Origin of the sequence: Longibacter salinarum, from assembly GCF_002554795.1 — a bacterium.
Classification (GTDB): Bacteria; Bacteroidota; Rhodothermia; order Rhodothermales; family Salinibacteraceae; genus Longibacter; species Longibacter salinarum.
Window position 1 is genome coordinate 57,672 of the sequence record NZ_PDEQ01000001.1, and the last position, 57,671, is coordinate 115,342.

The 57,671-nt window shown below is 59.4% G+C and carries 42 protein-coding genes and 1 tRNA gene (2 of these 43 cut by a window edge); 19 read left to right on the top strand and 24 right to left on the bottom strand.

Annotated elements, in window-relative coordinates; genetic code table 11:
* The 4 genes from dnaA to CRI94_RS00245 all read right to left on the bottom strand — a co-directional run.
* Positions 1–1,633, bottom strand: the 5' portion of a protein-coding gene (gene dnaA / locus CRI94_RS00225; RefSeq protein WP_098073653.1) for a chromosomal replication initiator protein DnaA. It extends 80 nt beyond the left edge of the window; 1,633 of the gene's 1,713 nt are visible here — the first part of the coding sequence; its start codon is at positions 1,631–1,633; the stop codon falls past the left edge of the window.
* A gap of 851 nt (positions 1,634–2,484) precedes the next feature.
* Entirely contained in the window at positions 2,485–2,805 is a 321-nt protein-coding gene (locus CRI94_RS00235; RefSeq protein WP_098073655.1) for a hypothetical protein, read from the bottom strand.
* Between the two features lie 642 nt (positions 2,806–3,447).
* Positions 3,448–5,142, bottom strand: a complete 1,695-nt coding sequence (locus CRI94_RS00240) for a sigma 54-interacting transcriptional regulator (protein ID WP_245846013.1) — start codon at positions 5,140–5,142, stop codon at positions 3,448–3,450.
* Between the two features lie 85 nt (positions 5,143–5,227).
* The gene (locus CRI94_RS00245; protein ID WP_179862086.1) at positions 5,228–6,580 is read right to left on the bottom strand and encodes a sensor histidine kinase; all 1,353 of its coding nucleotides are present in this window, start codon (positions 6,578–6,580) and stop codon (positions 5,228–5,230) included.
* 525 nt (positions 6,581–7,105) lie between these two features.
* Between CRI94_RS00245 and CRI94_RS17585 the strand changes: the two genes are divergently transcribed.
* Positions 7,106–7,846, top strand: coding sequence for a hypothetical protein (locus CRI94_RS17585; RefSeq protein ID WP_179862087.1), 741 nt, complete (start codon positions 7,106–7,108; stop codon positions 7,844–7,846).
* A gap of 153 nt (positions 7,847–7,999) precedes the next feature.
* Here the strand turns inward: CRI94_RS17585 and hslU are convergent, their stop codons facing one another.
* The 11 genes from hslU to CRI94_RS00305 all read right to left on the bottom strand — a co-directional run bounded on the left by hslU (position 8,000) and on the right by CRI94_RS00305 (position 22,592).
* Positions 8,000–9,460 (bottom strand): ATP-dependent protease ATPase subunit HslU, encoded by a 1,461-nt coding sequence (gene hslU, locus CRI94_RS00255; RefSeq protein ID WP_098073659.1) that lies wholly within the window; start codon positions 9,458–9,460, stop codon positions 8,000–8,002.
* 119 nt (positions 9,461–9,579) lie between these two features.
* Positions 9,580–10,728 (bottom strand): NYN domain-containing protein, encoded by a 1,149-nt coding sequence (locus CRI94_RS00260; protein ID WP_098073660.1) that lies wholly within the window; start codon positions 10,726–10,728, stop codon positions 9,580–9,582.
* A gap of 174 nt (positions 10,729–10,902) precedes the next feature.
* Positions 10,903–11,466 carry an ATP-dependent protease subunit HslV gene (hslV, locus tag CRI94_RS00265; protein ID WP_098073661.1) on the bottom strand — a complete coding sequence of 188 codons (564 nt, stop codon included), beginning with the start codon at positions 11,464–11,466 and terminating at the stop codon, positions 10,903–10,905.
* Between the two features lie 321 nt (positions 11,467–11,787).
* On the bottom strand, positions 11,788–13,338 hold the full coding sequence (gene dacB, locus CRI94_RS00270) for a D-alanyl-D-alanine carboxypeptidase/D-alanyl-D-alanine endopeptidase (RefSeq protein WP_179862088.1): 1,551 nt from the start codon (positions 13,336–13,338) through the stop codon (positions 11,788–11,790).
* A 129-nt stretch (positions 13,339–13,467) separates the two neighbouring features.
* A complete protein-coding gene (gene mreC, locus CRI94_RS00275) occupies positions 13,468–14,289 on the bottom strand; it encodes a rod shape-determining protein MreC (protein ID WP_245846014.1) in 822 nt (273 codons plus the stop codon).
* A 73-nt stretch (positions 14,290–14,362) separates the two neighbouring features.
* A complete protein-coding gene (locus tag CRI94_RS00280) occupies positions 14,363–15,370 on the bottom strand; it encodes a rod shape-determining protein (protein ID WP_098073663.1) in 1,008 nt (335 codons plus the stop codon).
* Positions 15,371–15,743: 373 nt separating this feature from the next.
* Positions 15,744–17,351 (bottom strand): bifunctional phosphoribosylaminoimidazolecarboxamide formyltransferase/IMP cyclohydrolase, encoded by a 1,608-nt coding sequence (gene purH / locus CRI94_RS00285; RefSeq protein WP_098073664.1) that lies wholly within the window; start codon positions 17,349–17,351, stop codon positions 15,744–15,746.
* A 38-nt stretch (positions 17,352–17,389) separates the two neighbouring features.
* Entirely contained in the window at positions 17,390–18,058 is a 669-nt protein-coding gene (purN, locus tag CRI94_RS00290) for a phosphoribosylglycinamide formyltransferase (protein ID WP_098073665.1), read from the bottom strand.
* Between the two features lie 210 nt (positions 18,059–18,268).
* Positions 18,269–18,844: a hypothetical protein gene (locus tag CRI94_RS00295; protein WP_098073666.1), complete on the bottom strand. Its 576-nt coding sequence runs from the start codon at positions 18,842–18,844 to the stop codon at positions 18,269–18,271.
* 296 nt (positions 18,845–19,140) lie between these two features.
* On the bottom strand, positions 19,141–21,057 hold the full coding sequence (locus CRI94_RS00300; protein WP_098073667.1) for a serine/threonine protein kinase: 1,917 nt from the start codon (positions 21,055–21,057) through the stop codon (positions 19,141–19,143).
* A gap of 68 nt (positions 21,058–21,125) precedes the next feature.
* A complete protein-coding gene (locus tag CRI94_RS00305; RefSeq protein WP_098073668.1) occupies positions 21,126–22,592 on the bottom strand; it encodes an aldehyde dehydrogenase family protein in 1,467 nt (488 codons plus the stop codon).
* 425 nt (positions 22,593–23,017) lie between these two features.
* On the opposite strand from CRI94_RS00305, the gene pncA reads away from it, so the two are divergent.
* The gene (gene pncA / locus CRI94_RS00315) at positions 23,018–23,638 is read left to right on the top strand and encodes a bifunctional nicotinamidase/pyrazinamidase (protein ID WP_098073670.1); all 621 of its coding nucleotides are present in this window, start codon (positions 23,018–23,020) and stop codon (positions 23,636–23,638) included.
* 63 nt (positions 23,639–23,701) lie between these two features.
* Here pncA and CRI94_RS00320 read toward each other — a convergent pair whose 3' ends face one another.
* On the bottom strand, positions 23,702–25,294 hold the full coding sequence (locus tag CRI94_RS00320) for a bifunctional aminoglycoside phosphotransferase/ATP-binding protein (RefSeq protein ID WP_245846015.1): 1,593 nt from the start codon (positions 25,292–25,294) through the stop codon (positions 23,702–23,704).
* 306 nt (positions 25,295–25,600) lie between these two features.
* Here CRI94_RS00320 and metG point away from each other — a divergent pair, with 306 nt between their 5' ends.
* Positions 25,601–27,733, top strand: coding sequence for a methionine--tRNA ligase (metG, locus tag CRI94_RS00325; RefSeq protein ID WP_098073671.1), 2,133 nt, complete (start codon positions 25,601–25,603; stop codon positions 27,731–27,733).
* A gap of 229 nt (positions 27,734–27,962) precedes the next feature.
* Positions 27,963–29,633 (top strand): M1 family metallopeptidase, encoded by a 1,671-nt coding sequence (locus tag CRI94_RS00330; RefSeq protein WP_098073672.1) that lies wholly within the window; start codon positions 27,963–27,965, stop codon positions 29,631–29,633.
* A gap of 111 nt (positions 29,634–29,744) precedes the next feature.
* Here CRI94_RS00330 and lpdA read toward each other — a convergent pair whose 3' ends face one another.
* The 4 genes from lpdA to CRI94_RS00355 form a co-directional block, all read right to left on the bottom strand.
* Positions 29,745–31,163 carry a dihydrolipoyl dehydrogenase gene (gene lpdA, locus CRI94_RS00335; protein ID WP_098073673.1) on the bottom strand — a complete coding sequence of 473 codons (1,419 nt, stop codon included), beginning with the start codon at positions 31,161–31,163 and terminating at the stop codon, positions 29,745–29,747.
* Between the two features lie 241 nt (positions 31,164–31,404).
* Positions 31,405–32,616 carry a murein hydrolase activator EnvC family protein gene (locus tag CRI94_RS00345; protein ID WP_245846016.1) on the bottom strand — a complete coding sequence of 404 codons (1,212 nt, stop codon included), beginning with the start codon at positions 32,614–32,616 and terminating at the stop codon, positions 31,405–31,407.
* A gap of 95 nt (positions 32,617–32,711) precedes the next feature.
* On the bottom strand, positions 32,712–33,512 hold the full coding sequence (gene lolB1 / locus CRI94_RS00350; RefSeq protein WP_179862089.1) for a lipoprotein insertase outer membrane protein LolB1: 801 nt from the start codon (positions 33,510–33,512) through the stop codon (positions 32,712–32,714).
* 152 nt (positions 33,513–33,664) lie between these two features.
* Positions 33,665–35,404 carry a tetratricopeptide repeat protein gene (locus CRI94_RS00355; RefSeq protein WP_179862090.1) on the bottom strand — a complete coding sequence of 580 codons (1,740 nt, stop codon included), beginning with the start codon at positions 35,402–35,404 and terminating at the stop codon, positions 33,665–33,667.
* A gap of 401 nt (positions 35,405–35,805) precedes the next feature.
* On the opposite strand from CRI94_RS00355, the gene CRI94_RS00360 reads away from it, so the two are divergent.
* The 6 genes from CRI94_RS00360 (at position 35,806) to CRI94_RS00385 (ending at position 43,833) form a co-directional block, all read left to right on the top strand.
* Complete coding sequence (locus CRI94_RS00360; RefSeq protein WP_098073678.1) at positions 35,806–37,827, top strand: CBS domain-containing protein; 2,022 nt, start codon at positions 35,806–35,808, stop codon at positions 37,825–37,827.
* A gap of 37 nt (positions 37,828–37,864) precedes the next feature.
* On the top strand, positions 37,865–38,440 hold the full coding sequence (locus CRI94_RS00365) for a hypothetical protein (protein ID WP_098073679.1): 576 nt from the start codon (positions 37,865–37,867) through the stop codon (positions 38,438–38,440).
* 389 nt (positions 38,441–38,829) lie between these two features.
* Positions 38,830–39,078 (top strand): ferredoxin, encoded by a 249-nt coding sequence (locus CRI94_RS00370; RefSeq protein ID WP_098073680.1) that lies wholly within the window; start codon positions 38,830–38,832, stop codon positions 39,076–39,078.
* Between the two features lie 47 nt (positions 39,079–39,125).
* The gene (locus tag CRI94_RS00375; RefSeq protein WP_098073681.1) at positions 39,126–39,935 is read left to right on the top strand and encodes a hypothetical protein; all 810 of its coding nucleotides are present in this window, start codon (positions 39,126–39,128) and stop codon (positions 39,933–39,935) included.
* Between the two features lie 673 nt (positions 39,936–40,608).
* Entirely contained in the window at positions 40,609–42,099 is a 1,491-nt protein-coding gene (locus CRI94_RS00380; protein ID WP_098073682.1) for a BamA/TamA family outer membrane protein, read from the top strand.
* A 72-nt stretch (positions 42,100–42,171) separates the two neighbouring features.
* Positions 42,172–43,833: a hypothetical protein gene (locus CRI94_RS00385; RefSeq protein ID WP_098073683.1), complete on the top strand. Its 1,662-nt coding sequence runs from the start codon at positions 42,172–42,174 to the stop codon at positions 43,831–43,833.
* Positions 43,834–43,918: 85 nt separating this feature from the next.
* Here the strand turns inward: CRI94_RS00385 and CRI94_RS00390 are convergent, their stop codons facing one another.
* A complete protein-coding gene (locus CRI94_RS00390; RefSeq protein ID WP_098073684.1) occupies positions 43,919–44,419 on the bottom strand; it encodes a YkvA family protein in 501 nt (166 codons plus the stop codon).
* A 185-nt stretch (positions 44,420–44,604) separates the two neighbouring features.
* On the opposite strand from CRI94_RS00390, the gene CRI94_RS00395 reads away from it, so the two are divergent.
* A complete protein-coding gene (locus CRI94_RS00395) occupies positions 44,605–45,579 on the top strand; it encodes an L-threonylcarbamoyladenylate synthase (RefSeq protein ID WP_098073685.1) in 975 nt (324 codons plus the stop codon).
* 59 nt (positions 45,580–45,638) lie between these two features.
* On the opposite strand, the gene CRI94_RS00400 is transcribed toward CRI94_RS00395, so the two are convergent.
* Positions 45,639–46,754, bottom strand: coding sequence for an NAD(P)/FAD-dependent oxidoreductase (locus tag CRI94_RS00400; protein ID WP_098073686.1), 1,116 nt, complete (start codon positions 46,752–46,754; stop codon positions 45,639–45,641).
* 128 nt (positions 46,755–46,882) lie between these two features.
* Positions 46,883–47,983 (bottom strand): NAD(P)/FAD-dependent oxidoreductase, encoded by a 1,101-nt coding sequence (locus CRI94_RS00405; RefSeq protein ID WP_098073687.1) that lies wholly within the window; start codon positions 47,981–47,983, stop codon positions 46,883–46,885.
* A gap of 204 nt (positions 47,984–48,187) precedes the next feature.
* On the opposite strand from CRI94_RS00405, the gene thiO reads away from it, so the two are divergent.
* From thiO to CRI94_RS00445, 8 genes are all read left to right on the top strand, one after another.
* On the top strand, positions 48,188–49,324 hold the full coding sequence (gene thiO / locus CRI94_RS00410; protein WP_098073688.1) for a glycine oxidase ThiO: 1,137 nt from the start codon (positions 48,188–48,190) through the stop codon (positions 49,322–49,324).
* Complete coding sequence (gene thiS, locus CRI94_RS00415; protein WP_098073689.1) at positions 49,321–49,560, top strand: sulfur carrier protein ThiS; 240 nt, start codon at positions 49,321–49,323, stop codon at positions 49,558–49,560. The genes thiO and thiS overlap by 4 nt, the downstream gene beginning before the upstream one ends.
* A gap of 95 nt (positions 49,561–49,655) precedes the next feature.
* Complete coding sequence (gene thiG, locus CRI94_RS00420; RefSeq protein ID WP_098073690.1) at positions 49,656–50,495, top strand: thiazole synthase; 840 nt, start codon at positions 49,656–49,658, stop codon at positions 50,493–50,495.
* 54 nt (positions 50,496–50,549) lie between these two features.
* On the top strand, positions 50,550–51,185 hold the full coding sequence (locus CRI94_RS00425) for a thiamine phosphate synthase (RefSeq protein WP_098073691.1): 636 nt from the start codon (positions 50,550–50,552) through the stop codon (positions 51,183–51,185).
* Positions 51,186–51,328: 143 nt separating this feature from the next.
* Positions 51,329–52,165, top strand: a complete 837-nt coding sequence (gene thiD / locus CRI94_RS00430; RefSeq protein ID WP_098073692.1) for a bifunctional hydroxymethylpyrimidine kinase/phosphomethylpyrimidine kinase — start codon at positions 51,329–51,331, stop codon at positions 52,163–52,165.
* Between the two features lie 378 nt (positions 52,166–52,543).
* Positions 52,544–52,617, top strand: a tRNA-Arg gene (locus CRI94_RS00435).
* Positions 52,618–53,106: 489 nt separating this feature from the next.
* Positions 53,107–55,164: a methyltransferase domain-containing protein gene (locus CRI94_RS00440; RefSeq protein WP_098073693.1), complete on the top strand. Its 2,058-nt coding sequence runs from the start codon at positions 53,107–53,109 to the stop codon at positions 55,162–55,164.
* Positions 55,165–55,909: 745 nt separating this feature from the next.
* Positions 55,910–56,365 carry a hypothetical protein gene (locus CRI94_RS00445; RefSeq protein WP_143815249.1) on the top strand — a complete coding sequence of 152 codons (456 nt, stop codon included), beginning with the start codon at positions 55,910–55,912 and terminating at the stop codon, positions 56,363–56,365.
* 555 nt (positions 56,366–56,920) lie between these two features.
* On the opposite strand, the gene CRI94_RS00450 is transcribed toward CRI94_RS00445, so the two are convergent.
* Positions 56,921–57,671, bottom strand: the 3' portion of a protein-coding gene (locus CRI94_RS00450) for a TonB-dependent receptor (RefSeq protein ID WP_098073695.1). It continues 1,520 nt past the right edge of the window; only the last 751 of its 2,271 coding nucleotides appear in the window; its start codon lies beyond the right edge, outside the window — the gene reads right to left on this strand; the stop codon is at positions 56,921–56,923.

Genomic DNA, 57,671 nt, shown 5'->3' on the forward strand with positions numbered 1-57,671 from the left:
ACACCTTCTTGTTGGCATGGATCACCGTGGAGTGATCCCGACCGCCGAATCGTGAACCGATGCTCGCGTACGACTCGCTCGTGAGCTCGCGGCAGAGGTACATTGCTGTCTGACGGGCGGCTGCGATCTCTCGCTTCCGGGAGCGGGAGAGGAGGTCGTCAACCGAGAGACGATAGTAATCGGCAACCGTTTCGATGATGGAGCCGCACTCGACTCGCGACGACGACGTATCGTCAATCTGATCGTGCAGAAGCTGTCGCGCCGTCTGCATACTCAGCGTTTCATTATCGAGCTGAGCAATTGCCGCAAGCCGGTTGAGCGCCCCTTCAAGTTTACGGATGTTACTGTCAATCCGGTGGGCGAGAAGCTCGACCACCTGCGGGTCGACATCGATATTCCGCCGACTCGCCTTCCGTTGCAGGATCGCAATACGGGTTTCCAGGTCCGGCCGTTGGATATCGGCTGAGAGTCCCCACTGGAAGCGGGAGAGAAGTCGCTCCTCGATCCCATCGATCTCCGACGGAGGACGGTCAGCGCACAGGACGATCTGCCGTCCGTGCTGATGCAGGTCGTTGAAGATATGGAAGAACTCTTCCTGCGTCTTCTCCTTGCCACCAAAGAATTGGACATCGTCGACGATGAGTAGCTCGGCCTGACGGTAGTATGCCGAAAAGTCCGCAATGGAATTGTTCTTCACTGCACGGACGAACTGACTCGTAAAGCGGTCGCTCGACACATACAGGACGGATTCCGTCGTTTGCTTCTTCAGTGCGTGGTTGGCGATCGCCTGTGCAAGATGCGTTTTGCCAAGGCCAACCCCACCGTAGATGAGAAGCGGGTTATAGTTCGTCTCGCCTGGTGACTCGGCGACAGCGACAGCAGCGCTTCGTGCCAGCCGGTTTCCGTCTCCCTCGATAAACTCGTCGAACGTGTACGACGCCTTGAGGTGGGAGGGAGGGGTCGAAACTGTCCGGCTGGATGAACTTGAACCACTTCGTGACGAGCGCTGCCGATCCGGTCGATTGACCTTTTTGTGCGCTGGTGGGCGTCGGTTTTCAGCACTGCGTCCACGACTGCCCGAGCCTCGCTGAGTACGCGAGGGACGTGTCCGTGGATCGCCCGTTGGGGAGCCGTCGCCGGCGAGAGCTCCTGGGTGCGCGGCTGCTCGGGCCAGATCCCTCGAGTCTCCCGGAGACTCTGACACCCTTCCTGATGACGACGGTGACTCGCTAGCTGAAGTCCGAGTCGGCATGCCCGTTCCAGCACCGCTCGTTTCAGAACGGGGTGACGTGCCGGACCGGTCGCGGCGGGACGAACGCTGCTGCGCTCCGTCCGACGACGCTCGTCCGTTCTTCGTCTTCTGGGAGGACGGCTCGGCAACGCGGAACTCGATCGCTGTCTTTTGACCGACTGCTTTCGAGACCGCCTGCTGAAGGTTGTTGTTGAACCGGCTTTGCAGATACTGCGCGTTGAATGCCGTCGGTACCTCAAGGATGAGATACACGCCGTCATCCTCGTCTTTCAAAGAGACGGGATCGATCGGCACCAGCCAGTTCTCCACTGTTTGGCTCGGGATCTCCTCACGGAGGTGCTTGAGCGTAGCGGTCCAGGCATCTGTAGCTGAAGGTACCATAGATGGAAAAGGGGCGAGCGAAATCGTTCTAAGACGGTCGAGTCCGCCGGACGACAACTATCGGGAGGGCCCGCGGTAATTAGCGGAATGAAAAGGTAGACGCGATGCGACGTGAACGCAAGTGAAAGTCACTGCCGATTATCCACTGTTTTTCCCCAGGCAAGAAACGTTATCCACAACCAATCCACATTGCCGCCTGGATCGGCTAGAAACGCGTATTTTCCGACGTGGGAACGTGTCGTTTCCGGGATGCTGCTCCTGAAGATGAGCAGCAGATTGACGCGAAGGGCATATTCGTTTCGCGACTTCTGCATACGAGCCGGGTAACCCGTATCCCTTGGTTGACCTCTGTATCTACGAAGTAGCGTCCGGGCGCGGGGGACGGGGTACCGTCCCGTTCGTCGAAGGAATCCGCGGGGCACTTTTGGCTCCCGCGGCGACAGGCATCAACTTTCTTTTCCCATCGGTGATTCTACCAACCAGACAATATCTGGCATCTTCGCCCATTGCTCACTGGATGGGCTTTATCGCGTGCCTGTCCGTGATCCAAGAGATGATGGAGATGCCCCGGTGATGTGGATCTACATCGCCTTCGAATCGACCTTCATCGTTGCCGGGCGGGGGCAAGATTATCAGTAACACAAAACGTCCCCTCCCAGAATGGAAGGGGACGTTTTGGATAAACAGCTTCCGGTCGTCGCCGGGTGCACCGGCAGTAGATCCTCCAGCAAGAGATCTCGTGTCATAGAAGGTCATCGCCACGACCCACAAGGGGTCGCCGGTCAGCGATGCTTCGTTGTGTGCGACGCCACGGGACGGACCGGACAGCTTGTACGAAATCGGGCGTGGTACTACATCTGCGCGACAGCACTGCGTACCGCTTTCTGTGGAGAAGAGCTGGGGGACGACTTCTGAACCACACCGTTGCTCGATCCAAGTGATTGGATGCCCGAACCTTCATCCGACGTATCTGGTGATCCCAGGTCGGAATCCAGGCCAGATGACGCCGAGGGGTCAGGTGTGACGAGACGAACCGCTTTAATAAGAAGACGGATTGCCGTCTGCTTCCGCGTCGAGGAGACCGGCATATCGTGGAGGAGACGAACGAACTCCCGAGCACACGTTTGCAGTCGCTCGACACGTTTCGACTCTTCAGCATCCAGACGACTCATTCCAGACTCGGTGGAAGGAGTGTCGTCGTTCTTGGTAGCGTGGGAAGACGCGGGGCCTTGGGATGCAGTCGAGGAGGTACTCATTACGGTGGGTCCGTCGGCAGTATCGTGTGGGGCCGGCGACTCGCAACTAGATTCCCACCAGCGTGGGAGCATGGGTCCGGCTCCGAGCGCGTGTCGGGGTGCGCCCGAAGCCGGTGCGAGGACCGCATGGCCAGTCCATTTATATCCAATTGCAGTGCCAGAAATTACGTGGATGAATCTAAACCCCCACAGATCCGCTCAAAGACGGCAAAATAAGCTGTCAGTTCAGCATATCTTCATCTAGTCCCGTATTCGTTGTTGCCTGTCAACGGTCAAGGATGTATCAGGGTTTGCGTGCATGTCTCACCCGAAATGTGCGATCTGTTCCTGGTGTGTCTCACGTGACACACATTACGACACGAGTACCGTTTCGACCTTAAGGTGTCGGTGGCTCCAACGGCTTCGATTCAGCAGACGCACCACACCCTAGCAGAAGAATGTTTAAACGGTTCTCTTCCCAACGCGGAGCCGCTGCGAGGACACGGTTTGGGCGATCCCGACGATATCAATCGGAAAACGTATAAGAACGCCAGTACGGCGATCACCCTTGTCGGCGTTCTACTCGATGCCGTATTCGTCCAGCCGTCGGTAGAGCGTTGCCCGGCTAATTCCCAGAAGTTGAGCCGCCTCCGTACGATTTCCATTGGTTTGCTCAAGGGCTGCTCGGACTCGCTCCGCCTCCGATTCCGGCTCCGAACGAGTTGAAGAGATTCTACCGTCGTGCTTGATCTCGGGAGGGAGGTCTTCCTTCTCCAACGTCGGGCCGCTTGCCCGGATAAGGGCCGATTCGACAGCGTTACGCAACTCGCGTACGTTGCCCGGCCATTCGTAGTCGAGAAGGTGTCGCATTGCATCGTCGCTCAGGCGTTCGACGTCCTTGCCCATCGTGGCTCGGCCGCGGCGGAGGAACGTTCGAACGAGAAGGGGAATGTCGGAGCGACGGGCTCGAAGCGGGGGAAGCTCGACGCGCGCGATGCGGATCCGGTACAGAAGGTCCTGGCGGAAGTTGCCAGCGTCGACTTCTTCGAGCAGATCCCTGTGTGTTGCGGCGATAATGCGAACGTCAACGGGGCGGCTCGTCGTTTCACCGAGGCGCGTAATCTTCCGTTCTTCGAGCACGCGGAGCAGCTGGCGCTGAACCTCCAGCGGCACGTCGCCAATCTCATCCAGGAACAGTGTGCCGCCGTCGGCGGCCTCGAAGTAGCCTTCGTGGTCGTCGACGGCCCCCGTGAATGCACCCTTTCGGTGACCAAAGAGCTGACTTGCAGCGAGGTCTTTGCTCATCGCCGCGCAGTTGACCGGGATGAACGGACCATCGTGACGTGAGCTGGCATCGTGGATCGCGCGGGATACAAGCTCTTTCCCGGTTCCTGTTTCTCCGTGAATCAAGACCGTCGCATCGACGGACGCCACGGAACGAATCTCCTGGAAGACCTGCTGCATCGGCTCGCTCTTGCCGACGATGTCGTTAAACTCGGTCTTCTCGTCCAACATGCGCCGCATCTCGTGGACATCTGTGACGTCCGCGAAGGTGAATATATGTCGGCTATCGTCGCGTGGATCGCGGCGAACGCTAACCTCAAGACGTACCTGCGTGTCGTCGTCATGCTCGATCGTGACCGGCACGACGGTCTGCGAGTCGTTGCTCATCCGGCGCTTTAATACCGCCAGCGTATCGTCGGGAAAGGGGAGCGCGGAGGTCCAGTCGCGGTCCGTGAGCGCGCTCGGTGGTTTGCCGAGCATATGAGAGGCTGACCGGCTCACAAACGTGAGCTTCCCGTCGGATTGCGTCATCGCGGTTCCCTCGTTCAGCCCGTCGAGAATCTGGCGGAGGTCGTCCCGGTAGCGGGCGACGCGGCGCTCCAGGGCATGGGTGCTCAGAGCGACTTCGATCGATGCGTATAGCTCGCGCTCCTCGAACGGCTTGATAACGTAGCCGAACGGTGCCGTCTCTTTTGCTCGTTCGAGTGTCTCGTCGTCACTGTAGGCCGTGACGAAAACAACCGGTACGTGCAGCTTCGTACGAATCTGCTGGGCTGCATCGATGCCGTCCATTCGGCCGTCGAGCCGAATATCCATCAGCACGAGATCGGGTTCGGTCTCTTCTGCTCGTTGAATGGCTTCGCGTCCGCGGAGCTCGTGTCCGACGACGTCATAGCCGAGATTCTCGAGTCGGTCCTCGAGCTCCATCGCAACGGCGAATTCGTCCTCGACAATCAGGATTCGTGCGGCGGCGTGCATTGTATTTGACATGACAAAAGGTGGGTTCGGCAGGACGAAAACGGGCTGCCGGAGGCATGCACCGGCATGGGGCAGTTCGAGACGCGTGGATTCAGCCCTAGACGGTGGCGGGCTCTTCGTCGGTGAGGGGGAACGTGATGGTGTAGGTAAGTCCCTGCTCGCCGTCGATGTCCATTTCCCCACGAAGCTGGCGTACGAGTCCTTTCACGAGACGAATACCGAGCGTCTGATCTCGATACACCTCCTCAGGATTCTCGAGCCCCACCCCGTTGTCGGAGATACGGAGGCAGCCGGTATCGTCATCCGTCGTGAACGCCACGGTAATGGTGCCGCCGTGGTCGTCCGGGAACGCGTGCTCCAGAGCGTTCGAGACAAGCTCGTTCACGATGAGCCCGGCCGGGATTGCGCGATCGACCGCGAGTATAGCGTCCTCCGACTCGAGTTTGCACGTCACGTCGCGGAGAGCGACGCCGTGTGAGCGATAAAGGTGCTCGGTGAGCCGGTCGAGGTACGCACTGAAATTTACCTGCGAGAGATCTTCCGACTGGTACAGGCGCTCGTGAATGAACGCCATCGACCGAATCCGATCCTGACTTTCTTCGAACAACCGTTTCGCGTCTTCGTCTTCGACCTTCTTCGACTGTACGTGGAGAAGGCTCGCAATGACCTGAAGGTTATTCTTGACGCGATGATGGATTTCGCGGAGCAGCACCTCTTTCTCTCGCAGCGAATTTCGAAGCTGCTCCTCCGCACGTTTACGCGCGCTGATGTCCTGAGCGACGCAAACAATGTCGGGCGCGTTCGCCGGAGAACCGCGCAGGAGCGAGCGGGAGACAAGAACGGGAAGGTTGTCGCCATCCTCCGTCTGGATCTGTCGTTCAATCTGGGTCACAGAACCAGTGCGGCGAAAAACGGTGTCGTCGGGAGAAGGGAGAGGGTCGTCGCCGATAAGAAGGTCGTCGAGAAACCGGCCCTTTAGATCCGACGGAGAAAAGCCGAGACGCTCGACCGCTGCACGGTTGACGTGATCAATTCGGTTGGAATCGTCCACGACGAAGAGCATCTCAGCCATCGAGTCGAGGACGTCATCAAGGTAGCTGCGAGATACGGTACGCCGCTTAAGTGCATCCGACATCTCTCGAAGGTTGCGCGCCAGGTCCCCCAACTCATCCTGGCGGTGAATCTCCACATCCACATCCATGTCTCCGTCCCGCATCTGCCTCGTTGTTCGGAGAAGCGTGTCGAGCGTCGACCGAAAAAACGAGATGGCGTACCATCCACCGACAGCGATGAGGCCGAAGCAGAGCACGGTAACGATCACAACCAGCGGTAGCGCGATATCCACGGGTCCGACGATGTCCGCCGGAGACAAGTCCGGGCGTTCCAGTAGAGTTTGAACGCGCCACAGAGCGGTTCCTGCGATGCTGCCGAGCAGAGCGACGAGAAACAAGACGGCCGCAACTGCGAGGGGTAAAATCCTGCGGAGACGCATTGACAATCCAGTTCGGGCAAGCGGGTGGAGGAAGGGGCGACCAGCTGCAGGTCATTCGGGTGAGACACATTTGAGACACCCGGTGCGCGCCCCGGTGTTTCCTGCTAACTTCGCTTCAAAGATCAGTTCACGGTGCAAATCGCAAAAATGTATGCCTTCAGGGCACTGGAGCGGGATTAAGAAGTACACGACCTCAATCCATAAAAATCGGTATGCGCCTCATCTCTTCTTGCTGAGAAGACCGGTTTCCTGGATCGAACCTCTTTGTACGTTGTATTTCCCAACCCCTTCGGTGGAGAATCCACACATTTTCTGACTCTACCGCGTATCGTAGCCATGTGGAATTCGAGAACCTGGAGCATTGATCGGCTCCCCCATCTTGTCCCTCTAGCCATTGCCATGAGCGTGTTTTTATTTGCCAGTGGCTGTGATTCTAACGAAACTGCACCAACCGAGACGGCACCAACCGAGTCTGAGGTTTCCGTGTCTTTTATTTCCGGAATGCCCGTTGCTTCCGCAGCTGCAAAGCGCGTCGTTACGGACACCGACGGTAACTCAATCGAATTCCTTCGGGTTGAGATGATTCTGGAAGAAGTCGAGTTCGAGCGGGCGGGAGCAACCGACGCGTGCAGATTCGATGACGACGACTCCGAGAGTGACGATGACTGCGAAGAAGTCGAGAGAGGGCCATTTGTTGTCGATCTTCCCCTCGGCGGTGCGTCCCCGTTTACAGCTTTTTCCGCTTCTCTTCCGGTCGGACAATGGAGTGAAGTCGAGTTTGAGGTTGAACCCCTCGACGACGATGATGCGCTCGCTAATTCCACGAACGTGCCTGAGGACGAGAGTATCTACGTCGAAGGAATCTGGAGGCCAGCCGGCGGAGCAGAAGCCCCCTTTACATGGACGTCAGATGTCGATAGTGAACAAGAAGTTGACTTTGACCCACCTATCGAGGTCACGTCCGACCAGTCGGTCAATATCACGTTTCGCGTGGGAATCGACGGATGGTTCCGCGGTCCGAATGGAAGCTTAATCGATCCACGAACCGTTGATGATGACGACGATCTTGAGGACCTGATCGAAGAGAACATCGAGGCGTCCATCGAGGGATTCCGCGATGATGATCGGGATGGAGACGACGACGATGACGATGACGACGATGATGACAGCGGCGACGGTGACGATGACGATGACGACGATGACGACGAAAATGACGATGAGTGAGAGCGGAGACCGCGGTCGATTATCATCGTAGCGCGTGCCCGGTCTTGCTTCGTCTCATACGTTTGGCGCCAACCGAACAAACAAACGCCCCGCCATCCGACCCTCGAGGCCGGACGCGGGGCGTTTTCATACCGCGCTCGCACGAGCGAATGCCTACAGAATGTATTGGCTGAGGTCGCGGCTGGCCGCGATGGAACTGAGGCGCTCCCGGACCATGTCTGCATCGACCGTGATCTGCGAGCCCGGCTCGACCCGGTCGGGAACGTCGAACAGGACGTCTTCCAGTAGCGTGGTTAGAACCGTGTGCAGGCGTCGTGCACCGATGTTCTCCACTTCAGTATTCACTTCCGCAGCGATCCTCGCGACTTCGCGAACGCCTTCGTCCTCGAACGTGATGGTGACGTCCTCCGATGCGAGGAGCGCACGATACTGCTTGATCAGCGCATTCTTCGGCTTGGTGAGGATCTCGTAGAAGTCGTCCTCATCCAGATTGTTGAGTTCGACGCGAATCGGAAAACGACCCTGAAGCTCCGGAATAAGATCGCTCGGCTTCGACACGTGAAACGCCCCACTCGCCACGAAGAGGATGTGGTCCGTTTTCACCATGCCGTGCTTCGTCGTCACGGTTGACCCCTCTACGATGGGTAGGAGGTCTCGCTGAACACCCTGTCGCGATACGCCCTGTCCCGCGCTGCCGCCATCGTTCTTCCGCGTTCCGGACGCCACTTTGTCGATCTCGTCGATAAAGACGATGCCCGACTGTTGTACGCGTTCGAGGGCGTCCTCTTTCACCTGATCCATGTCGATCAGCTTCTGAGCTTCCTGCTCCTGGAGAATGTCGCGGGCTTCGTCGACCGTGACGCGACGCTTCTTGCGCTGTTGACCGCCCATGTTGCCGAGCAGATCCTGGAGGTTGACCCCCATTTCTTCCATGCCCATCGGGCCGAAGACCTGCATCATCGGAGACTGGTCGGACGTAACCTCGATCTCGACCTCGCGGTCATCGAGGTCGCCCCGTTTCAGCTTCTCGCGAAACTTCTCACGGGTCCGCTCTCGCAGGCTGTCCTCGGAGGTCTCTGGTTCGGGGCGATCTTCCTCGTCCTCATCGCGCTGAAGAACGAAGCCGGGACCGTTAATGGTCGCACCGCTCTGGGTCGACGACGCCGGTTTGCCTTCTTCGGGAGGGATTAGGATGTCGAGAATACGCTGTTCGGCTCGCTCTCGTGCACGATCCTGTACTTCCTGTTGGTGCTCCTCCCGAACGAGGTTGACCGCAATGTCCGTTAGGTCCCGGATCATGCTGTCGACATCTCGACCCACGTATCCGACCTCGGTAAACTTCGATGCTTCAACCTTGATAAAGGGAGCACGCGCGAGCTTGGCAAGTCGCCGAGCAATCTCGGTTTTTCCGACGCCGGTCGGACCGATCATGATGATGTTGTTCGGCATGATCTCCTCCCGCATGTCGTCGGGGGCATTTTGCCGACGCCAGCGGTTACGGAGGGCGATGGCGACATTCTTTTTCGCCTCATCCTGCCCGATGATATATTTATCGAGTTCCTCGACGATCTGGCGTGGCGTCAGCTCGTCGTCGAATGTGCTGATGGATGGCATAAAGTCGTCCGTCGGTCAACAGCGTGATGATGGGGGCTTGAACGACGAAGGGGAGACCACCGGCCTCCCCTCCGCGGTAAAAATACCGGAACCCAGTTGGTTACCGGGCCGAAGGATGGCTACTGAGTTTCATCGACGGCGTGCTCGTCGTACTCATCGTCGGCTGCCTCCGGTGTTTCTTCGTCGTGCTCGTCGTCGTACGTCGGCGCTTCGTCGTATTCCGACTCCTCGTACGTTCCGCCTTCGTAGTCTTCGTCATATGAGTCGTACGAATCGTAGTCGTCATAGGAATCAGACGATCCGTTGAAGCCGGTAGTCCGATTGCTATAAAACTCATCCTGGATCTCCTGAACGTCAGGATGATCCTGGTTTAGAATCAAAACCGTGTAGTCGTATGGATAGCCGTCGCGTTTCTCGAGTCGGACCGCGCCGGCGGCTTCCAGTTCACTGACCAGCGATTTCGGGTCGTGTTGCTCGCCGAGGACATCGCTGAGCTTTCTCAAAAGCGGCGTCAGGTACACCTCTTTATATTGCCCGAAGTGCTCCTCCGTGATCTCGACGGTGCGACGAGCCATCGGGTTATCGATTGAGCGAAACCGCTGAGGGGAGGCGGAAGGCGCTGATCGTTCTCGGGTTGGGGCAGAACGACGTGGAGAGGATCGTCTAGTGCGTGACGGTGCTCGGTTGTTGGACTCGCCGCTGGTCAGGTCGTCGCGGGACGACTGGCTGAGCAGGTTGCGGGCGTCCAGGTACGCGTCGTCTTCGCCGAGAGATGGCGTCGACCCCGGTGGTGGCGGATTCACAGCGGCGACCAGAGCACGCCGACCGGAGTTGCGTATGGAGCGGACGAGGGGAACGAATGACCGGTCACCTGTGATGATGACCACCGTCCCGATATCCGGTCGCTCGGAAAGCAGCGTTGCTGCGTCAATGCACAGCGCGAGTTCGGATGCATTGGCTTGAGCGTGCGCTGGCGTGAGAACCGGATCGACGCCCTCAGAATATAGACGGTCCTGAACGTCCAGGCCGCCCCCATCCGGCAGGTTGACAAAATCGGCGTATGCGTGCGCTAGAGTGGTTGGTGTATCGTCTCCCTCCTCGAGATAGCGGCGGACTTCATTGAAGATCTCAAACGTGTAATCTGCTGCTGAGCCCCCTCGGTTACTCTGAGCGCGGAGGGTGCGATAAAGGTTGTCGTAGTCAACAAAGATAGCAGCACGATCAGAAGCGGCTGCGGATGTGCCGCGAGACGAATGTCTGTGTCCCATTGTATTTTTCTTTTATCGTGTAAGGATCATCTTTCGTATCCGGACCACAAAAATTGGGGGAGAGGCCGGATGCGTGATACGTAGTGCAATTGATAAACGCGCGGATGCTCGTTTTCACACGGTTGAGCAGGCACTGATTACGGGCACAGAGATGGTCAATTTGAAATTGGATCTCTACGCTTCGTGAGCCTCCTCAATCTCCATTATCGTGAGATTGTGATTGGTATAGATGCAGATGTCGGCCGCGATATTAAGGCCCTGTTCGATGATTTCGCGTGCAGTCAAGTCGGTTGCGTGCTTCTTCAATGCGCGTGTAGCGGCAAGTGCATAAGGTCCGCCGGAGCCAATCGCGAGAATATCATCGTCGGGCTCAATTACGTCGCCGCTTCCACTGATCAACAGCATGCGTTCGGATGAGACGACGGCGAGGAGCGCCTCCAGTTTTCTCAGGTAGCGGTCCGTACGCCATTCTTTCGCAAGCTCCACGGCCGATCGAGTCAGGTTGCCGCCATACTCCTGCAACTTTTCCTCAAACCGTTCGAACAGCGTAAACGCGTCGGCTGTCGATCCGGCAAATCCCGCTAGAATCTTGTCGTCATACAACGATCGAACCTTTTCGGCTTTGTGCTTCATCACCGTGTCTCCCATGGTGGCTTGTCCATCGGAGCCAAGGGCAATCGTGCCGTTGTGGCGAACGCCTAGAACGGTGGTTGCGTGAAGCGCAGAATGATCGGCCATAAGCGGGAATAGTTAACGTCTTAATCGATCCGTGTGATTATCGGGCAGGACGTTCCAGTCCTTGCTGCCTAAACTCGCCACCTGTACGGTAAAGGCGGTTTCCGGTTCACATTCAGTCGTCGAGATGAACGTCGATCCAACTGAGATTCAAAGTCCGACGATTCGGTTCCGTCGCGTCGACCCGTATTGCAAATGTTGACTTCGAGACGGTGCAGACCGATTCCTAACGCACGCACCTCGATTCGGGGATGATGTGCGCTGGAGACGACCCGTCGTGTGGGCGACGCCTGTCACGGAATCGTCAAGGTCGCGACAGACAATTTACAGGCGAGCCAGCGCATTGACGATGCGGTCCTGAGCACGCCGAATCCGGTAGCCCTTCGTCGTGTGGTTCATGCAATAGATCGAGAAGACAAGGGGCGTCCCGTCGCTGCTCGATACGTATCCACTGAGCGCACTTACGTTCGACAGCGTACCTGTTTTTGCGCGGACATTACGTCCCGCTGAAGCGTTTCCTCGAAATCGATATTCAAGCGTTCCATCGCGTCCGCCGAGTGGAAGACTCTCCACGAATGCGCGTCGCCGTGCACGATCCGGATGATTCCACATGTAGTGCAACATCGTGATCGTAGCCTCTGGGCTCACGAGGTTGTGCCGGGAGAGACCGCTGCCGTCGGCGACGGCGATTCGGCTCGTGTCCACGCCCGCTTCTGCGGCAACTGATTTGATGACGAACGCCCCCTTCTCAGCCGATCCAGGCTCGAGCCCATTCGTGTCGGGGGCGGCATGCACGGCGAGTGTGCGAAGGACATGCTCCGCGTAGAGGTTGTCGCTGTCCTCATTTATGACCGCGACCAGTTCACTCATTGGCGGGGACGCGTGCGACGCAACGGACACGACGGAGGAAGATGTGTAATCTGGCGGCAACGGCATGTCATCGACGTCTACCGGGGAGCCGGACACGGCGATGCCTTCATCGATCAGGACTTCGCGAAGCACATGGGCGAAGTACAGCGTGGGATTGTCGACCGTGAGTTCCTCGCGTTCGAGTCGTCCCGCCGGGACCGTCGTGCCAACGTGGATGGTGTTCGTGCCGTGCAGGCGCCGGTAGTTTTCATCCTTCTCGCTTCCGGGTTCGGTCGTCACGGTCTGGTTGACGATCGTGACGTAGTTCGTATTCATCGGCGCCCACTCCAGCGTGGCCGGCATGTTTTTTCTCTGACCGCGAACGCTCAGGTCAATCACGTTCCGGTGGTACGACAGTCCGCTAATCTGTGCGGCGTAGTAAAACGGTGTATCATCCCAGCTCCATCCTTTGCCGAGGGACTCATCGTCGAACACGTCGTCATCCCCGACGATGTCCCCGTTGATGCGCTGGATGCCGGCCGCACGTAGGGAGTCGGCCCAGGCTCGAAAAACGTGCGTGGGGTCTGGGTTTGCGTCTCCGATGCTCGGGTCGCCGGACCCGCGAACGATCAGAGGGCCATGGAGAACGCCATCCTCAACGGGGCCGCCGCGATACACGGTTGTTGTGTATCGAAAGTCGGGACCAAGGCGATCCAGAGCGGTTGCCGCCGTGAAGAGTTTCATGTTCGACGCGGGTGTCGCGTTGGTCGCGCCATTGCGTGAGAATAGCACGCTCCCGCTGTTGGCCTCCGCGACGGTGATTCCCCAGTGCGATCCCGACAGCGAGTTGTCACCGAGGGCGGCGTCTACAGCTGACTGGATAGAAGCAGACGCTTTTCCCTCAACGAAAGCCGGCTGGGCGGTGGCCGGCAAAACGCTTGATGCAACGAATCCAAGGATGACGACGGTCAGGGCCCGGACCACGGATGGGGGCGATGCGAGAGAAAGAAAAATACGGCGCTCCACGGTTTGAAAGATCGAAAAGAAGGAGATGTTATGTGGACGCAGTTTGAGTCGGACTGCATCGAGTAGCGTTTCAAAATGTACATACAGCGCACGGTGAGATGCCGTGCCGTGTGCTCAGATTACAGCAGATCACGGAATCGACTCCGCTTCGAGGCTCTGTCGTTCTTTCGGCGGGAGAGAACGGATGACGAATGCGTGATTGATGCGATATAGCTTGACCGCCGGTCGCAGGAAGATGCGAAATTCATTCCTACCTGGTCTGACGGCTACTGAATCGATAACCCCGATCTGCTCGCCAGGAGGGAAGATGTCACTATGTCCACTGGTTACGACCTGTTGCCCGGTCGATACGGGCTCGGTCTTCACGACGTGCTGGAGTAGAAGGCGGTCGAGTTGGTCGCCTTCCCACCGCACGATACCCTCTGCGCCGATGGGTATGATGGTCGCCGGCACCCTGAAGTCAGTATTTAGAAACGGCATGACCCGGGAGAAATGCTCGCTGACGAGGACTACTTTTCCAATCACCCCCGATTCGTGGATCACGGGCATTCCGGCCGCAACACTATCGGTGGATCCAACGTCCAGCGTGATCCAGTTCCGTTGCCGCGTAATGTCCTTGGTCACGATCCGAGCCGGGATCATGTCCGCCTGCGACGTATCCCGCAGGCTCAGCATGCGACGCAACTCTTGATTCTGCGTGCGCACGGCTCGCGACCGGGCGACTTCGCTCGAGAGCTCGATGTTGCGGCGGCGAAGCGCATCATTTTCCTCGACGGCTCGGACGTACCGACCCACCCAGGCGAAGCTGCTCTCAATCTTTGCCGTCCATTCCATCGTCTCCGCACGTACGGCGCGTACAAGCGGGCGATTTTGCGTCGCCATGACGACGACGGACGCCAGCAGCAGGGCTACCAGCAGGAGCCAGTCCCGGAGCTGTTCCCAGAGGTTCATCGGAGCGAGAGGAGGGGAAATACATCAGCAATGCCCCTGAGAAGCGGGGCAACATTGCGCGTGAGAAAAACACCTAGATTAGAACGCGCTTGTATTTCTCCAGGTTCTCAAGCACTTCGCCGGTGCCCCGTACGACGGCGGTCAGCGGGTCTTCTGCGATATAAACCGGCAGTTCGACGCGTTCGCGGAGCATGACGTCGAGTCCGTGGAGCATGGCACCTCCTCCCGTCAGCATGATACCCCGTTCGAGGACGTCCGCGCCCAGTTCTGGGGGCGTTCGTTCCAGGCAGCGGAGTACGGCCGCGCCAATCTGATCGAGATTGTCGTGCAGTGCCTCCCGAACATTGACGGAGGAGATGGTGCGCAGCTTGGGAATGCCGCTTACGAGATCGCGACCCTTGACAGAAATCTCCATCTCCGGATCCATCTCGATGGCACTTCCGATCTCGCACTTGATCCGTTCCGCCGTCCGCGAACCGATGAGCAAGTTGTGATTCCGCTTGAAGTACTGAACGATGGCGTTGTCAAGTTCGACCCCACCGACGCGGATCGACTCATCGATAACGATGCCCGACAGGGCGATGACGGCAATTTCCGTCGTGCCTCCACCGATGTCGACAACCATATTGCCCACGGCCTCATCGATGTCGAGGCCAATTCCGATGGCAGCCGCCATCGGCTCCGAGACGAGGCGCACATGCTTGGCTCCGGCACGTTCGCCGGAGTCTTCAACCGCACGTTCCTCCACCTGTGTGATGCCGCTGGGCACACAAACCACCATGTTGCGAACACGCGTCAGCCAGTTCTTTCGAACCTTGCGCAGCATGCCTTCGATCATCTGCTCCGCCACTTTAAAATCGGCGATTACACCGTCCTTCAGAGGCCAGATGGTTTCTATTTCAGTATGTGTGCGCTCGTGCATCTGGAGCGCTTCGTAGCCGATCTCGCGAACCTCGCCGGTCTTATGGTCAACGGCGACAATGCTCGGCTCATTGAGGACGATGCCTTCGCCCCGGATGTGAATGAGCGTGTTGGCCGTACCGAGGTCAATGGCGACGTCCTGCGAAAAGTTAAAAAACATCTATGCCCGTACCGTCATGTGTGCGACAAGAATCGTGGAGGCCCGCAGCGCTGGATCTCGCGGGGTGCGGCCATGCGGTCCACGCGAGAGGTCAAGCCGTAGCGGTGCTGAAAGGCTCTTAAGGGGAGAGGATACGGCTTGATGGAATGGAATGAAACCCTCCGTTTCGTCTGGAAGCATCTCTGAAGCTCCGACAGCTTCATAGGATGTCCTGTTTCAATCGAAAGGTGGGCTTAGACCTTCCCGGACCGTGACGTACAGTATCCGTGCATGCGTACGTTGAGTACAGATGCGTCCGAGCAAGAGCAGCGTGCGCCCACGTCCATTCTCAGGTTTGAACGCCGAACGGACCGGTGGGGTGCGCCCCGTTGGCTTAGTGGCGGAAGTGTCTATGGCCGGTAAAGACCATTGCGACGTCGTGCGCGTTAGCGGCTTCAATGACTTCCTCATCCCGTATCGATCCACCGGGTTGGATGGCGGCCCGGGCCCCAGCTTCAGCGGCAGCCTCGAGTCCGTCAGCGAATGGAAAGAAGGCATCCGAAGCTACCACGGAACCACTCAAGTCAAGTTCCGATTTTTCGGCTTTCATGACCGCGAGTTCAGAGGCATCGATGCGGCTCATCTGCCCTGCGCCGATTCCAAGGGTGGCTCCGTCACGGGCGTAGACGATGGCGTTGCTCTTCACGTGCTTGCAAACGCGCCAGGCGAAGTCCAGATCGCGCGCTTCCTGAGCGGTCGGCGACCGGTCGGTCGCAATCGACCATTGTCGCCGCTGGTGCTCGAATGGAGGGAGGACGGCGTCGTTGGTCTGGACGAGGAGTCCACCCACGACACTTCGCACGTTAAATCGCTTGTCGTTACGCGAGGCCCCGACGTGCTTGATCAGCCGGCGTCGCTCGTTCTCTTTCAGAAGAGCCAAGGCATCATCCTCGAACGATGGAGCAATAATGATCTCAGTGAAGATTTCGTCGATGGCCTCAGCCGTTTCTCGGTCGAGTGCGCGGTTGACGACGACGATTCCCCCGAACGGTGACTGGCGGTCGGTTGCAAAGGCGCGCTTCCACGCCGTCGAGAGGTCGTCCGCTGTCGCCACGCCGCAGGGGTTGGTGTGCTTCAAGATGCCGACGGTCGGCGGCGCGTCGCGAAACTCGTCGATGAGAGCGCAGGCGGCACTCAGGTCCATCCAGTTGTTGAATGAAAGTGCCTTCCCGTGCATCGCCTCCACAAAAGGCTCCGTGTCTCCGTAAATCGCACCTTCCTGGTGTGGATTCTCACCGTAGCGGAGAATCGATGCTTGGGGCAGCGAGTCCGTGTATGGGTCCGGGAGGGACGACGCATCAGACGTTTCCGGCATCTCGTCGGAGTCGGTCAGGTACGAATGAATAGCTGCGTCGTACGCTGCCGTATGCCCGAATGCCTCGCGTGCGAGGATCTTCCGTGCGTCATGAGACAGCGCGCCGTCGTTTTCCTCCAGTTCGACGAGGATGCTTTCGTATTGATCGGGCGAGGTTGCGACGGCGACGAAGTCGTGGTTCTTCGCTGCGGCACGGACCATCGTGGGACCGCCGATATCGACATTCTCCATGGCCGTTGCTACGTCTGCGCCGCCACGTACGGCTTTTCCGAACGGATATAGATTGCACACGACGAGGTCGATCGGCTCGATGCTCTGGTCGGAGAGGTCTGCCTCGTCGTCCGGATCGTTGCGCCGTGCAAGGATTCCGGCGTGCACCGCTGGGTGGAGAGACTTCACCCGGCCGTCGAGGACTTCCGGGGAGCCGGTGACCTCACTAACCTCGGTCACGGGAATTCCGGCCTCCTGTAGGACACGGGCTGTACCGCCGGTCGAAATGATATCGACGCCCATGTCGTGAAGGCGGCGTGCGAATGATTCGACCCCGGTTTTGTCGAAGACGGAGATGAGAGCCCGGCGGATGGGGGCGAAGTCTTCAGGGGCAGGGAGATCCTTTGCGGAAATCATGGATGCGGGCGAAGCGAGGGAGACGAGAGGGGGACGGGTCAGGGCGTATCGTGGTGTGCAGGGGAAGCATCAAGAAGTCGAACGGTTCGACCATCGATCTCGACGCGGCCTGTAGCGAAAAGCCGGAGCGCACGCGGGTACATCTGATGTTCCACGTTGAGGACGCGCGCGGCCACATCGGACGGTGTATCGTCGGGATAAACGGGGACCGGCTGCTGCAGGACAATCGGCCCGTGGTCGTACTCCTCATCAACCAGGTGGACGGTCGCTCCGGTCCAGTGCACGCCGTACTCGACGACGGCGCGATGAACGTTCATTCCGTACATGCCTTTGCCACCAAAAGCGGGCAGCAGGGCGGGATGAATATTGACCATCCGACCGTGGTAGGCCTCGACGACAGCGGGCGGGATCTTCCGCAGATAGCCTGCGAGCGCGACAAACGTGATGTCATGCTCGCTCAGGACGTCAAGCAACAAACGGGTAAACGACGGTTGCTGCAGGCCGTCTGGGTTGATGACGGACGTGGGGATTCCGTGCTCTCTGGCCCGATCGAGCGCACCCGCGCCATCGTGATTGCTGACACAGAGCGCGATTTCTGCCGGGAGAGAGCCGTCCTCTACGGCGTCGATCATCGATTGGAAGTTGCTCCCCCCGCCGGAGGCAAAGACGGCGAGGCGGAAAGGATCGACGGCACCGGTACGGGGCACGGGCAGCGGGGATGAGCGAACGGTCTCGATACGCTATTATCAATGTCCGGGCACGCACCGGCTCATGCAACCGCTACACCGAAATTTGTTGAAGACCTCGGGTGGAACCGAAAGGATCGAACGGGAGCACGAGTTCCGACTTGTAATCCTGTCAGATTGCCGGGTGAATGACCTTACATGCGTGCAATGTAGTGGACACACGGGGTCATGTCATCCATCTCCACCGGCGAGCACAGCTGCCAGCACGCCAAGAGTGATGACGCCAACGCCGCCAGCCACCCACTTCACCCAGTTGCGATCATTGTCGTTCTGCTCAAGGAGTCGTTCACGTTCCTCACGAACGGATTGGACCATCTGGACGAAGTCGGGCCGATCGCGTGTCGGGTCGGGCTCGTAATCGGCCTTCGTGTTCAACAGATTCACGACGGCCGTGCGCGCGCCCTCGTCGTTTCCTTCGCCGAGATAGGAGAAGGAGAGCAGGCGATACATCTTCAGCTTGGTGGTATCGGCGAGACTAGAGCGCGTCTCTTCGAGGCACGTCTCGAGGAGGCCAATGGCTGGCTCAAACTCTGCCGACAGGTACCTCTCCTGAGCTCGCTCGTATTCCGTCTGGCACTGATCATTGGCTGCCGCATCGGCCTGTCCCTGACTGGGCATGACCGATCCAAAAAGCAGGACGGCTACAAAGACCACGAACGGCGCGATGGGTGATGTATGTCGCGAAAAGAGCGCCACGGAAAACCGCGCAAGTCGACATACGAAAGCGTCGGAGAGGGCGAAATTCATGACGACAGTCGGTACCGGAGGGGAGAACTCGGCATATTAGCACCGGTGACCACCGGCTGAAACCAGATGGTCACCGCATCTGCCATGGGGATGTGTTAGCGTACGAAACACGGTGCGTGAATGCACGCGTCTCACGGAAATTCTTGATCCCACCATGATTATGCGTGGTGACGGAAGGTATCACCGTCCGGGACGAATCGTGCTATGGATGTGCAAAAGCTGTTTTCGTACCGATACACGCCGGTCGATGAGCGCGCGTTGCGGGAGCGTGTATCCGACTGAGCCTGCCCCTTCGGCTATCGAGACGAGTCGGCAGAGGGCTCGGGTGTGCGCAGGGTAAACGTGATGCGTCCCCCCGCGTCTGTGTCGATGTCTACGACGCGCTGGGCGGAGAGGTAGCCGGCTTTGCGGACCTTGATTCGATGGCGCCCGACCCGCAGTTCGAGCTGTTGCGGCGCGTAGCCGGAGGGGGTGCCGTCGACAAGGATCTCCGCGTTCGGGATGGACTGTCCCCGCTCATTCTGTGCAACGATTCGGACCTCCACTTCCTTGGTGAAGTCTACATCTCGACGGAATTCCTCGCCCGGACGTAAGTTGACGACACGTACCCATTCGGCGGACCGATACCGTGCGACGATCCGGTGGCGACCGGGTGCCAGAGAGTCCGTCCAGGACGTGACGCGTTCAATACTTCGCTGCTCACCGTCAACGGTAACGGTTGCGAAGGGGTTAAACCGAAGCGTAGCCGTGCTCGGGACGGGCTTCAGCGTCGCACTGATATTGGTTTCCCGCCCCGATCGCACTCGGAGGCGCGAAGCGTATGAGTGGTACCCATTCTTTCGTATACGGATGGAGGACTGTCCGGCGCGCGCTCGTAGCGAGACGGGCGTGACGCCAACATCACGACCATTTAGCTGGACAGCGGCCCCAGCAGGAGACGATCGCACCATAATCGTTCCTGTAGCGACATCGTCGCCTTGGCCGTCTGATCTAGCCTCTGCGAGTATGAGCGACAGATCATGCGAACCGTCCGCGGCGAAGGTCGTCTCAGCGGGCGCGAAGTCCGGGCGCTCTGCGCGAACCGTTACCGAGCCTGCGGCAACATCGATCGCACGCAGCGGGCTCTCCCCGATACTGTCGCCATTGATGTGAATCGCTGCCCCAGGGGTTGTTCGGATATTGAGCCGGGCCATGCTGTCGGCGGTGACCGGAGTTGGTTGGGCGGGTGACGGGTCGATGCTCAGGAGCTCGGACACGCCCATCACGACCGCAGCGATGAGGGTCACGGCCATTGCCGCTCCAGCCGCCCACATCCAGTTCGCAGGTGCTTCTTCGCTTGGCTTGACAGAGGGCGGATCGAAAACGACAGGTGTGGCGACACGTGCCGGTGCATCCACCGGGTCGAGTGCGTTTAACGCCTCTTTTGCGCTTCCGAAACGCTGGTCCGCATCTTTCTCCAGCAGTTTCATGACGACCTGGTCAATCCGATCAGGAATGTCCTCGACATGGGCCGAGGGCGGATCAAACGGCTCCTGGACGATGGCGCGCTGAATCGAGTAGTAGCTACCGGACCGGCTGAATGGAAGTTGACCGGTAAGCATCTCGTACGCCATCAAGCCAACCGAGAACAGATCACTTCGCTCGTCGACATGCTTGAGGCCTTCGACCTGTTCGGGAGACATGTACGCGACGGTACCGGCCGTTTCATGCGTTGCCGTCAGGTCTGTATCGGACGTTCGAATTTTGGCCAGACCAAAGTCCGTGATTTTGACGCTCCCGTCGTTGGTGAGGAGGATGTTCGACGGCTTCAGGTCCCGGTGCAGGACGCCGGACGAGTGGGCGTGGTCGACCGCTGATAGGATCTGCTGCAGAATACTGGCGGCCTCGGGCCAGTCGAGATGGCCGGATGCACGGAGCACTTCCCGGAGCGGGGGACCGTCGACGTACTCCATCGCGATGAACGTCGCACGCATTGACTCGCGTAGGGAGAGCACCCGGACGATGCCTGGCGCATCCAATCGGGCGAGGGCTTTCGCTTCCGAACGGAAACGAGCGAGGAAGGTCGGGTCCTCCGCGAGGTGCGGCGCGATGACCTTGAGGGCCACGTCTTTTTCCAGGCCCATATCAACGGCTCGGTACACCGTGCCCATGCCTCCGCGGCCGATCACGTCGGCAATGCGGTAGCCGTCAATGGTGTCTCCGACCTGAATCATAAACGATTGCTTCGGAAGGGAGCGAACGGTTCAGTCACCGTGGGGAAGGGCGACCGCGCTGACGAAAGTTACAGATACTTCAGTGCCGCGTCAATCATGCGGCGAGAGAGAGATCCGTATGGAGGATAAATATAGCGCATCAATTTCGATCCGTACGATCGTCGCAGAACAGATCGTGCGTGGGAGAATTCGCGGAATGCGTATTTTCCATGTCCCATTCCGATGCCGCTGTGACCGTTTCCTCCAAAAGGAATGTGCGGGTTCATGTAGTGAAGCAGAACTTCGTTAATGCACGTCCCGCCTGCGTGCGTTCTCGAAAGGATCGAGTGCTCAGCAGCCTCATCGCGTGTAAAGAGGTAAAGTGCGAGCGGATTTGGCTTTTCGTTAATGCGGTCAATCGCCGAGTTCAGATCCGAAAATGGTACTACGGGAAGAATCGGGCCAAAAATCTCTTCGTCCATGATTCGTGACTCCGACGGGATGTCCGAGAGCACGGTTGGGGCGATGTACTGAGCGTCCGCGTCTGTCTGTCCTCCAGTAATGACGGTGGCGCCAGACTGCACAGCATCTGTTAGGAGGGATTGGACCCGGGAGAAATGCTTCTCATTGACGAGTCGGGCGTAGTCGGGGGTTGTACGCCGCTGTTCGTCGGTCTGGCCGTAATACTCTGATATGTAGTGAGTTATTCTTTTGAGAAATGCATCATGCCGCGATTCGTGAACGAGCGCGTAGTCCGGGGCGATGCAGGTCTGACCGGTGTTGGTAAATTTTCCCCATGCAATTTTGGCTGCCGCATCATCGACGTCCGCCGTTGCGTCGACAATAGCGGGCGACTTGCCTCCGAGTTCGAGGGTGACGGAGGAGAGGTGCTCGGCCGCGGCACGCATGACAATTTTGCCGACCTCGGGACTGCCCGTAAAGTAAATGTGGTCAAACGGGAGGTCGAGAAGGGCCTGAGATGTCTCGACCGCGCCTTCTACGAGGGCAACTTCGCGCTCATCAAACAACTCCTCGATCATCTCACGCATTACGCGGCTGCTATGCGGCGTGTACTCTGATGGCTTCACGATGACGGAGTTGCCTGCCGCTATTGCCGCAATCAGCGGGCCCAGCGTGAGGTTGAAGGGGTAGTTCCAGGGTGAAATGATAAGCACCACGCCTTTCGGCTCGTACCGAATCTCGGATGACGTACCCATGAGAAGGGGCGGCGTCGAAGCCGATTCCGAGGCCATCCACGAGTCGATGTGCTTGATGGCAAAGGACGCCTCATCCATGACGGCTTTTACTTCCGTCAAATCGGCCTCCTCAGGGGCCTTCTGAAAGTCGGCATATAGCGCATCCCGAATATCCTGACGGCGCGCACGAATACCGTCACGAATGCGCTGGATCTTGGCTTTCCGTTCCGCAGCCGTCGACTGCCGGACCGTTAGATGATGCTCCTTCTGCCGTTGAAAGAGGTTCTTCAGACGTTTGGGATCAGCGGAAAAGGATTGGTTGGTACCGGAGCGTTCGAGAGAAGCGGAAGAGACAGGCATGGAGGTCCGGGGGATACGCGAACAAATTGGCAGATCAAAAAACTTCATCTTGCTTCATATGATCCGCATGATGAGGCTTTTAGCACCTGTTTGGCGGACAGCCTTCGGCGATCCGAGGATACGGACCTCCCGCTGATCGGTCCTCACGACGCTCGCACAGAAGGCACGGGGGATCCCGCGCACCGTGTCTACTGCATCCGTGCGAACGGACCACCACCAAGCGAATGACTAGGCATGAACGGCTGCACGAACTTTTTCACAGCCCATCCGCCAAACAGGTTATTAGCGATCGAATGGAAGACAATCTTCTTACTCCAGACGGTAAACAACGAATTACTCAGAGCATACGAAACGACAGAGATTGATGCGCGGATGGCCTCCGTCACTCGTCCTTTCCTCTTTCCTGAATTCAGTATTCATCGACCATGAATGCACTTCTGATCGTAGATGTGCAGAACGATTTCTGCCCCGGTGGGGCGTTGCCGGTTCCCGAAGGGGACCAGGTTGTGCCGGTGATCAACGAACTGTCCGCCAAATTCGATCATGTGATCCAGACACAGGACTGGCATCCGGCTGGACATCGCTCTTTCGCGTCGTCGCATGACGGGAAGGAGCCGATGGACGAGATCGAAATGGATTATGGCATGCAGACGCTCTGGCCGGATCACTGCGTGCAGGGTACGGCCGGGGCTGACTTTCACCCGGATCTGACGACGACCCGCACCGAAATGGTCATTCGAAAAGGCTTTCGACCGGAGATCGACTCCTATTCGGCGTTTTTCGAAAATGACAACGAGACGCCCACGGGCCTGACGGGATACCTCCGGGAACGAGATATCGACACGCTGTTCATCGTCGGTCTGGCCGCGGACTTTTGCGTGAAATGGTCGGCTCTCGATGGCAGCAAGCAGGGATTCGGCGTGTATGTCGTCGAGGATGCGACCCGGGGCATCGATGCCAACGGCTCCCTCGCCGCCGCCTGGGACGAAATGAACGCTGCGGGCGTGCAAATTATCTCGTCTGACGCCGCAAAGACGCTCGCGTGACGCGTTTGAGGCCTGAGTCCGGTCGGTATTGATCACCGACTCGCCCAGAGATTATTCATTCTATCAGCCATCGTGAAGGCGAATCAGGGCCCGCAGGATGTCGGTGGTTGTGTCGTCGATTGACTCTCGTGTCGGGACCCGCAAATGATGGGCATCCCAGAGGGAGGACGGTGCTTCGTATCGCTTGTCGATCGTCTCCATCACATCAGGCCGGGCGTCCGACACGGAGCCGTCGTCGGTCCGTCGTTGCAGTCGCTCTCGCCGCGTGTCGTCGTCCGCAGTCAGTTCGACGAACGCATACGGGATGTCGGCATCTCTTAAGCTGTCGCGGAGGGCCGTTCGCCGGGTGGCACTACTGTACGTGGCATCGACGACGACGCCGCGCTGCTGTATCTTTACGGTCTCGATTGCGGCCTCTTCGATGGTGCGGTACACACGCTCGGTCATATCGGCACCGTACACGGCACCTCGGGCGTCCTCCGGTGTGCGCTGAAACATTGGGACGCCAGCCAGCTCTTTCCTAATTCGGTCTGAGCTCACGTGCCGCCATCCCAGTGCCTTCGCGCAGGCTTCCGCCTGTGTTGTCTTTCCGCTTCCTGTTCGGCCCATAACGACGATGGCCGTGGGGCGCGAGCCTGCTGCAGCGTAGCGGAGGGCCCATCGGTAATGCTCGCGGGCGCGCCGAATGCTCGCTGCTTTTTCGTCTTCCGGGATCTCTGTCTCGGCCGCGCGCATCCCTTCGACTTTGCCGCGGACGTATGCACGGTAGACCTTGTAGAAGCCGACGACATCGATTAGTTCTTCGTCGTCAAGTTCGTCCGCCATCCTGCGCACGAAGTATCGCGACAGGGGGCGGCACTCATGGCCGTCGAGGTCCATGGCCAGAAAGGCGATATCGCTCGCCACGTCGAGATGACGAAAGCGATCGTTGAATTCGATGCAGTCGTAGATGCAGACGCCTTTATCGGAGAGATGGACATGCTCGAGTCGCAGGTCGCCGTGGCCGTTGATGAAGTAGCCGCCCGTGCGGCGACGGTTGAGCAGCGCGGCATGTGCATCGTAGAATCGGTCTGTGTAATCCTGCAGGACGCGATACGCGGCTTTGGGCAGCAGCCATCCCGCATGATCGCGCGTCTGGTCGAAGTTCTCATCCGTGTTCACGCGGAGGTGGTCGACCCAGCCCCGCTCCGCAATTTCTGGTGCGGTTTCGAGCCCATCGTAAAAGTCGGACAGTGTTGAAACGACCCGATCAATCTCTTCCTTTGTCAGCGTGCCTTCCTCCGCATATGTGTGGAGAAAGCCGTCGGGCGGAAGATACCGCATCTTGACGGCGACCTCGACTGTTGTACCTTCGTCGGATTCGAACCGATAGCCGTCGCCCATTTTCGCCAGGTGAACCACGCCGAGATACGTATCCGCGCACAGTCTGCGATTCAGTTTGACTTCGGACTGACAGGCGGCTTCTCGTTTTTGAAGCGTCGTAAAGTCGAGAAATCCGAAGTCGACCGGTTTCTTCACCTTGTAGACGAAGGGAGGAGCGAGCGCTATGATCGAGATGTGCGTTTGCTTCAACTCGATCGAGTCCGGTTCATGAGGGTAGATGGATGGATCCTTCAGCAGCGAGCAGAGCGCGTCGACACTCGGGGACTCGGGCACAGGCGGGTAGAATCGTTGAGAACGGTGCGAGCACAGAGATGTGAAAATGACACGTTGGCGGTATGCCGCATCGGGGGCTCCGTTCCGACCCTTTGATTCCTCGAACGGACCTACGATTCTCACTTACGTCACCGGGTTTGCCGGACGCACGGGCCGAGTTCATCGATACAAAACTTAAACCTTCCGCGATATCCGGACGAAGGGGCTGAACAAGGATCCGACGTACCGTATACTACATGCCGCTTCGGGGCGTCCGCGCCTACTCCCGGGGCCTCGGTGTTCGTTTCCGCTCATCTAAAAGCTACCATGCCGAAAGACTCGCACGACCGCATTCTGGTGACGGCCGCGTTGCCGTATGCCAACGGCAACATCCACCTCGGTCATCTCGCCGGAGCGTATCTGCCGGCCGACCTCTATTGCCGCTACCAGCGTCTCAAAGGGGAAGATGTGCTCTTCATCTGCGGATCCGACGAGATGGGCGTTGCGATCCTGATGCGGGCTCTTCGTGAGGGGCGAACCCCGGAGCATATTGTGGACCACTATCATCCGATGATCCGCGACAGCTTCGACCGGTTCGGGATGAGTTTCGACTACTACGGTCGGACGAGCTCGGAGACGCACAAGGTCACGTCACAGGACTTCTTCCGAACGCTCGACGAGAAGGACGTCTTTAAGCTGAAAACGAACGAGCAGCTGTTCGATCCGGAGGCGGAGATGTTTCTCGCAGACCGGTTTGTCGTCGGCACATGTCCCGTATGCGGATACGAGGAAGCGTATGGTGATCAGTGTGAGAAGTGCGGCTCGTCGCTTAGCCCGACCGAGCTCATCGACCCGCGCAGCACACTTACGGATGCGACGCCGGTGCTGAAGGAGACGTCGCACTGGTACATCCCGCTGGGTGACATGCAGCCCGCGCTGGAAGAGTGGATCGGGACGCACCCGGAGTGGAAGAACAACGTCCTGGGTCAGGTCCAGAGCTGGTTCAACGACGGACTCAAAGACCGTTCGATCACGCGCGACGTGCCCTGGGGCGTTCCCGTACCTGAAGATGTGGCTGCGCGCCACGGTTTGGAAGCGGAGGGGAAGGTGATTTACGTCTGGTTTGACGCGCCGATCGGCTACATCTCCGCGACGAAAGAGTGGGCGCAGGAGCAGGGCGACCCCGGTCGCTGGCAAACGTACTGGCAGGACGAGGACACGAAGCTCGTTCACTTTATTGGAAAAGACAACATCGTCTTTCACTGCCTCATGTTTCCGGCGATGCTCCAGGCACACGGCGACTACGTGCTCCCGGACAACGTCCCGGCCAACGAGTTCTTGAACCTGGAGGGACGTAAGCTGTCTACGAGCCGCGGATGGGCCGTATGGCTTCACGAGTACCTTGATGATTTTGAGGAGGCCACTCACGGTGCGGATATGCTTCGGTACGCGCTCGGAACGACGCTCCCCGAAAGCAAGGACGCGGACTTCAGCTGGGATGGCTTCCAGAGCCGCATCAACGGCGAACTCGCGGATGTCCTGGGCAACTTCGTGAACCGCACCCTCACGTTTGCCGACCGTTTCTTCGATGGACAGGTCCCGCCGCTCGAGCAACCAACGGACACGGATCGAGACATGCTGGACCGGTTGCGTGAGGCGCCGGACGCCATCGGTGAGGCTTACGATCAGTACAGGATGCGGGAGGCCATTTACGAGACGATCGATCTTGCTCGCGCAGGCAATAAGTATTTCAACGACACCGAGCCCTGGCATACCCGGAAGGAGGACGGCCCGGCCGCCGGCAACACGGTTCACATTTGCTTGCAGCTATGCGCGTCTCTTTCGGTTTTGATGGAGCCGGTGCTACCGGACGCCTCCACGCGTCTCCGCGACATGCTCAACCTCAGCGGTGTGCGACCGAGCACTCCGCAGGATGATACGCCCGACCCCGACGATGACCTCATCGGATGGGACGATGCGCGTCATCCACTTCTTGCGCCGGGCCACGCGCTCGGCACTCCCGATATTCTCTTTGAAAAAGTAGAAGACGACACGATGGACGAACAACGCGACAAGCTCGGGCAGACGGACGAAGACACCACCGACACCGTCGAAGACGCCGGGTACGCGCCGATCAAAGATGAGATCGAGTTCGGCGACTTTATGGATCTGGATCTGCGTACCGGTGTGGTCACCACGGCCGAGCCGATTGAAGAGGCCGACAAACTTCTTCGTCTCGAGATCGACCTCGGGTTCGAGCAGCGTCAGATTCTGGCGGGCATCGCGGAGCACATGGCGCCGGACGAGATCAACGGACGCAAAGTGGTTGTTGTCGCCAATCTCGCGCCGAAAACGATGTTCGGGCTGGAGAGTCAGGGCATGGTGCTGATGGCAGAAGACCGGGATGGAAATCTCGCTCTCGTGTCGACCGATTCCGAGCCAGGCAGCGTGGTCCGATAGACATCGCGCCGTCGGTTTTGGAAATGAAGCGCCTCCTTGCTATGGGCGAGGGGGCGCTTTTCTTTATTGCGGCGTTTCGCTTGTCTCGGCCCGTATGTCGCGACGTCGGATTCATCTTCTTCGTGAGTGATGAGCGTAGACTCATGCACGAGGTTGTCGTGGGGAACCACGAACGCAGACATGCCTGTTACTTTGCCGTGCCCCCAACCACGCATCCCGACCTACGTACATGTTGCGCTCCCTTCGTCTTCTCCTGCTCGTCGGTTTCGCATTCCTATCCGCCGGTTGTTCAACCAATGCGTCTGGACAGGACTCGGGCGGCCCGATTCTTCCTCAGCAGGCCGCCTACGATGTCACCTACTACGACCTCAATGTCGATGTCGATACAGCGTCCCAATCAATCACGGGAGAGCTCACGGCGGTAGCAGCTGTGAAGAAGCCGTTGGAGCATTTTGTGCTGAATCTCGACACGCGGCTTGACGTCCGGGAGGTGAATATGGCGTCAGAAGGCGGAACGGTCAAGCTCCCCGTTGAAAGAAAGGCAGACCGAAACCAGCTCTGGATGAAGCTGCCGGACGTTGCTCGTCCCGGAGACACGCTCCGCGTCACGGTCGAGTACGGCGGGGCGCCCCGCGTGGCACCGCGCCCGCCGTGGGATGGGGGCTTCACGTGGTCACGCACGCCGGAGGGGGCACCGTGGATTGCGACGTCTTGCCAGACGATTGGCGCCGACATGTGGTGGCCGGTCAAAGACCACCCGTCGGATGAGCCGGACTCGATGGCGGTAAACATCACGCTCCCGCGCCCGCTCGTCGCTGCCTCCAATGGGCGCCTGCGCTCTGTCGAAGAGAACGACAGTACGCGCACGTACCGCTGGTTCGTGTCGACACCGATCAACCCATATGCCGTAGCGCTCCATGCGGCGCCGTACTCGGAGGTTGATACCACGTACGAGAGCACGACCGGGGAAGAGATTCCGGTCACGTTCTATGCCGTCCCGACCGATGCAGAGAAGGCACGATCCGCGCTACCGCATTTTCTGGATCACGTTCGATTTCTCGAAGAGACACTCGGTCCGTACCCATTTCGAGCGGACAAATACGGCATTGCGCAAACGCCGTTCAAAGGGATGGAGCACCAGACGATTATCGCCTACGGCAATGGCTTTAACCTCGAAGGCGGTCTTTACTACAATGCCGGGTTCGATGCTCTTCACTTTCATGAACTTGCCCACGAGTGGTACGGAAATCTCGTCACGGCCGGCGACTGGAAGGACTTCTGGATCCACGAAGGGTTTGCTACCTACCTGGAGGCTCTGTATCGAGAAGAGCTTCAAGGCGAAGAGGGGTACTTGAGCACCGTCCGGTTCTGGGAGGGACAAATCACGAACTCAGCACCCGTGGCACGCGGATCGGCGACGTCAGCTCAGGACATGTACGGGAGCGATGTCTACTACAAGGGCGCTCTGATTCTGCATACGCTTCGCTACGTCCTTGGCGACGAAGACTTCGCCCAACTGCTGCGCCAGTTTACCTATCCGAGCGATGAAATGCGGCGGGCGACGGACGGCTCCCAGGCGCGAACGGTGACAACAGCCGACTTCGTCCAGGCGGCGGAGCAGGTATCCGGACAGCAGCTCGACGCGTTCTTCCGCGTGTATCTGTACCAGGCCGAGCTGCCGTTGCTGGAGGTGGAGAAGAAGGACGCAGAGTTGAAACTCACGTGGACGCGCACCGGGGGGATTCCGCTGGACGTGCCGGTCCCGGTGTCCATCGATGGAGAGACGCGACGCGTAGAGTTTCAGGATGGAGCGGCGACGCTATCAATCCCGTCGGGGGCATCGGTGCAAGTCGATGAGAGGGGACGGGTCCTAAAAGATCTAACAGTTCTCTCTGAGTGACGGGGAGGGAGACAGCGCGCCCGCGTCTTTCGAAAGCAAGAAAAAACGGGCGACCCCTTGTGGGATCGCCCGTTCGAATGGACGGACATTGTCCATACCATTTGACGCACCTTAGATGTTGATCGGTTCGCCGTACGCAGCGCGTGTCGCCTCCATGATCGACTCGGAAAGCGTCGGGTGCGGATGGATCGCCTCCATGATCTCGTGACCCGTCGTCTCGAGCGTGCGAGCCGTGACGACCTCGGCGATCAGCTCCGTGGCGTCATGCCCGATGATGTGGCAGCCCAGCAGCTCGCCGTACTTCTTGTCGTAGATGATCTTGACGAAGCCTTCGTTGTGGCCCAGTGCAGCGGCCTTGCCGGAGGCTTTGAAGGGGAATTTGCCGACCTTGATGTCGTAGCCGGCTTCCTCAGCCTGCTCTTCGGTATAGCCGACAGATGCGATTTGCGGCTGGCAGTAGGTGCAGCCCGGGATGTTTTTCTTGTCCATCGGGCGGACATCCTCACCTGCGATCTTCTCGACGCAGATGATGCCTTCGTGGCTGGCTTTGTGCGCGAGCCAGGGGGCGCCGGTCACGTCGCCGATCGCGTAGACCCCGTCCACATTGGTGCGATAAAACTCGTCGACGACGATATCGTTGCCGTTGGTTTCGACACCAAGCTCTTCGAGACCGATGTCTTCGACGTTGCCGACGACACCGACTGCCGAGAGGATCTGATCCGCTTCGATGTATTCGGTCCCCTTGTCGGTTTCGACCTCCACTTTGAGCGCCCCATCGGCTTCCTCGTAGCCCTGCACCATCGCGCCGGTCATCACATTGATGCCGGCCTTCTTGAAGGACCGCTTGAGCTCTTTCGAGACGTCCGCGTCTTCTGCGGGCACGATCCGATCCTGCACCTCGATGATCGTGACATCGGTGCCCATGTGCTTGTAGAAGTAGCCGAACTCGACACCAATGGCGCCGGCTCCGACAATCACGAGACGGTCCGGGCGTTCCGTCTGAGTCATCGCTCCGGTCGACGAGACAACGTTGTCTTCGTCAATCGGGAGGGGCGGAATCTCGCGCGGACGTGCTCCCGTCGCAATGATGATATGCTCGGCGTTAATCGTTTTCTCTTCGCCGACCTGCTCACCGTCCATATTCTCGCTCGGGACGATCTCAACCGTGCCGTTGCCGGCAAGGCGGCCGTAGCCGTAGTGGACGTCGATGTCGTTTTTGCGCATCAGGTACTGCACGCCCTTGTTCATCTGCGAAGCCGCGCCTCGGCTGCGCTCAATGACCTTCGGGAAGTCCGGAGTGATTTCTCCTTCCAGGTTGAGGCCGAAATCGGAGATGTGCTTCGATTCAGCCATCACCTCAGCGCTTTTCAGAAGCGCCTTCGTCGGGATACAGCCGATATTGAGGCAGACGCCTCCCAGCTTATTCTTTTCGACAATAGCAGTTTTTAATCCGAGCTGGGATGCCCGAATGGCGGTTTCGTAACCGCCGGGACCGCTCCCGATGATCACGCAGTCGTACGTAGTAGCCATGGAGTCGAGGTGCAATAGTTGGGCCTTTCGAACATGCAAGCGCTAAAATACACGCTACCCTTCACCGTTCCCAATCTCGACTCGCGTAGCGTACGAAAGCTTCTGTGAATACGCTTCTTCCGACGAGGAGGAGACATGAAGATCGATGGACGAGGCGCAGGACGATGCGGAAGTGGAGTGCATCTCGACCTGCGATCGGATGCGGAAACGCTTCGCGCATCCATTGCCGAGACGGGTCAGGCTATCGATTCCCGAGCCAGCCAACCGGGTCGACGCTTTGGTTTTTCTTCTTGTCAAAGACGGCAAAGAAGAGTCCTGCTCCACGCGGCTCGTTTGAGGTGCCTGATCGTCCGATGACCTCGCCGGTATCGACGCGGTCGCCCTGGGCGACGAAAAGGGTGGAGAAGTTGCTGTAGACGGACAGATAATCGCCATGGCGGATGACGAGATAGGTGCCGTAACCGGGCACAAAGTCGATGCCGGTGACGACGCCCTCAAAAACGGCACGAACGGACTCCTCCGGATTCGTGGCGATGAGAATGCCCGGGTGATAGGTCTCCGTGCCGTGAACCGGGTCGACTCGGTTGCCAAATCCTTCCGTGACTGCGCCGTCCGTGGGCCAGGGGAGCGATCCGCGGTTTTGCTGGAAGGTCGCGGAAAGCCGGGCGTAGTCCGCCGCGCGGGCGGGGGCAGAGGTGGCGCCGGATACACGGTCCCGACGCTCACGAGCTTCCGCACGTGCCACGAGCTCTCGAATCTGCTGTTCAAGTTCACGTGCCGCTCGCTCTTTTCGATCGATCTCTTCTCGTAATTCCGACCGCTGATTGCGGAGTTCGGCGACGACCTGCCGGCGGTCCTTTTGAAGCTGGCTGAGGTTCTGTCGCTCCTGGCGAGCTTCCGCGAGGAGTCGTTCGGTTTTGCGCTGAGAGGCGTCGAGTTCCCGCTGTCGCTCGTTAAACTGCTGTGCTGCCGACTGGATGGCAGACTGTTGTGCGCGTCGCTGCTCTGCGAACCGGCGCAGGTACCGAACACGAACGAGCATCTGGCTCACGGACTTCGATGCCAGAATCAGGGCAACGTCATGTAGCCGCCCGTATTTATAGGCGTGAACCGCATGCGCCCGGTATTCATTCCGAAGCTCGTCGAGTTGTCCCTCTAGAACGTCGAGCGTGTCCCGAAGGTCGCTTCGCTCCTGGCGCAGCTGTCCCATGCGCTGCTCGTACGTCGACACAAGCTCCTCACGGAGTGCGATTTCGCGCCGGATCTGCTCCAGTCGATCGACGGTCGCTTGTTCTTCTCGGGTCGTCTCCTGGAGCCGCTTCTCGTCGCTCTCGATCTGGCCTTTGAGGGCTTCCAATCGCTGCTGGGTATTCTTTCGCTCGTCCGCGATGTTCTGGCCGTTCGCCCGACCCACAACGCACAACAGGACAAGGGCGGTGACAGCGTAGCGCATGATGGCGCGCGTTCCGAAAGACCGGAGTCGGACGGGCCGATGACTCATGCCAAGAAGGGGGACAGAGAGTACGAGGGAGAGCGGGACGCTCAAGATTATCGGCTGGAGGTCGGAAGATACACCCTTGGCGTTCCAGCGGGTACGTTGAAGTCAAACGATAGATTCTCGGGATCGAGGTGCATCGACTCGTATGTCAGCATGGCCATCGCCTTCTCGGGGCGGTTGCGGAAGACGACCTGCTGTGGAATCGGGACACCATCGATGGTCTTGAAATTCCCGAACATGCGCTCTTCCAGAATGTCGCCATCGTCTGACATACGGGCATACCGGATCACACGCCAGTTTACCGGGTCGATCGTATATGTGGTACGACCGCTGGGCGATGTGAGATAATAGTTCAGGGAGTCTGCACCCACGTTCCAGTTCACACTCGGGCTCGGCGAAATGAGGCCGAGCATGTTGGAAAACGCCTCCTCCGCCGTAACAGGAGCGGCGAGCAGGGACTGTGCTTCGTCGACGGTGCCCACCATCATCTGGTTTTCCATCCGATTGTGCACGAAGAAGCTGTCTCGTGTCACGAGGACACGTGCCCCCTCAAATCCAAAGCGGCTCATTCGCATCCACAGCGAGTCGTTTCGGCTCTGTCGCACTTCCGCATTGAACGTCCCGGATCGTCGCGGAGAGCGGACCGTCATGCGAGCGCGAGCCTGAAACGCCGAGAGCGTGTCGGTTTGACCTTCGATCAGACGGTGGATCTGCTGAGCCGAATGGTTCGGAAACGCCTCCGGCATTCCTGATGTCGATGTGGCCGACTTTGAGCCCGAGCAACCGGCGACAGCAAGCGCCGCAACAACGGCAATGACCAAAAGACGCGGTATCGAAAGACGTGAAGCCATGAACGTCGACGGGAAAGTCGTAAATAACGGCGTGGAGGTCACAGTACCGTGTTTGGCACCGTGCATGCACGATGACGATTGCTGCGTGATCCCCATACTTGTAAAACGATTACAGGTCTAGATTTCGTACCGGGGATGGAGCGGCACTGTGATCAGTCGTCCTGGAGCGCGTTCAGCTTCTCCTGCACGCGATCACGATCGGGTGCGCGTTGGAGAGCCTGTTTCCAGTACTCACGTGCAGCCTTTGCATCACCGAGGGCCTGCGACACGTCGCCAAAATGCTCGTACACGGATGCAGACGCCGCCCCCGTACGCAGGGCTTCTTGCAGCGTGGATTGAGCCTTTTCAAGGTCGCCCTTTTTGTAGTAGATCCAGCCGAGCGTATCGATATAAGATGCGTTTGTGCTGTCGATCCGTACCGCTCGTTTGGCGAGACGCAGCGCACGGTCGAGATGGACGCCCCGATCCGCGAGACTGTAGGCGTAATTGTTTGCTGCGTCTGCATACTCCGGATTTGCGTCCAGGGCCCGCGCATAGGCTGCGTCGGACTTCGAAAACTGCTTCATTCGTGTGTAGATGAGGCCGAGGGCGCCGTTCAGCTGACTTCGAATCTCACTCTGATCGGGATCCAGCGCGTCGATCGCCTGCTGAAATCGAGAGGCGGCGACGCTATTTTGTCCGACTTGCATCGCAGCATAGGCTGATATCCGGAGAAGGGACGCACGACCGGGAAAGAGTAGCAACCCCTCGTCTGCGACATCCGCAGCCTGGCGTGCCTGGCCCGCATGCAGAAGAGCAGCAGCTGCGCGGGTCCACCGATCGGGCGAACGCGGGTTCTTCTGAAGGGCGCGCTCAAGCAATTCTGCAGCCCGTTTGTATTCACCCGTCTCGTACTTCAGGTCGCCGAGCATCGCGAGTGCATCCTCGTGTTCTGGATCGAGCTGGAGGGCCCGCTGAAGGAGGCGCTCGGCCGTGGCGCGCAGTTCCGGGTCGTCTTCTGGGATGCGGAACTCGGAGTCATCGGTGAGCGAGCGAGCCCGGGCGACAAATTGGTCCGGAGAGGCGTCGGCGTCATTAACGATGTCTTGGAGGAGGGACTCGGCTTCTGCCGGGCGTCCGGCATCGCGATACAGAGACGCCAGCCGCATCACGACGTTGATACTGCCGGGGCGACGGCGGAGAAGGTTCTCGTACAGCTGAATGGCCTCTTGCGTCCGGCCGGCTTCCATGTAAAAGCGGCCGAGCAAGTGGGGGTATAGCTGGTCGGCCGGGCGGTGGCGCATCAGGGCGCGGAGGGACGACTCGATGCCGCCGGTATCGCCGACCTGGCGGTAGAGCTGAAGAAGTTCGAGGTGCACGCGTGGGTCGTCCGTGTCGCCTTCGAGGACGGTCTCATAGGTTTTGATTGCAGCATCTGGTTGATCCGCCTCGATCTGTGCCTGAGCCAGGTTCATGCGTGCGTCGACATTCTCGGGGTGACGCTTCAGCATCCGCTCATAGGTTCGGATCGCGGACTCAAATGCACCCGCCTGTTGCTGAAGCTCAGCAAGCTGCCGGTGGTAGGCTGCATTTTCCGGTGCCTCATCGCGGGCGCGCTCCGCGTAATATAAGGCAGACGTGGCATCGTCGATAGCGGCTTTCGCTTCGGCCAGAGCCGACAAAATCGGTGCCTGGTCAGGTGTGAGACCCAGCGCCTGTTCGTAATACGCGATGGCCGCCTCGTAATCTTCGAGAAAGGCGCGCGTCATGCCACGGACGAAGAGTTTCCGCGCATGAGTGGTCTGGCTATCCTCGAGTTCCGAGGATGACCGATGAATGCCCTGTGCACGGGCGCTCGACGGGTCGGTGACTCCCAGAACGACCAACCCCACGAGCAGGGAAACGACGACCATACTATGACGCAGTCGACAGAGGGGGCCGACCAGGACAGAAAGCAGACGATGTGTCGTCATGCGGGTCATACGGTAGCGGAAATCAGCCAGCTGAGAGTGTAGAGCGTGTCGGCATGAGAACATCGGCACTCCTCCGGGGCCGAGAGGCGATTAGAAAACGTGAGTAGAGGAGCGGGGGTTTCCACAGCAGTGCCGCCGGAGTCGACACGTTGCTCAAACCACGATTCCGGATGGAATGGAACCAAGGTTCGTTCATTGAAATTTGACGTAAGGCATTGATCCATCGACCGTTGCGTACGTGTGCATGTCGCGTCACCGGCTGATCACCCACCGGATGGACGTCGCGCCTGGTGCGTGATGCCGTACTATACTTCTCCGATATCAAATAGTGATCCAACAGCATGGGCGAGCAAGACGTGAAGCGAAAAACCGACGACGCAGTGTTGCGGGAGTTTACCCAGCACCTGCTGCGGGACGTCCGGGCGCTCGAAATGATGCTGCGCGAGGACATGTTCGAAACCGGTACGCGCCGGTTGGGAGCGGAGCAAGAGCTTTTCATGGTCGACGATCGGTACGATCCCGCTCCAATCATTGATGAGGTGCTGGAGCTGAATACGGACGAACGGATCGTCACGGAGCTCACGCGCTTCAACATCGAGTTCAACATGGATCCGCTCGTCTACGGCGGGGATTGCTTCCGGGAGATGGAGGCGGCCACGACCGAGCTGGTTGCGGAGGTGCGCAACCTCGTCAACGCGGTTGGCGGCGAGCCGGTTATGACGGGCATCCTCCCGACGGCGCATCTGTCGGACTTCGCGATGGATTACATGACGCCCCGACCTCGGTACTATGCGCTGAACGAAGCGCTGGGGCGTTTGCGCGGGGGACCTGGACAGTACCAGATCCGCGGCATCGACGAGCTCTTCCTGAAGCATGACTCGATCATGCTCGAGGGCTGCAACACAAGTTTCCAGACACATTTCCAGGTCACGCCCGAAGAGTTTCCGCGCTTCTATAATATCGCGCAGGTAGTCGCCGCGCCCGTGCTCGCAGCAGCAACGAACTCCCCGATTCTGTTCGGGAAGCGGTTGTGGAAGGAGACCCGAATCGCTCTGTTTCAGCAGGCAGTCGATACACGCTCGAGTAATTTGTACCTGCGGGAAATGAGCCCGCGAGTGCACTTTGGGACGAAGTGGGTCGAGGAGTCGGTCACGGAGATTTTCAAGGAGGACATCGCTCGCTTCCGTGTTCTCCTGACCACCGAACTTGACGAGCACCCGGTCGATGTGCTTCGAGAAGGTGGCGTTCCGAAACTGCAGGCGTTGCAGTTGCACAATGGGACGGTCTACCGCTGGAATCGAGCCTGCTACGGCATTACCGATGGCAAGCCGCACCTCCGCATCGAGAACCGCGTGCTGCCGTCCGGGCCCACCGTGGTCGATGAAGTGGCGAACGCGGCGTTCTGGTTCGGTCTTGTCAGCGCGATGGCCGAGATGTACGATGACGTATCGACGGAGATGGACTTCGACGACGCGCACCACAACTTCACGGCGGCCGCGCGGCACGGACTGTCGTCGCAGTTTGACTGGATCGATGGACGCACCTTGCCCGCACACGAGCTCATTCTGGAAACGCTGATCCCTCAGGCGCGGAAAGGGCTCGAGATATCCGATATCGACCCCTCGGATATTGACCGGTACCTGGGGGTCATTGAGGACCGCGTTGCAGCGCGTCAGACCGGTGCCGACTGGCAACTCGAATCGATTCAGAAAATGAAAGGCATGGGCACGCGGTCCGAGCGTCTGACGGCGCTGACCGGGGCCATGGTGGAGAATCAAAAGACGGGCGAGCCGGTGCATACCTGGGATTTGGCTACGCTCGACCAGTCGTACGTCCCGAACGGGATGTCGAAGTCCCGCGTGGAGGATTACATGAGCACGGATCTGTACACCGTGCATGAAAATGAGTCGATTGAGTTCGTCGCCTGCCTGATGGATTGGCAGCGGATCCGGCACGTCCTGATTGAGGACGAGCAGCATCGCCTGGTTGGCCTTGTCAGCCATCGCACGCTGCTCAGACACCTCGCCGACCGGGACGGCGCGCCGGATGGCGGTGTCCCCGTTCAAGAGATCATGATTCAGGAGCCTGTTTCCGTCGAGCCCGATCTGCCGACCGTGGAGGCGGTGAAGCTGATGCGTGAACACAAGATCGGTGCGCTTCCAGTCGTCCGAGAGGACCAGCTGGTTGGAATTATCACGGAAAGTGACTTCATCGAGATCGCCGGAAACCTTCTCGACAACACGCTTCGCTTCGATTCGCCCGACCCTGCCTCGTTCGATCACTCGGGTGAGTCGGCGTCCGAAGAAGCGGAAACCGACGAAGATGAGTCAGACGAACCGACCGACGACTCATCGGACGCGTAAGACTCTGCCCTTCGCCATTCTGACTCGAACGACCTGTATGCCCCTCTCTTCCTCGGTCCGGTCCCGTCTACTGCAACGAGCCGCGACGTTTGCCCAGGTGTGCTCATTTATCGTTCTGCTCTTCCTACCTGGATGCAGCGGGGAGGCGGAGTTGCCGCCGGATCCGCACGCCTTCGGGCGGACGATCGTATCGGCCTTGAAGGAAGCAGACGCGGACGCGTATGAGCAGTTGATCTATACGAAGCAGGATGTAGAGTACATGCTCGACCACCGGGCGGCGGCCAATCGCGACGACGAGTCGTATCGAAAAGGATGGCTCGACAGCTACGACCGCCGAAGGGAAGAAATCGAGCGCTCATTCGATCGCATCCATCGGGAGGCCGAACGACACGGCCTCAGCGACTGGAGCAATGTGACGTTCAAAACCGTCGACTTTAAGACCGTCCGCGAAGGCGATTTTACTCGATACGAAATGATCGTCGAGGTGTCCACGGAGGACGGTCGCGAATACGTGTTGACGGACGCCACATGCTGGAAAACGGATCGGGGCCTTGCTCTTCAGTCGCCGCCGACGATCCTCACGCAGAAAGGACGGCAGGGTCTCGGCCGGTAAGAGCTCCCGGACGAAAATGCAGTCACCGTTCTTATGTCGTTTCGACTTTAACAGGTCGGTATCTCCAACGGCTTCGATTCGGCAGACGCGTCACACTCTAGCAGAAGAACGTTTAAACGGATCCCGATAGCGTCATTCCGAAAACGTATTCCCTGCGATCCGGCTGGCGGAGTTTGTCGGGGTCCCGCGAGGCGTCTGGCGAAATCGGTTCGGCCGTGTATGTGTGAACGAAAGGCCGACGATAGGCGTGCTCATAGATGCTTTCCGTTCATTACAACTCCATTGCTGATGGAGTGGAACGGAGAGAGTTTCGTTCCGTGAGAAGGCTGCATCATAGACGCCGGTGTATACCGGCTGGCCTGCTCCCTTTGATTTTGATATCACACCCCATGAGCGAAGAGACAAGAGAACGCACGATCAGTGGCGTTACGGTAAAGATTGACCGCGCCCTGTGCATCGGTTCCGGCAATTGCACGAACCTCGCGCCGGAGATTTTCGAGATTGACGACCAGAACCTCGTCGACTTTCAGGACGAGACCCCGGATATCGATCAGGGCCGACTGGTGGAATCATGCGCCATTTGCCCGGTCGATGCTCTGATCGTTGAAGACGAAGACGGCGAGCAGATTGTGCCCTAGTTCGTTCAGACATCGATGAGACCCTCTCATGTCCTTCGCCTCACGTGATGTCGTCGACATCCGATCCCTCTACTTCTTCGGCGCCGAACCCGTCCGATTCCACGGACAAGGATGATGCTTCTGGGGCACCGGCGGATCCGACGGAATCCTCCGCGGGGGAAACCGCGAGGTCCGACGGTCAGGACGAGTCCATCAGGACCCGACCCTCACGACCGCTGATCCCTGATCCGATTCATCCGGCTGACGGTTCGGTGATTGACGAACGCTCGGTAACGCTCGAGTGGGAGCACGTCCCACAGGCGGAGTCGTACGAACTTCAGATCGCTACGGACCGACGCTTTGAGACCACGATTTTCGATGGTCGCGTCGGGTCCCGGTCGCGATTTACCTACAGTGGACTTCCGCCGCAGGAAGGCGTGTCGCTCTTCTGGCGCGTCCGTGCCTTTCGTTCCGACGACGGATGGACGGAGTACGGTACCGTCGGGACGTTCGAACTCGCGGACTGGCATCCCGACCAACCCGACATTCCGGAGGATGACCGTGTGGCAAGTCGAGACTCAGGAAAGGCGACATCTTGGCGGTCGCGGGCCGCAGTTGTGGCTACGATCGGTTCCGCGATCGCGGTTGGACTGTTTGTCCTGTACGTGGACTGGGGACCGGAGACCGAGACGACGCGGCAGACAACGCTTCCGGGAGATACGATCGACATGAGACCACAACAACCCATTCCCAACGAAGACGGCGAAACGTACCGGATTTCAATTGACGAAGCCATGAAGCAGTACGTCGAGCAATCGGGAGGGACGTGGCAGGACGACACCTCTGAAGCACGTCAGAATGGTCCTCAAACGCCCTAAAGCCCGCTTTTTGTCGTCATAATATGACCTGCAGAACGAGCGATGACCATCCGGTGTCATCGCTCGTTCTATTTTCAGTGCCGAATGTACATGACGGCTGGCGTGTCGCTCGACGGGCTATGGAAAATCGTCCCGAACCCTGATGGTGGTTGACTATTTGTTTCTTTCTCGCCGAAACCACTGGATAAGAGCACCCGTGGCAATACCGAGGGCGAGGAGCAAAAGGTACCAGACCGTACTACCTACGAAGGATTCCATGGATTTAGGGGAGAGGGGGAAAGGACGCTGTCTCTGTCGCACGAAAAGCACGGACCGTGAGATCCGCAGTTCATTGCACGGTTCGTCACCTCTTCGTAGATTCTGAAATGGACACAGCAGCCTTTTGCCGGTAAAACGGTATTCGAGGTTTAGTGCAAAGCGGTCAGTTTGTCGGAGATGCTCCGCGCGAAATCTCCATGGAGCCGTCGAACGAGTCTTGTAGCAGGTTCGAGAGTAGAATCATTCTGTGAAGGCTACCTGACGAGCAAAGGAGCTTCACGAGGCGAAACCCGCGCGAAGTCCGCGGTCCGAGAAGGTCCGCGACACAGCATTTCAACGTGCCTAGCGTGTGCGACCCGTTACGTCTGTCCGTCTCACTGATCCGACATCTCTTTTGAATACGTGCACCGCCATCATGAGAGCCACTCTGTCGCCTCCATCTCGGTGGGCGTGGATGGCGTGTGTCGTGTGTACACTTTTTGCGTACATCGTTTCGTCTCCGGCCCGTGCGCAGTCACAGGCAGACGACCGCGGATCGTTGGATCAGTGGGTGCCTCCTGCGGCTCCGGTCGTCACTCCCTCACCGGACACGACGGCAGGAACGGTTCTCGAAGAAGAGGATCTGCCGGATGTGCAAACGGACGCTGCTGAGAGTCCCGTTTTCGTCGAAAGCGGGGATAGCACACGTGCCGCCCGCTGGCGAGCCCTGCGCGAGAAGAAAGCGCGCACGATGGAGCCGCCGAAGCCGTCACTTGCTGCGCGCGTCATCTCGTTCTTCGAGCGGAATCGGAGCCTGGTTTTGTCGGATCGGCTCGTTCTCGACATTCCAAACACAGAGCTTTTCGGTATCCAGCCGGTGCTCGGTGGGCTCCAGGGGGAGGCCGGACTCACGGCGGGACTGTACTATCCGTTGCCGGTGCTCAACGGACCCGGTAGACATTCGCACGTCCAGGTCCTGGGAAGCCTTCGCCGGTACTGGGGAACCGAACTCATCGGCGGACTGGAGCATGGTCCATGGATCGGTTACGGATTTGCGCGCTACAGCCATCGGGCGTCGGAGAGTTTTTATGGCATCGGACCGAATACCGAAGTCGAGAATCGTTCGCTATACCAGTACGATCAGGGAATTGTAGGCGGTCTGGCTGGATATTCGATCGGCGATCGTATGCTCGTGGGTGGACATCTGTCGTATAGTGTGGACCAGGTCGGGCCTGGGCTTGACGACAGTGCTCCGGATGTCTCAACCGCGTTTTGGGAGGCTCCCCCGCCAGGCGTACGCATGGCGACCGATTACGGCATCGGAGGCATCTTCGCCGAATATGATTCGCGCAACGCGTCGTTCAACCGGACCTACGGCCGCCGATTTGCGCCGACAGAGGCGCGACTTCGAGGCATTTCACTCGACGCAACCGACGGATATTACATGTCGGCCAGCCTCACGCACCATCAGGATCTCTCGATGCGCGAGTACTCGTACTCTCGGCTGACGCTCGACGCTCAGCAGTACTTCACGCTGGAGCACGGTATGCAGCGCGGGCTCGCATTCCGACAGTTTCTATCGATCACGGAGAGTCCGAACGGACAGACGATTCCGTTTTACAGGATGCAGTCGATTGGCGGATCGACGTCCCTCCGTGGATTTACCGGCGGGCGGTTTCGCGATCGGAATGTGATGTTGTCCACGGCAGAGGTGCGCTGCCGCATCTGGCATCGGCTTGACATGGCACTCTTCACCGATGTCGGCCAGGTGTTTTCCCGAACGGAGGAGATCCGTCTGCAAGATATGAAAGTAGGATATGGGGTCGGTTTTCGGTTTCGATCATCTCAGGGAGTGGTCGCACGTTTTGAAATTGCCAGAAGTGTCGAAGGCTTCTCGACATACCTAAAATTTGGTTCGATCCTGTAGTCCTAACGCATGTTACCGCCGATTCGTGCTATCCGGGTGGCGACCGATCGCTGTTCATCTCTCCCCGACCGAATGCTGCGCCCGTCTGTGATGGGATTTTCTCGCGGCGGCCCTCGTTTCGGGTCGCTGATCGTTTTGTTTTTCCTGCTCTGGGCTTGTCTGTTGCTGGTACCCCGATCGGCGGTTGCGCAGCGCTTTCTTCCGGACGACCCAATCAGCGAGGATCCGGATCGGCTCGACATGCCCGTACCCGTGGCAAGGAGTGCGTCGGACTACGTTCGTTTTCTATCGAACACGTTCGTCGAGGCGCGAGGAGAGGAGGGGCCTGCTATCAACGTGAATACGCTAAATCAGGTGCCGAACTCGTCGTGGTATAAAGATCGCCACTTCGCGTCGGGCATGTCTCTCGATAAGTTGCGGCGAGGGGCCGGTGTCGGCCGAGGACCTCAACCGGATTCGTCCTGGGTCGTTGAGTCGATCGAAGCTGTTCGCCCGGTCGCCCGGCTCATGATTCGTGACGCCGACGGCGAGCGGTACGAGCTTCGACTCGATTCGCCGGACCATCCGGTTCTTGCCACCGCCGCGGGGGCTGTTGCCAATCGAGCCTACTACGCGCTTGGCTACTTCGTCCCCGAGTTGACCATCGTCCGGTTTGCCCCGGGGAAACTCGTTACGGCCGAAGGAGGAGACGTTCGGAAAGCGGACATCTGGGAGGCCCTCAACAACGCCCCCACGCTCACCGGTGGGGTATACCGTGCCGCAGCGCTACGTATCCCGGAGCCGGTCGTCGAGCGGGTCGGGCCGTTTCTTTTTCACTCAACACGCCCGGATGATGGCAACGATATTTTCCCCCACGAGCGCCGACGGGAACTGCGGGGTCTGTTCGTGGCAGCTGCGTGGTTAAATCATACCGGCATCCGCGCAACACGTACCCTTGATGTCGGGGTCAAGCACGACGGCCATACGTTCGTCCGACACTACGTATACAACACGTTCGAGGCACTGGGTAGTGCTCAGGTTGGACCGAAAGAGGCGTGGATGGGTCGCGAGCACCTCGTGGAAATCAGCCCCGTGCTCGTGCGAATGGGGACGCTTGGTCTGAGCGGGGGCGACTGGGTGAATACTCGCTACCCGGACGTAAATCACGTCGGCCGTTTCGGGGCAACGAACTTCGACCCGGAGAGGTGGAGACCCGAGCATCCAAACCCAGCCTTCGCCCAGCGCGACTCGGCAGATACGTTCTGGATGGCACGAAAAATTGCCCACTTTACCGACCGCGAAATTCGAGCGATGGTCGAAGCGGCCGAGTATCCCGATTCATCGTCCGTCGATTATGTGACAACGACCCTCGCCCGCCGCCGCGATTCCATCGCAGCCACCTATTTGGGGTATGGCGGCGGGCTCGACGGCTTTCGCGTGAGCGGGGATCGTCTGATTTTCGAGGATCTGCTGAATCGATACGTGGACCGTAGCGTGTCTAACCTCCGATTCGTTCAGTGGCACCGGTTTTCGAACGAGCAGAACCGGGTGACGGACGAACTGGGCCGGACATCCGTTTCCGACACAAGCATCGATCTCCCAGAAGGACACGCTCCGTTTTACCGCGTTCGGATCATGACGCCATCATACGGGGCGACGGATGTTTATCTGCGCGAGGTCACGCCGAGCTCTAATGCCGTCGATTACGAAGTGGTCGGAGTCGAGCGTCATGGTCGCGACCCCGACGCCTCGTAAGATCAACGAAACGGATCCGATCATCACGTAGAGACCCGGCTGTTCCGTTCGCACAGCTGCAGACCCAGAATGCGATCGGACGAGGTTATGACGTCACATCAATGCCCGTCACTTCGGGGAGCGATTTACCGTTTTCCCAGACCCGGAAGCGGTCCAGCTCTTCCCGAACCGAGCGGACGACGGTTGCAATGACGGCAGCGTCGTCCATCAAGCCGACGGGACCGAGGAAGTCCGGGACGAGGTCAACGGGCATGACGAAGTAGATGACGGCTCCGACGACCATCATGATCGCCGACCAGGGGACGTGGCGATACGTCGAGTTGGCCCAGGCCAGCAGAAGGCGGAGCATCGCGTGAAGGTCATCGAGAACCGCGCGTAGCGCCGGTGCGTCGTCGATGAGACGATCGTATGCATCTCGGACCAACATCAGCACGCGGAAGCGGCGTTCAAGCACGGTCCGAGCAGATGACGTGATCGTGTCGATGATTTGTTTACCGTTGAGGGCCGGTGGTGAAGACGGGGCGAGGGTCCCGCCGTCGCGATGATTGTCGGGTGCGGCAGGAAGAGGGGAGAGGTGCGAAGACATGAAACTGTTGAAACCAAGAGGGCAGTCGTATTCAAAGCCTACGACCCGGATCGGGCGAAGTCAATGAGACGCAGCGCAAATTTCCAGCCGAACGCGGTCGAGCACGTTTTTTCCAGGATGTGTGCTTCCCGTGAGATCATAGGGGCAGTGGATCGGTCTGCATACGTGGAAGTAAGTAGCCTCGAATGAAAGATTATGCTGGAGAAGCTCACACCGTGAAGACAACGATCACCGCATCGACGGACGAAGCCGCTCAGTACATTCGGGACGGACACCTCACCGTTTTCCCGACCGAAACCGTCTATGGTCTTGGTGCGGACGCCCTGAATGCGGACGCGGTGAAGGAAATCTTTCGTGCGAAAAGTCGCCCGTCCGATAACCCGCTGATTGTACACGTCGCCGATCGGGAGGGAGTCGAAGCCGTTGCTCGCTCCATCACGCCGGCCGCGGACGCTTTGCTCGAGGCGTTTGCCCCCGGCCCGATCACGCTCGTGCTTCCGGTCGCAGAGCGCGTGCCGAGAGACGTGACCGCTGGGTTGGATACGGTGGGCGTCCGCATTCCGTCGCTTCCCCTCGCACAGGAGTTTCTGCAGGCGTGTGACACCCCGGTCGCAGCGCCGTCAGCGAACCGGTCGGGTCGCCCGAGCCCAACGACATGGCGCGCCGCCTACGAAGATCTCGTGGGACGCGTGCCCTGTATTCTGCGAGGTGGCCGAACGGATGCCGGGATCGAGTCGACCGTTGTCGATGTCACGTCGGATGTCCCGACCGTGCTACGCCCGGGCGCCGTCTCGCTTGAGCGTCTTCGCGAGGTCGTTCCGAACATCGAGATGGTTGCGGATGACAGTGATGTCCCGAAAAGCCCGGGGACGAAGCATCGGCATTATGCGCCGGACGCCAAGGTGATTATCGTGGATGACCCGGGAGAAGCGGATGCGGGCGCCGTCCACGGATACATTGGCGTCGACAAGCCGGCCGTACCGGCAGCGTTCGCGAAGGTCTACGTCGCGCCCTCCGTCGAGGCGTATGGGCGGGAGTTGTTCCACTTTCTCAGAGAATGCGATGGGCTCGGATGCCGGGCCGTGTTCGCGCAGAGCGTGCCTGAGAATGGTCTCGGACGTGCCGTGATGGATCGATTGCGCAGAGCGGCGTCGAGGTAGTCTCGCATGGATCGTCGGACGCTCACTGCCCTCCGACGAGGCGACAGAATGTCTTCGCCTTAACCACGCGTTGCGCGGATGAGCCAGCGGCCAATGAATGGAGCCAGCCGGAGCGTTCCGACCGTTGCCGCTGCAAGCGATGGTCGCATGGCGGCAGCATGGGCGAGTCGCCCGACCCGCATCCGGAGGCTGAACATGTCCGACCAGGCCTGGCTGTAGGCTTCTCGAAACGACTCTGCTGAGCGGGTCCCTCGCAAGTATTCGTCCACGAAGGGTGTTGCCAGCTCCGCCGAGGTCAACGCCATCGCCATGCCATCGCCGCAGAGCGGCGCGATCATGCCTGCGGTATCGCCGATCATGCAGACATCGTTGGTGAATGGGGATTTGGGTTCCAGGGAGACCTGGCTGACAGCATAAAACGTGTCGGTCACGCGCTCGGCGGACGCGAGACGATCATCGAGGTGGGGATTCCGGCGGAGGGAGGCATTAAGCATCGCCTCGGGGGATCCACCCGCGTCTTGCAGCGACTGCGTATTGCCGATCCAGCAGACGTTGACGCGGTCATCCTCGACATGGGAGATGCCACAGTAGCCACCGGGGAACGTGTGGATCTCGATGGTCCGTGGAACCGACGGGCCGCGATAATGCGCCTTAAAGGCCACGAGGTCGGACGGTTTGTCGAGAAAGGGACGCTCGAGCTTGCGGTCCAGCGTTGAGCGCTTGCCGAACGCCCCGAGCACGACACGCGCCGTGCGCTCGCCCGTCGAGGAGGCCACGGTGAATCCGTCAGACAGCGATCCGGAGATGTCGGTGACGCGCGTGCCGTCGATCGTGTCGGCTCCGGCCGTAGCGGCTCGCTCAAAGAGCATCTCGTCGAGAGCATATCGGCTCAGGCCGAGCGCTATGCCCGGGAGGTCGGACCGAAACGTGGATCCGCGCGGAGAGGTGAGGCAGGCCCGGTCAATCTCGTGGGCTCCAGCGTCTTGGACACGATCGAGTACGCCGAGCGAACGAAAGGCCTCCTGCACTTCCGGCGACAGGAATTCGCCGCAGAGCTTGTGGCGGGGGAAGGATCCTTTTTCGAGAACAGCAACCCGATGACCGGCCTCGGCAAGGTGCGTGGCGGCCGCGCATCCGGCGAGACCACCGCCGACCACAATTACATCGTATTCCATAGAGAAGTACCTTCACCGTTCAACGAGAACCTGAGTCACCTGACAGGCATCACTACCGTTAGTACACGGGCTTCGTTCGTGGGTGAGAGCTGCTGATGGGCAAACGTCTCCAGATTGTCAAGTCCGCCTCAGGTGAGGAGGTCGGGCATTTCCACGTCAAGCGGGATGATCGACGGGTTCTGTAGATAGCCGGGGAGTTCGTGGGCGAGCATGGGCGCTGTGAGAAGTCCTTTCGACCCAAGCGCGGTGAACGTCCAGATGCGCCTGCGCCCGGGAAGGGGACCGACGATCGGAAGATTCGAGTTGGCGTGCTTGACCCGAACGCCTGTGGTCACCCCGAGGATTTCAGCCTCCTGTAGGCCGGGCAGCATATGCGATGTTTTCTTCAGGATGTACGCCGTCTCATCCGGGTCAGGATCGAGGGAGTCGAAATTGTGGGTGTAGCTGCTTCCGAGGATGAGGGTCCCGTCATCGTTCGGCACGATATAGCCGCGCCCGGAAAGGGGAAGCAGCGGTCCGTCGCCGCTCTCGGGCGGGCGGCGGACGTGCACGGTCTGACCCTTGATGCCGGTGAGGGCCAGGTTCGTGAGTTCCGGCACATTCACGTATCCCTGACCGAGGCAGAGAAGGAGGTAGGCGCCCTCATATTCTTTGATCACGTGCTCGTCCGAGTCAGCCTGCTCCACCTCGAGGAGGACATGGTCCTGCTGCTCGGACCAGTAGAGCGCACGAGACGACGTATGAAGCTTGACGCCGTGCTTCTTGCCGGCATCGAGAATCGCTCGAACCAGTGCGGCCACATCGACGGCGCCGCCCCGGCGGATGAAGAGCCCGCCGCCGCAGGTCCGGATGTCCGGCGCCTTCTCGCGGACGGCGTCTTCGGAAAGCCACTCGGCGAGATCTGGGTGAGCTGCGGCGGCGTTCTGAAACGAGTCGACCTGCTCCGGCTCTACGGTCGGGCGAAGGACGCCGTTGCCCTCGAGCAGATGCTCACACCCAGCGTCCTGCAGGATGCGGTCGACGGCGTCGAGAGCTTGCGGAAGACGCCAGACCGGGCGTGCACGACGACCCATGAGGGGATTGACGAGTCCGGCCGCCGCTCCGGAGGCTCCGGCAGCGGGTTGATCGGCTTCGAAAACATGGACCGGTCCGTCGTGGTGCCGGGCGAGTTCGAAAGCAGCACAGGCCCCGGCGATACCGGCACCGGCAATGAGGATCGGGCGAGCCATCAGACCACGTGAAGTGTCAAGCAGATCAGAGAACCGTCGGTAGAAAGACGAGTCGATCCCGTCGAGGATTCGATCATCCGTAGCGAAAGACGCGGATCCGACGGAGTTTCCCCAAAATCACGGGGCAACCTCTTGTTGATCGACACCTTTTCGCGAGAGTGCCGTTCCTATCCCACGACCCTTTCACATGCGCTCCTGTACGGAATGGCTGATTCGGTATTGATCGTCGGTGGTGGCGTGGTAGGCCTGTCGACCGGGTTTGAACTTCTTCGCTCGGGCGTGCCGGTCACGATTTTTGAAAAAGACCGGGCCGGACGTGGGACCTCGTGGCTGGCCGCGGGCATGCTCGCGCCAGATACGGAGATCGGATTCGAGGAGCGAGAGCTGTACAACCTGAACCGGGAGAGCCTTCGCCGTTGGCCGGACTTCGCTGCCGCGGTCGAGGCGTCGAGCGGTCAATCGGTGGACTATCGGGACGACGGCACCCTGATCGTCGCAGACGACCCCGACAGCACGAAGCGCATCCGTCGGCTGTACGAGTTTCAGCAGGAGCAGGGTTTGGACGTCGACTGGCTTACCGGTGACGAGGCACGCGATCGAGAGCCCTTTGTCGGTCCGCGCGTCTCAGCGGCCATCTGGGTGGAGTCGGATCACCAGGTTGATAACCGCCTCCTTCTTGAGGCACTGCGGGATGCGTTCCTAGCGGAGGGAGGCGACCTACGAGAGCATACGCCGGTGGATCGAATCTGTCCGGATGCGGAGAGTCCGGCCGTCGTGACAGAGGAGGGCGAGACGGTAAGCGGGCGCGAGGTCGTTGTTGCAGCGGGCGTCTGGTCCCGGCAGCTGGACGGGCTCGAGCCGGGCGGTCCTCCACCCGTGCGCCCCGTGAAGGGGCAAATGGTCCAGCTTCAAATGAAACTCCCCTTCGCGTTAGAGCACGTGATCCGCGGGCCCGATGCGTACCTGGCTCCGAAGTCCAGCGGTCGGTTGGTCATTGGCGCGACGAGCGAGGAAATGGGCTTCGACACAGACGTGACGGCCGGTGGGTTATATGACCTGCTCGAAGGCGCCTGGGAGGTCGTGCCGGGCGTCTACGATCTGTCGGTCGACGAAACGTGGGCCGGGTTGCGACCTGCGAGCCGCGATCATGCGCCGATTCTAGGCCGATCCGGAGCGCCCGGTGTAATCCACGCGACCGGGCATTACCGACACGGCATTCTGCTGGCTCCGGTGACGGCTCAGGAAGTCGCTCGACTGATCGAAACAGGAGAAACATCCCGCTGGATCGAGCCGTTTTCCCCCGCCCGATTTTCCGAATCGATCCCGCAAGCCTCAGCATGAGCACCACGGATTCCGACACCGAAACGGTAGAAATCACGGTCAACGGCGCCCCCCGATCCGTGCCGCAGCGATATCCCCTGACGGAGTTGCTCAACGACCTGAACGTTGACGTGGAGACGGCGACCGGTGTGGCTGTCGCAATCAACGAGAGCGTGATTCGCCGGCAGGACTGGGCGGACGTTACGCTCTCCGAAGAAGATACCGTCGAGGTCATTACCGCCCAGCAGGGAGGATGACTGCTCGCAAACAAACGCTCTGCCCGGCTGATGTTGCGATATTCGTTTAGCGTGTGCAGGGCCAACCTTTTTTGATTAGAGACCGGAACGACCCAATGTCTGAGATTGCCGCCACGGATACGGACGCTCAGCCCGAGCGTGATGCTGCCGCCCAGCAGGAAGACCTCCTGCGCATTGGCGACGACGCGTATTCCTCGCGCCTGTTGATCGGATCGAGCTCGTATCCGAACCCGCAGGTGATGATGGACGCTATTGACGCGTCGGGCGCTGAGCTCGTCACCGTGGCGATCCGCCGGGTCAATGTTCAGAGTCCAGCCCCGGAGAGTCACCTCGATTTGATCCGGAAAGGTGGGTACCGTGTGCTTCCGAACACGGCCGGTTGCTACACCGCAAAAGAAGCCGTTCTCGTCGCGCAACTGGCCCGCGAGGCCCTCGACACCGATCTCATCAAGCTTGAAGTGATCGGCGACGACGAGACGCTGATGCCGGACGTGGAGCAGCTACTCAAGGCCGCCAAGCAATTGATCGACGACGGCTTCACGGTGCTCGCGTACTCGAACGACGACCCCATCACCTGCCGCAAGCTGGCGGACATGGGGTGCGCCGCCGTGATGCCACTTGGCTCGCCCATCGGGAGTGGCATGGGAATCGTCAACCCGTACAACCTGCGCATCATCCGGGAGGTCGTGCCCGACACGCCGCTGATTGTCGACGCCGGCATCGGGACGGCGAGCGACGCGGCGATAGCGATGGAACTGGGCTACGATGGCATTCTACTCAATACAGCCATTGCTGAGGCGCAGCATCCCGTCGCGATGGCGCGGGCGATGCGTCTCGCGGTGGCGTCAGGGCGTCTTGCATACCAGGCCGGCCGCGTACCGGAGCGAATTTACGCCAAAGCGTCGTCTTCGATGGAAGGCCGCGTCGGATCGTAACTCGCGCCGTCAGCCCACGTGTCTTCCGTCGCCATCAATCGTCCGGTTTTCAGAATGGACAATCTGCCCCGTCTCATCCTTGTTGCAGACCGATTTACCGAGTCGGATCGGCAGGTTCGGGTTTTTGACGCCGTTCGGGCCGGGGTTCCGTGGATTCACCTCCGCGATCACGAGGCGGATGACGCGACTTTTCGGCGTGCTGCGGTTTCGCTGACCGAGCAGATTGAAGCGGAGGGAGGCGGGACGCGCATATCCGTAAATCAGCGCCTCGACGTTGCGGACGATCTAGGACTCGATTACCATGCAGGATCTCACGGGGCCGGCGTTCAGGAGGCCCGAGATCGTCTGGGAGCATCGGCCATCATCGGATATTCCGCACATGAGGATCAGGAGGTGACCGGTGCTCGGTCAGAGATCGTCGACTATTTGTTCTACAGTCCGATCTTTCCGACGTCGAGCAAGCCCGATCACCCCGGGATGGGTCTCGCCGAGCTATCTCGCGTTTGCGCCGTCTCTACCAGGCCCGTATTTGCTCTCGGTGGCATCACGCCGGAGCGGGTAACGCCGTGTCTTCGTAAAGGGGCACACGGCGTTGCGGTGCTCAGTGGTCTGATGGAGGCGAAAGACGTGCGTGTCGCTGCGGAAGAGTATCTCCAGCGCTTGGCGTCTATCCGGCAATACGAAGAGTAGTGAACGCCGGTCTCGCAGATGAGCAAGCACGTTTGATGCGTGATCCGTCGAGATTGAGAAACCACCGATGTCCAGCCGGATAGGTGGATAACAAAGCGAGACGTTTACCGATCAATATTCCAAATTAATAAGGTCGTATCTCAATGACGAAGCCGGTCGCACTCTCAATTGCAGGAAGTGACTCCGGTGGTGGCGCCGGCATCCAGGCAGACCTCAAGTCGATGGAGGCCAACGGCGTCTTCGCGACATCTGTTATCACCGCCGTGACCGCGCAGAATACCGAAGCGGTGACGATGGCCTATGATCTCCCAACGCGCATTATCAAAGCGCAGATCGACGCCGTAGCGAAAGACTTTGATGTGTCGGCCACTAAGACGGGCATGCTGTCCACGTCCGAGATCATTCGCACCGTAGCCGAGAAGGTGGAGGAGCACGACCTGTTTCCGTTCATCGTAGACCCGGTCATGATATCCAAGAGCGGGTTCAAGCTACTGCAGGACGAAGCGATCGATACGTTGCGCGAGGTCCTCCTTCCGCTAGCGACGATCACGACGCCCAATATTCACGAGGTCGAGTACCTGACGGGCGAAGAGATTCTCTCGGTTGACGACGCGAAGGAGGCGGCGAAGACGATCTTCGAGATGGGGCCGAGCTCGGTCCTGGTCAAGGGCGGGCACATGAATGAGACCGCCGAAGCGATGGACATTCTGTATGACGGCACCGCGTTTCATACCTTCACCGCCGACAGAATCCGTACGGATAACACCCACGGCACCGGTTGCACGTACGCCAGTGCGATCGCAGCGAATCTTGCGCAGGGATGGGACCTCGGCAATGCCATTGAGCGAGCAAAGCGCTATGTGACGGCCGCGATCCGCAACTCGCTGGACCTCGGCAGCGGCCACGGCCCGACGAATCACTTCTTCCATCTCGATCCCGAAGGAGCATCGGAGGAGAAAGGTGTCATCGTTGATGCCTGACCATGATCATGGAGCGACGCTCCTACGGCTCGGCGTGATGAGATATCGCACAGTGAGCGGAGGGGCGATGGCGTTGAAAGCCTCGTAGTTCTCGCCCGGATCTGTGAGGTACCCACGAAGCGGGGAAAAGCGATCCGGTGAACAATCCATGATCCGCGCATTTCCGGGATCAATTCCCGTTTCTCGCTGTGCATTATGCTACGAAACGGACACGGCAGCGCACGCCGCTCCGGTTTCGCTTGACATCGAGGGAAGGCCCGGCGCCGGGCTCGCTGAGTACGCCTTTTACGGCTTGTTCATTTGCGAAAAACCACGGCGGGTTGTACACTCGATACTCCGGTTGCGCGACGCATCATGCGCCGCCGGGACATACAGTTTCTGCCCGTAGCTCAGATGGACAGAGCGGCGCACTACGGATGCGCAGGTCGGGGGTTCGAATCCTCCCGGGCAGGCTACCAAGAAACCCCACTGAATCGCTGGAGACGGCGAAAGCAGTGGGGTTTTTTGCTTGTGCATGTCAGATGCGCCAAGGAGGGAAGTCTAGATGGAGCCGGCTGACACGGAGATGCGTCGGCATCGATCGGACGCTCTTCCGTTCTGAAGTGCGCCGTCTTGTGCGGGTAGCATCCATCATGTGTCCCGCCGCCCTCGTTTCTGCGCCGGTTATTGGCCACGGGCCCTCTCGTTTCCCTTACATCCAGACCACTGAGTTCTCGCACAAGCACTCTACGTTTTGCCCGGTCGAACATGCGAGAGTAAGATTACGACCGGCTACCGCGCGCGCTCTTTCTTGATACGGTAGCACGCGCATCCCTGATACGGCGGGCCCTTTCCCGGGGCCTCGGTCTCCCGTGCTGTGGGCTACAGAATCCCAACGGATTCTCAATTCTCGAGCCTGCTCATTTTCCGAGCGTCCTTTTTTCGGATCCAGTTCACCGACCATGACCTCCTCTGATCCGGCTGTTTCGGACCCGGACGAAGCCGCACCGGGTGGCCCAGTTCCGCGTCTGGGTCCACACGTCCCCTCTGATTGGTGGCGGACCTTATTCGACGAGACCTATCTTTTTACGGATGCGGACGTCCTCACGCCCGCGATCACGGCCCGAGAAGTGGATCATCTGCTCGACCACACCGGGCTCGGGACGGACGACGTGGTTCTAGATCTTTGCTGCGGCCACGGTCGTCATGCGCTGGAACTGGCCCGGCGCGGGTTTCGGAAGATCTCCGGGCTCGATCAGTCCGAGTACCTCCTGGAGGTTGCGAGGTCGTCCGCGCGCAACGAAGGCATCGACATTCCCTTTGCCCTCGGAGACGCTCGCGACCTCCCATTCGGTGCCGCCAGCTTTGATGCCGTCTTGCTTCTCGGAAACAGCTTCGGATACTTCGAGAAAGAAGAGGATGACCGCCGGGTGCTGAATGAGGTGTCCCGCATTCTTCGTCCCGGCGGCCGCGTGGTCCTCGACCTGACCGATGGTGATCACACGCGCGCTTCGTTTCACCCTCGTTCGTGGGAGTGGGTCGGCGATCATCACCTGGTTTGTCGCGAGCGAGAGTTGGTGGACGGGCGCCGACTCGTCGTCCGAGAGATCGTGGTCGACATCCGTCGGGGCATTGAAGAGGACCGCTTCTACGCCGAACGCCTCTACGGGCGCCGTCAAATCTTGGAGGTCCTCGATGCGTCAGGCTTTCGCGGCGCAACGATCATCCCGATGAAGGGCGAGTCGTCCCGTGGCGACGATCTGGGCCTCATGCAACACCGCTTTCTCGTTACCGCGTGCTCGGCGTCCTCGCCGCAGACGCGGCTCGCGACCGGAAACGGTCAGATGTCGCCCAGCAAACCCTCGTCAGACCGGGATGGCTCCCGCAAGGCATCGAAGGAGGTGCAGGCGATGCTTTCTAAGTCTCCCTCTTGGTTCGTCCGGTCCGGTCCGCCCCCGGGCAGAGGTGGGTCACCGCGTCGCTTTGTGGCCGTCCTGCTCGGGGATCCGCGTCTGCCGGACGAAACAAAACTCGGCGGCATCTTCGACGACGACGATTTCGAGGTGCTGGAGCGCCTGCGCGCAGCACTGAGCGAACTGGATCTGTACGAATTTATGTATCTGGACGAGCATGATCGCCTTCTCGAGAATCTCCGGATCTTCGGCCCGAGTGTAGACCTTGTTTTCAACCTGTGCGACGAGGGCCTCCGCAACGTTCCGAGGCAAGAGTTGCATGTACCGGCGGTTTTGGAGTTGCTCAACCTCTCATACACGGGAGCCGGGCCCCAGTGTCTAGCACACTGCTACGACAAGTCGATTGTCCGAGGCGTCGCCTCCGAGATGGGCATCCGGGTAGCTCGAGGCTTCTACCTTTCTTCGGAGGCCGTCCTGCAGACCGTTCTACGCGCTGCGGATACAGATCTATCATACCCGGTCATCGTGAAGCCGAACGCGGCGGACAACAGTATGGGCATGACGAATCGATGCATAGCCCGAAATCGCGACGAGCTTCGCGCCGCCGTTGCGTCGGTTTGGGACCAGGTAGGAAACACGCGACCGCTACTGATCGAGGAGTTTCTCACCGGCGCTGATCTCACCTACGGGGTCATCGGAAACCCGGCGAGTGGGTTCTTGTCGCTCCCCATCAGCCAAGACGATTACAGCAGTCTCCCTGAAGGATCACCCCCCTTCAGCGGGTATGAAGCGAAATGGGTACCTGAATCTCCCTATTGGACGGACGTGACCGCTGTGCCCGCTCAGCTTCCCGAGGCGGTCGCGGGCCGGATTCGGCGGGACAGCCATCGCCTCTTCGCCCGGCTCGAGTGCCGCGACTACGCGCGATTCGACTGGCGGCTCGACGCACGGGGCATCCCTCACCTTCTGGAGGTTAATCCGAATCCGGGCTGGTCGTGGGATAGTCACCTCGTTGAAGCAGCAGCCTTTGCGGGGATGTCGTATGCGAGCGTTTTAGCGTCCATCCTCGAAGCAGCCTATCAGCGGTTGTCTGTCCGAACGGAGTAGTCGAACGGAAAAGACGCGCGCTTCGTGCGGCGATCGAACAGGGCGGGGCCGACTTCGAGGATGCATATCTGACTGCCTCAGGCGTGGAGGCGGGGCCGATATCGTGGTGACGCGAAACGAATCTGCTTTTGCCAGCGGGCCGCTCTGTCCGCAGCATCCACGGGACCTGGTTTCGGCTTTGAGGGAGGAGGGCAGGTGAGTGTTAGCGGGTACCATCTCCCGCCATTCTGTTACCGGGAGACGCGAAGGATCGGCTCAATGGCTTTAAGCGTCAGCTCCCGAGTAGATACAGAGTCAAAGAATTGGTGCACCGCCCGACAATAGGCTTCCCTGGTAGTCTTGTCGTGCTATCTCCGCCGTAAAGATCTTGATGACCCGACGACGGGCGTGCTTACCAGGGTCTGCGAGACAGGACGCAACGTTGACCGGTGCAGCGGCACGAGATCGGGCCTCACGAGGCTGAATGTGGGTGTTGAGGAGGTAGATATCCGGGGCAGAACGCATTTCCAGTGGCAAAGTGGGCCTCGATGATTATATTTCCTGCCGTGAGATTGGAGTCGAACGTAATCATGCCGCTCATCAGCGCCACGGGAGTGTGCGTCGGTTATGTTCTGACGTGGGGCTAACTTGCGTGTGTAACCCCACGTGGTTCGCATCACGCCGGACTTCGATTCGAAGCAATTAGCTTTGATTGCGAGACGATCACGCGCACAACGCCCGCCCCCGAACATTTATACGACAGACCGTGAAATCATCCGTACTGGCTACAATCCTTCTCTTGGTGTTCGCGCTCGACCCGACGGCGAGCCAGGCCCAGAATACAAACAGCGACTATGCATACGTAGCAAAAGAGCTCTCCGATATCGTCTCGGGCACCGTAGGAAGCGGATCCGGGGACTATCAGGTCTCGGAGAGTCGGATCGGGAAGAACAAACTCAGCTACGAACGTCCGTTCTACGGCGGGAATACGTATTACATCCACTCGATTGCCTCGGAGCAGGCGTCGGTCGTGAAGATGACGATCACGTGCAACAATTACAGGGTGTTAGACGAGTTCAGGTCTAGCAACGCCGTCGGTGCTTCATTTGAACCTCCGCACGGCACGCAAACATGCACGATCGAAACATTTGTCTCAAACACCACGACGCCCAATACATCGCATTTCATCGGCATGGCGATCATGTTCAGCAAGCAGAAGTAGGGATCGCGACAAGACGCAGAACGGCTGGACGCATCACTCGGACTTCCGTGCATGCTTCTCTAACCCAAGATAGAAACCTCGACAAGGGGAACTTCCCCGGAAAAACTAGACTCGTATAGTGCCTACAACGAGAGGACGCGCCGAGTAGAGGAGGGCACCATGTCAGAAACGAGCGAGCGGGTCGTGGACGCCCGGGGTGACGGCGTGTCGCATCTGCGCCGGTATCGTATCTACAACGGAATAGGGGTGCGCTGACGGTCGCAATGAGCAGTCTCCTCACCACGTACGGGCGTTCTGAACTGGAGCTGCCATTCGAACTGGTTGTGCTTCCTAGTTTGCCCAAAGAGCGAAATTAGACGGTGAGATGGCAAGGCTAGAGAGTTGTACACTGCGGTTGTGCACCGCTCTTTTTTTAGCGTTTACAATCAAGCCGCGCCGACCCTCTACTTTTGACTGGTTGAATTATGGGGGCAACCTCTCTAACTCTGTACGCCCGGTTGGGTCAGATAATGGGGAAGCCTACAATTGCACAGAGGGTTCGTCAGCGTCGCGATGTCACAGCGTCACCGACAGTCCGGCGCGGGTTTGCCGGCCCGGACCGGGAAGGCCAAGCTGGAGGTAGGTGGCGTCGTCGGTCAGATTGTCGACGCGGATGAAGAGCTCGCTGGACCACGCGGCGCCGATGGATAGGTCGTAAGCGGCTCGGAGATCTACGATCCACGCACGGGGCAGTCGAGTGAAGGTGTTCGCCTCGGTACGGGCGTACGTACCGCCGGTGTGGTGAAGCTGGCCGGTGAACGTTAACTTGCCGGGCGTCCACGTGGCAGTGCCGGTCCCGACCCAGGCCGGCTTCTCGTCCAGCTTCTGTGCGTCGCCGCCGTCGGGAAGGCCCCGAGGTCGCGACCACGTCAGGTGGCCATCGAGTGTGAGCGCGTCCACCGGGCGTACCGCGCCCGTCACCTCTACGCCCACCACCCGGCTGCCCCCCAGGTTGATGCGCTGCTCTCGTCCCGCGTTGGGGCCGCTCTGGAACGTGCGCTGATCGATCGCATCGGTGGTGCGGCTAAGAAAGAGAGTGGCCCCGCCCTGCACGCGCCCAGTTTGCCGCTGAACGCCGGCTTCGGCGATCCAGGCGGTGACGGGGGAGAGGTTCGGGTTGGGAACGAACTTTCCAAGGGCCGCGCCGAAGAGCTCCCGCATGGTCGGGAAGCGAGTCTTGCGCCCTGCGGTCGTCCGAACTGTCCATCCGGTGCTCCATGTGGCCGTCAGCCCGAGTGTCGCGTTGACTGCCGAAAACGCCCCCCGC

What these genes read in the sequence shown, in the direction of transcription:
- CRI94_RS00235 (WP_098073655.1), bottom strand. Translation starts at nt 2,805, where the DNA reads ATGAGTCGTCTGGATGCTGAAGAGTCGAAACGTGTCGAGCGACTGCAA.
- CRI94_RS00240 (WP_245846013.1), bottom strand. Translation starts at nt 5,142, where the DNA reads ATGTCAAATACAATGCACGCCGCCGCACGAATCCTGATTGTCGAGGAC.
- hslU (WP_098073659.1), bottom strand. Translation starts at nt 9,460, where the DNA reads ATGCCATCCATCAGCACATTCGACGACGAGCTGACGCCACGCCAGATC.
- CRI94_RS00260 (WP_098073660.1), bottom strand. Translation starts at nt 10,728, where the DNA reads ATGGGACACAGACATTCGTCTCGCGGCACATCCGCAGCCGCTTCTGAT.
- hslV (WP_098073661.1), bottom strand. Translation starts at nt 11,466, where the DNA reads ATGGCCGATCATTCTGCGCTTCACGCAACCACCGTTCTAGGCGTTCGC.
- mreC (WP_245846014.1), bottom strand. Translation starts at nt 14,289, where the DNA reads ATGAACCTCTGGGAACAGCTCCGGGACTGGCTCCTGCTGGTAGCCCTG.
- CRI94_RS00280 (WP_098073663.1), bottom strand. Translation starts at nt 15,370, where the DNA reads ATGTTTTTTAACTTTTCGCAGGACGTCGCCATTGACCTCGGTACGGCC.
- purH (WP_098073664.1), bottom strand. Translation starts at nt 17,351, where the DNA reads ATGATTTCCGCAAAGGATCTCCCTGCCCCTGAAGACTTCGCCCCCATC.
- CRI94_RS00295 (WP_098073666.1), bottom strand. Translation starts at nt 18,844, where the DNA reads ATGAATTTCGCCCTCTCCGACGCTTTCGTATGTCGACTTGCGCGGTTT.
- CRI94_RS00300 (WP_098073667.1), bottom strand. Translation starts at nt 21,057, where the DNA reads ATGATTCAGGTCGGAGACACCATTGACGGCTACCGCATTGCCGACGTG.
- CRI94_RS00305 (WP_098073668.1), bottom strand. Translation starts at nt 22,592, where the DNA reads ATGCCTGTCTCTTCCGCTTCTCTCGAACGCTCCGGTACCAACCAATCC.
- pncA (WP_098073670.1), top strand. Translation starts at nt 23,018, where the DNA reads ATGAATGCACTTCTGATCGTAGATGTGCAGAACGATTTCTGCCCCGGT.
- metG (WP_098073671.1), top strand. Translation starts at nt 25,601, where the DNA reads ATGCCGAAAGACTCGCACGACCGCATTCTGGTGACGGCCGCGTTGCCG.
- CRI94_RS00330 (WP_098073672.1), top strand. Translation starts at nt 27,963, where the DNA reads ATGTTGCGCTCCCTTCGTCTTCTCCTGCTCGTCGGTTTCGCATTCCTA.
- lpdA (WP_098073673.1), bottom strand. Translation starts at nt 31,163, where the DNA reads ATGGCTACTACGTACGACTGCGTGATCATCGGGAGCGGTCCCGGCGGT.
- CRI94_RS00345 (WP_245846016.1), bottom strand. Translation starts at nt 32,616, where the DNA reads ATGCGCTACGCTGTCACCGCCCTTGTCCTGTTGTGCGTTGTGGGTCGG.
- lolB1 (WP_179862089.1), bottom strand. Translation starts at nt 33,512, where the DNA reads ATGGCTTCACGTCTTTCGATACCGCGTCTTTTGGTCATTGCCGTTGTT.
- CRI94_RS00355 (WP_179862090.1), bottom strand. Translation starts at nt 35,404, where the DNA reads ATGGTCGTCGTTTCCCTGCTCGTGGGGTTGGTCGTTCTGGGAGTCACC.
- CRI94_RS00360 (WP_098073678.1), top strand. Translation starts at nt 35,806, where the DNA reads ATGGGCGAGCAAGACGTGAAGCGAAAAACCGACGACGCAGTGTTGCGG.
- CRI94_RS00365 (WP_098073679.1), top strand. Translation starts at nt 37,865, where the DNA reads ATGCCCCTCTCTTCCTCGGTCCGGTCCCGTCTACTGCAACGAGCCGCG.
- CRI94_RS00370 (WP_098073680.1), top strand. Translation starts at nt 38,830, where the DNA reads ATGAGCGAAGAGACAAGAGAACGCACGATCAGTGGCGTTACGGTAAAG.
- CRI94_RS00375 (WP_098073681.1), top strand. Translation starts at nt 39,126, where the DNA reads ATGTCGTCGACATCCGATCCCTCTACTTCTTCGGCGCCGAACCCGTCC.
- CRI94_RS00380 (WP_098073682.1), top strand. Translation starts at nt 40,609, where the DNA reads ATGAGAGCCACTCTGTCGCCTCCATCTCGGTGGGCGTGGATGGCGTGT.
- CRI94_RS00385 (WP_098073683.1), top strand. Translation starts at nt 42,172, where the DNA reads ATGCTGCGCCCGTCTGTGATGGGATTTTCTCGCGGCGGCCCTCGTTTC.
- CRI94_RS00390 (WP_098073684.1), bottom strand. Translation starts at nt 44,419, where the DNA reads ATGTCTTCGCACCTCTCCCCTCTTCCTGCCGCACCCGACAATCATCGC.
- CRI94_RS00395 (WP_098073685.1), top strand. Translation starts at nt 44,605, where the DNA reads ATGAAAGATTATGCTGGAGAAGCTCACACCGTGAAGACAACGATCACC.
- CRI94_RS00400 (WP_098073686.1), bottom strand. Translation starts at nt 46,754, where the DNA reads ATGGAATACGATGTAATTGTGGTCGGCGGTGGTCTCGCCGGATGCGCG.
- CRI94_RS00405 (WP_098073687.1), bottom strand. Translation starts at nt 47,983, where the DNA reads ATGGCTCGCCCGATCCTCATTGCCGGTGCCGGTATCGCCGGGGCCTGT.
- thiO (WP_098073688.1), top strand. Translation starts at nt 48,188, where the DNA reads ATGGCTGATTCGGTATTGATCGTCGGTGGTGGCGTGGTAGGCCTGTCG.
- thiS (WP_098073689.1), top strand. Translation starts at nt 49,321, where the DNA reads ATGAGCACCACGGATTCCGACACCGAAACGGTAGAAATCACGGTCAAC.
- thiG (WP_098073690.1), top strand. Translation starts at nt 49,656, where the DNA reads ATGTCTGAGATTGCCGCCACGGATACGGACGCTCAGCCCGAGCGTGAT.
- CRI94_RS00425 (WP_098073691.1), top strand. Translation starts at nt 50,550, where the DNA reads ATGGACAATCTGCCCCGTCTCATCCTTGTTGCAGACCGATTTACCGAG.
- thiD (WP_098073692.1), top strand. Translation starts at nt 51,329, where the DNA reads ATGACGAAGCCGGTCGCACTCTCAATTGCAGGAAGTGACTCCGGTGGT.
- CRI94_RS00440 (WP_098073693.1), top strand. Translation starts at nt 53,107, where the DNA reads ATGACCTCCTCTGATCCGGCTGTTTCGGACCCGGACGAAGCCGCACCG.